Annotated in this window: 49 protein-coding genes (2 of these 49 running past the window's edge); 25 read left to right on the top strand and 24 right to left on the bottom strand. The window is 69.4% G+C overall.

Annotated features, from left to right (window positions below; translation table 11 throughout):
* Positions 1–28 carry the beginning of a hypothetical protein gene (locus HUA78_RS23735; RefSeq protein ID WP_174477223.1) on the bottom strand. 401 nt of this gene lie to the left of the window's left edge, so only the first 28 of its 429 coding nucleotides appear in the window; the start codon lies at positions 26–28; its stop codon lies beyond the left edge, outside the window.
* A 348-nt stretch (positions 29–376) separates the two neighbouring features.
* On the opposite strand from HUA78_RS23735, the gene HUA78_RS23730 reads away from it, so the two are divergent.
* Positions 377–835, top strand: coding sequence for a fibril protein (locus tag HUA78_RS23730; protein WP_254613991.1), 459 nt, complete (start codon positions 377–379; stop codon positions 833–835).
* 21 nt (positions 836–856) lie between these two features.
* On the opposite strand, the gene HUA78_RS23725 is transcribed toward HUA78_RS23730, so the two are convergent.
* Positions 857–2,545: a DUF885 domain-containing protein gene (locus tag HUA78_RS23725; RefSeq protein WP_254623861.1), complete on the bottom strand. Its 1,689-nt coding sequence runs from the start codon at positions 2,543–2,545 to the stop codon at positions 857–859.
* Between the two features lie 337 nt (positions 2,546–2,882).
* Between HUA78_RS23725 and HUA78_RS23720 the strand changes: the two genes are divergently transcribed.
* The 9 genes from HUA78_RS23720 to HUA78_RS23680 all read left to right on the top strand — a co-directional run bounded on the left by HUA78_RS23720 (position 2,883) and on the right by HUA78_RS23680 (position 15,281).
* A complete protein-coding gene (locus tag HUA78_RS23720; protein WP_174477221.1) occupies positions 2,883–4,475 on the top strand; it encodes a hypothetical protein in 1,593 nt (530 codons plus the stop codon).
* 348 nt (positions 4,476–4,823) lie between these two features.
* Positions 4,824–7,544 (top strand): AsmA family protein, encoded by a 2,721-nt coding sequence (locus HUA78_RS23715; protein WP_174477220.1) that lies wholly within the window; start codon positions 4,824–4,826, stop codon positions 7,542–7,544.
* A gap of 165 nt (positions 7,545–7,709) precedes the next feature.
* The gene (locus HUA78_RS23710; protein WP_174477219.1) at positions 7,710–8,285 is read left to right on the top strand and encodes a hypothetical protein; all 576 of its coding nucleotides are present in this window, start codon (positions 7,710–7,712) and stop codon (positions 8,283–8,285) included.
* A 159-nt stretch (positions 8,286–8,444) separates the two neighbouring features.
* Complete coding sequence (locus HUA78_RS23705) at positions 8,445–9,716, top strand: FAD/NAD(P)-binding oxidoreductase (RefSeq protein WP_174477218.1); 1,272 nt, start codon at positions 8,445–8,447, stop codon at positions 9,714–9,716.
* Positions 9,717–9,762: 46 nt separating this feature from the next.
* The gene (locus tag HUA78_RS23700) at positions 9,763–11,061 is read left to right on the top strand and encodes a sigma-54-dependent Fis family transcriptional regulator (protein WP_174477217.1); all 1,299 of its coding nucleotides are present in this window, start codon (positions 9,763–9,765) and stop codon (positions 11,059–11,061) included.
* 169 nt (positions 11,062–11,230) lie between these two features.
* Complete coding sequence (locus tag HUA78_RS23695) at positions 11,231–11,938, top strand: MBL fold metallo-hydrolase (protein WP_174455932.1); 708 nt, start codon at positions 11,231–11,233, stop codon at positions 11,936–11,938.
* A 132-nt stretch (positions 11,939–12,070) separates the two neighbouring features.
* Complete coding sequence (locus tag HUA78_RS23690; RefSeq protein WP_174477216.1) at positions 12,071–12,664, top strand: rhodanese-like domain-containing protein; 594 nt, start codon at positions 12,071–12,073, stop codon at positions 12,662–12,664.
* On the top strand, positions 12,661–13,554 hold the full coding sequence (locus tag HUA78_RS23685) for a sulfite exporter TauE/SafE family protein (RefSeq protein WP_174460233.1): 894 nt from the start codon (positions 12,661–12,663) through the stop codon (positions 13,552–13,554). The genes HUA78_RS23690 and HUA78_RS23685 overlap by 4 nt, the downstream gene beginning before the upstream one ends.
* 71 nt (positions 13,555–13,625) lie before the next feature.
* Complete coding sequence (locus tag HUA78_RS23680; RefSeq protein WP_174460234.1) at positions 13,626–15,281, top strand: formate--tetrahydrofolate ligase; 1,656 nt, start codon at positions 13,626–13,628, stop codon at positions 15,279–15,281.
* A 57-nt stretch (positions 15,282–15,338) separates the two neighbouring features.
* Here HUA78_RS23680 and HUA78_RS23675 read toward each other — a convergent pair whose 3' ends face one another.
* The 5 genes from HUA78_RS23675 to HUA78_RS23655 form a co-directional block, all read right to left on the bottom strand.
* Positions 15,339–16,499 carry a methyl-accepting chemotaxis protein gene (locus HUA78_RS23675; RefSeq protein WP_371745647.1) on the bottom strand — a complete coding sequence of 387 codons (1,161 nt, stop codon included), beginning with the start codon at positions 16,497–16,499 and terminating at the stop codon, positions 15,339–15,341.
* A 297-nt stretch (positions 16,500–16,796) separates the two neighbouring features.
* Positions 16,797–17,873, bottom strand: a complete 1,077-nt coding sequence (locus tag HUA78_RS23670; RefSeq protein WP_174477215.1) for a saccharopine dehydrogenase NADP-binding domain-containing protein — start codon at positions 17,871–17,873, stop codon at positions 16,797–16,799.
* Positions 17,874–17,968: 95 nt separating this feature from the next.
* Positions 17,969–18,463 (bottom strand): PTS sugar transporter subunit IIA, encoded by a 495-nt coding sequence (locus HUA78_RS23665; protein WP_174464753.1) that lies wholly within the window; start codon positions 18,461–18,463, stop codon positions 17,969–17,971.
* 339 nt (positions 18,464–18,802) lie between these two features.
* The gene (locus HUA78_RS23660) at positions 18,803–19,297 is read right to left on the bottom strand and encodes a PTS sugar transporter subunit IIA (RefSeq protein WP_174477214.1); all 495 of its coding nucleotides are present in this window, start codon (positions 19,295–19,297) and stop codon (positions 18,803–18,805) included.
* 82 nt (positions 19,298–19,379) lie between these two features.
* Positions 19,380–19,736 carry a hypothetical protein gene (locus HUA78_RS23655; protein ID WP_174477213.1) on the bottom strand — a complete coding sequence of 119 codons (357 nt, stop codon included), beginning with the start codon at positions 19,734–19,736 and terminating at the stop codon, positions 19,380–19,382.
* Positions 19,737–19,974: 238 nt separating this feature from the next.
* Between HUA78_RS23655 and HUA78_RS23650 the strand changes: the two genes are divergently transcribed.
* Together HUA78_RS23650 and HUA78_RS23645 are read left to right on the top strand one after the other, a co-directional pair.
* Positions 19,975–20,868 (top strand): YncE family protein, encoded by an 894-nt coding sequence (locus tag HUA78_RS23650; protein ID WP_174455940.1) that lies wholly within the window; start codon positions 19,975–19,977, stop codon positions 20,866–20,868.
* On the top strand, positions 20,868–22,052 hold the full coding sequence (locus tag HUA78_RS23645; RefSeq protein ID WP_174455941.1) for a hypothetical protein: 1,185 nt from the start codon (positions 20,868–20,870) through the stop codon (positions 22,050–22,052). The genes HUA78_RS23650 and HUA78_RS23645 overlap by 1 nt, the downstream gene beginning before the upstream one ends.
* On the opposite strand, the gene HUA78_RS23640 is transcribed toward HUA78_RS23645, so the two are convergent.
* Both HUA78_RS23640 and HUA78_RS23635 read right to left on the bottom strand, forming a co-directional pair.
* On the bottom strand, positions 22,049–22,414 hold the full coding sequence (locus HUA78_RS23640) for a hypothetical protein (RefSeq protein WP_174455942.1): 366 nt from the start codon (positions 22,412–22,414) through the stop codon (positions 22,049–22,051). The genes HUA78_RS23645 and HUA78_RS23640 overlap by 4 nt on opposite strands.
* A gap of 158 nt (positions 22,415–22,572) precedes the next feature.
* Positions 22,573–22,938, bottom strand: a complete 366-nt coding sequence (locus tag HUA78_RS23635; RefSeq protein ID WP_174455943.1) for a hypothetical protein — start codon at positions 22,936–22,938, stop codon at positions 22,573–22,575.
* Between the two features lie 242 nt (positions 22,939–23,180).
* Here HUA78_RS23635 and HUA78_RS23630 point away from each other — a divergent pair, with 242 nt between their 5' ends.
* Positions 23,181–24,533: a sigma-54 dependent transcriptional regulator gene (locus HUA78_RS23630; RefSeq protein ID WP_141641731.1), complete on the top strand. Its 1,353-nt coding sequence runs from the start codon at positions 23,181–23,183 to the stop codon at positions 24,531–24,533.
* 16 nt (positions 24,534–24,549) lie between these two features.
* Here HUA78_RS23630 and HUA78_RS23625 read toward each other — a convergent pair whose 3' ends face one another.
* The 3 genes from HUA78_RS23625 to HUA78_RS23615 form a co-directional block, all read right to left on the bottom strand.
* A complete protein-coding gene (locus tag HUA78_RS23625; protein WP_174456231.1) occupies positions 24,550–25,119 on the bottom strand; it encodes an imm11 family protein in 570 nt (189 codons plus the stop codon).
* A gap of 16 nt (positions 25,120–25,135) precedes the next feature.
* On the bottom strand, positions 25,136–26,518 hold the full coding sequence (locus tag HUA78_RS23620; protein ID WP_371745646.1) for an AHH domain-containing protein: 1,383 nt from the start codon (positions 26,516–26,518) through the stop codon (positions 25,136–25,138).
* A 115-nt stretch (positions 26,519–26,633) separates the two neighbouring features.
* The gene (locus HUA78_RS23615) at positions 26,634–30,407 is read right to left on the bottom strand and encodes a DUF4157 domain-containing protein (protein ID WP_174477212.1); all 3,774 of its coding nucleotides are present in this window, start codon (positions 30,405–30,407) and stop codon (positions 26,634–26,636) included.
* Between the two features lie 146 nt (positions 30,408–30,553).
* On the opposite strand from HUA78_RS23615, the gene HUA78_RS23610 reads away from it, so the two are divergent.
* A complete protein-coding gene (locus HUA78_RS23610) occupies positions 30,554–32,281 on the top strand; it encodes a hypothetical protein (protein ID WP_174477211.1) in 1,728 nt (575 codons plus the stop codon).
* Between the two features lie 171 nt (positions 32,282–32,452).
* The gene (locus HUA78_RS23605; RefSeq protein ID WP_174460242.1) at positions 32,453–32,917 is read left to right on the top strand and encodes a hemerythrin domain-containing protein; all 465 of its coding nucleotides are present in this window, start codon (positions 32,453–32,455) and stop codon (positions 32,915–32,917) included.
* Between the two features lie 62 nt (positions 32,918–32,979).
* Here the strand turns inward: HUA78_RS23605 and HUA78_RS23600 are convergent, their stop codons facing one another.
* The 8 genes from HUA78_RS23600 to HUA78_RS23565 form a co-directional block, all read right to left on the bottom strand.
* Positions 32,980–34,824 (bottom strand): ATP-binding protein, encoded by a 1,845-nt coding sequence (locus tag HUA78_RS23600; protein ID WP_174477210.1) that lies wholly within the window; start codon positions 34,822–34,824, stop codon positions 32,980–32,982.
* Positions 34,821–35,984: a sensor protein KdpD gene (locus HUA78_RS23595; RefSeq protein ID WP_141641717.1), complete on the bottom strand. Its 1,164-nt coding sequence runs from the start codon at positions 35,982–35,984 to the stop codon at positions 34,821–34,823. The genes HUA78_RS23600 and HUA78_RS23595 overlap by 4 nt, the downstream gene beginning before the upstream one ends.
* Positions 35,985–36,066: 82 nt before the next feature.
* Complete coding sequence (kdpC, locus tag HUA78_RS23590; protein WP_174477209.1) at positions 36,067–36,690, bottom strand: potassium-transporting ATPase subunit KdpC; 624 nt, start codon at positions 36,688–36,690, stop codon at positions 36,067–36,069.
* Positions 36,691–36,710: 20 nt separating this feature from the next.
* A complete protein-coding gene (gene kdpB, locus HUA78_RS23585) occupies positions 36,711–38,771 on the bottom strand; it encodes a potassium-transporting ATPase subunit KdpB (RefSeq protein ID WP_174477208.1) in 2,061 nt (686 codons plus the stop codon).
* Positions 38,772–38,774: 3 nt separating this feature from the next.
* On the bottom strand, positions 38,775–40,493 hold the full coding sequence (gene kdpA / locus HUA78_RS23580; protein ID WP_174477207.1) for a potassium-transporting ATPase subunit KdpA: 1,719 nt from the start codon (positions 40,491–40,493) through the stop codon (positions 38,775–38,777).
* Between the two features lie 10 nt (positions 40,494–40,503).
* A complete protein-coding gene (gene kdpF / locus HUA78_RS23575) occupies positions 40,504–40,593 on the bottom strand; it encodes a K(+)-transporting ATPase subunit F (RefSeq protein ID WP_141641721.1) in 90 nt (29 codons plus the stop codon).
* 106 nt (positions 40,594–40,699) lie between these two features.
* On the bottom strand, positions 40,700–41,836 hold the full coding sequence (locus HUA78_RS23570) for a porin (RefSeq protein WP_174477206.1): 1,137 nt from the start codon (positions 41,834–41,836) through the stop codon (positions 40,700–40,702).
* A 394-nt stretch (positions 41,837–42,230) separates the two neighbouring features.
* Positions 42,231–43,718, bottom strand: a complete 1,488-nt coding sequence (locus HUA78_RS23565; protein WP_174477205.1) for a hypothetical protein — start codon at positions 43,716–43,718, stop codon at positions 42,231–42,233.
* Positions 43,719–43,824: 106 nt separating this feature from the next.
* Here HUA78_RS23565 and HUA78_RS23560 point away from each other — a divergent pair, with 106 nt between their 5' ends.
* Both HUA78_RS23560 and HUA78_RS23555 read left to right on the top strand, forming a co-directional pair.
* Complete coding sequence (locus HUA78_RS23560) at positions 43,825–44,184, top strand: helix-turn-helix transcriptional regulator (protein WP_174477204.1); 360 nt, start codon at positions 43,825–43,827, stop codon at positions 44,182–44,184.
* A complete protein-coding gene (locus HUA78_RS23555) occupies positions 44,181–45,086 on the top strand; it encodes an SRPBCC family protein (RefSeq protein WP_174455954.1) in 906 nt (301 codons plus the stop codon). Before HUA78_RS23560 ends, HUA78_RS23555 begins: the two co-directional genes overlap by 4 nt.
* Here the strand turns inward: HUA78_RS23555 and HUA78_RS23550 are convergent.
* Entirely contained in the window at positions 45,067–46,191 is a 1,125-nt protein-coding gene (locus HUA78_RS23550) for a serine hydrolase (RefSeq protein ID WP_174477203.1), read from the bottom strand. The two genes, HUA78_RS23555 and HUA78_RS23550, sit on opposite strands and share 20 nt — an antisense overlap.
* A 48-nt stretch (positions 46,192–46,239) precedes the next feature.
* Here HUA78_RS23550 and HUA78_RS23545 point away from each other — a divergent pair, with 48 nt between their 5' ends.
* From HUA78_RS23545 to HUA78_RS23535, 3 genes are read left to right on the top strand one after another with little or no spacing between them, the layout of a single operon-like run.
* Positions 46,240–47,118, top strand: a complete 879-nt coding sequence (locus HUA78_RS23545; protein WP_254623860.1) for a class I SAM-dependent methyltransferase — start codon at positions 46,240–46,242, stop codon at positions 47,116–47,118.
* Between the two features lie 35 nt (positions 47,119–47,153).
* Positions 47,154–48,488 carry an AHH domain-containing protein gene (locus tag HUA78_RS23540; protein WP_174477202.1) on the top strand — a complete coding sequence of 445 codons (1,335 nt, stop codon included), beginning with the start codon at positions 47,154–47,156 and terminating at the stop codon, positions 48,486–48,488.
* Between the two features lie 9 nt (positions 48,489–48,497).
* Positions 48,498–49,067 carry an imm11 family protein gene (locus tag HUA78_RS23535; RefSeq protein ID WP_174477201.1) on the top strand — a complete coding sequence of 190 codons (570 nt, stop codon included), beginning with the start codon at positions 48,498–48,500 and terminating at the stop codon, positions 49,065–49,067.
* A gap of 16 nt (positions 49,068–49,083) precedes the next feature.
* Here HUA78_RS23535 and HUA78_RS23530 read toward each other — a convergent pair whose 3' ends face one another.
* Positions 49,084–51,693: a right-handed parallel beta-helix repeat-containing protein gene (locus HUA78_RS23530; RefSeq protein ID WP_174477200.1), complete on the bottom strand. Its 2,610-nt coding sequence runs from the start codon at positions 51,691–51,693 to the stop codon at positions 49,084–49,086.
* A gap of 221 nt (positions 51,694–51,914) precedes the next feature.
* Here HUA78_RS23530 and HUA78_RS23525 point away from each other — a divergent pair, with 221 nt between their 5' ends.
* The 4 genes from HUA78_RS23525 (at position 51,915) to HUA78_RS23510 (ending at position 54,402) form a co-directional block, all read left to right on the top strand.
* Positions 51,915–52,574 (top strand): cytochrome b/b6 domain-containing protein, encoded by a 660-nt coding sequence (locus HUA78_RS23525; RefSeq protein WP_174455958.1) that lies wholly within the window; start codon positions 51,915–51,917, stop codon positions 52,572–52,574.
* Positions 52,567–53,286 (top strand): molybdopterin-dependent oxidoreductase, encoded by a 720-nt coding sequence (locus tag HUA78_RS23520; protein WP_174460250.1) that lies wholly within the window; start codon positions 52,567–52,569, stop codon positions 53,284–53,286. The genes HUA78_RS23525 and HUA78_RS23520 overlap by 8 nt, the downstream gene beginning before the upstream one ends.
* Before the next feature lie 144 nt (positions 53,287–53,430).
* Complete coding sequence (locus tag HUA78_RS23515) at positions 53,431–53,796, top strand: hypothetical protein (RefSeq protein ID WP_174460251.1); 366 nt, start codon at positions 53,431–53,433, stop codon at positions 53,794–53,796.
* A 24-nt stretch (positions 53,797–53,820) separates the two neighbouring features.
* A complete protein-coding gene (locus tag HUA78_RS23510) occupies positions 53,821–54,402 on the top strand; it encodes a GNAT family N-acetyltransferase (protein ID WP_174477199.1) in 582 nt (193 codons plus the stop codon).
* A gap of 37 nt (positions 54,403–54,439) precedes the next feature.
* Here HUA78_RS23510 and HUA78_RS23505 read toward each other — a convergent pair whose 3' ends face one another.
* On the bottom strand, positions 54,440–54,880 hold the full coding sequence (locus HUA78_RS23505; RefSeq protein ID WP_141646985.1) for a hypothetical protein: 441 nt from the start codon (positions 54,878–54,880) through the stop codon (positions 54,440–54,442).
* Positions 54,881–54,904: 24 nt separating this feature from the next.
* A complete protein-coding gene (locus tag HUA78_RS23500) occupies positions 54,905–55,690 on the bottom strand; it encodes an alpha/beta fold hydrolase (protein WP_174455961.1) in 786 nt (261 codons plus the stop codon).
* A gap of 192 nt (positions 55,691–55,882) precedes the next feature.
* On the opposite strand from HUA78_RS23500, the gene HUA78_RS23495 reads away from it, so the two are divergent.
* Positions 55,883–56,613 carry the 5' portion of an SAM-dependent methyltransferase gene (locus HUA78_RS23495; RefSeq protein WP_174455962.1) on the top strand. The gene runs 4 nt beyond the window's last position, so the window shows 731 of its 735 coding nt (coding positions 1–731); the start codon lies at positions 55,883–55,885; the stop codon falls past the right edge of the window.

Below are 56,613 nucleotides of genomic sequence, written 5' to 3'. Positions count from 1 at the left end.
GCCCCGCCGCCAGCCCCCACACGAGCACACGGCGGCTGGGCCCCGAGAGCCGAGGCCACCTGGCGCGACATGGGCGTGGAGACAGGCGCACGCACCCACGCTCGGCGTGCCACCCCGGGCTGTCAATTCCAGCCGGGAGCCGGTGTCGCGGGGCGAAAAGCCCGGGCACTCGGGACGGCGCTTCCGGGGGTCGCGACGCGCAAATGCGCGGTTCTGAAAAGACGCGCGCACGGCGGTCCTAGAGGCACGGGCAGGCGGGGGCCCGCCGCGAGGGCTTGGGAGCGTCGGCTGGCGAACGACTCGGGCAGACGAGTGCGTGCACGCGAGAAAGGCAGGTCCCAGTTTCGCCGCGGGTGGCGTGGAGGAGGAGGGTGCAATGGTTTCGCTTCGAATCGCCTGTCTCGGGCTGCTGATGGCACTGTCGGCGTGTGCCTCGTCGAATCCGGCCGTGGTGAGGGCCCCCCGCGAGGAGGCGCCTCCGGTGGTGGGCCTCCAGGAGGAGGGCGGCACCTACGGCTACCGCGCGGAGGACCCGGTGCGCGTGGGCTGGGGCAACCCGGGCGTCATGGCCTTCTTCGAGCTGCTGCGCGGCCCCCAGGGTCAGCGCGTGGCGTGGAAGCGGCTGGGCCCGTGTTGTGACACCGGCCCCACGCCCTCGCTCGAGTACGCGGGGCTGGAGGTGTTCGAGGTGGGCTACGAGGGGCTGGAGCTCCCCGTGCGCCTGTTCATCGACCCGAACCACGGGGCCGCCATCCGCGCGCCCCGGGGCTTCACCATCGAGGGCCTGACGTCCCGCGAGACGCCGACGACTCCGTCGGACGTCATCGAGCTGTAGCCAGGCGCGCGAGCGGGGTGCTCACTCCAGCGACGGTGACTCGTCGTTGGGGATGAGCACCTTGCGCGCGAGCGACACGGGCAGGCCCAGTTGCAGGAAGCGGTCGTGGAAGTCCTTCAGGACGAACTTCTTCCCGCTCGCCTCCAGGTGCTTCCGGTAGTCCTCGCGCAGCTTCAGAATCTGCATGCGGCCGGCCGCGTAGTACAGGTACGTGGGGTTGGACGTGCCGCGCTCCACCTCGCGCATCGCGGGGAAGGGCTCGAAGTACGCAATCTCCGCGTAGCGCTTCGCCACCGCGTCCACCGGCTCGTTGTACACGTGCAGCGCCAGCGCCGCGTACCACCGCGCGTGCCGCTGGAGCGCGCGCCGTAACTGGCCCAGTCGCACCGACGGGTCACCCTGGCCCAGGCCCTCGTCCACCATCATCTGCTCGGCGTAGTGGGCCCAGCCCTCCACCACGGAGGCGGGGGTGAAGACCTTGCGCACGTCCGTGGGAATCTTGGCCCCGTAGAGCAGCTGCACGAAGTGGCCCGGCATGGCCTCATGCACGGTGATGCCCAACAGGCCCGCGCGGTTGAAGTACGTCAGGTGCTGCGACTTCTCCTCGGTGGACCACTCCGCCTCCACGTTGGTGATGTTGTAGTACGCCTCCTTGGCCTTGCTCTCGAAGGGGCCCGGCGTGTCCATGGACGCGAAGCCCAGCCGCTCGTACGGCGGCGTCTCGCGCACGGACGGCAGCGCGTCCGAGGGCAGCGTGAGGATGTCCTTCTCGCGCACGAAGCGCTGCAGCTCCACCAGTTGGGTGCGCGCCAGGGGAATCAGCTCCTCGGAGGTGGGGTGGTCCTTCACCAGGACCGCCATCACCTGCTCCGGCGTCTTCGACGGGTCCACCTTCGCCGTCTCGCGCGCCACCCACGCCTTGTACTCACGGATGGCCCGCTCGTTGATGTCGCGAAGCTGGTCCGCGCTCAGCGAGATGTGCTCCTCCAGCGCCAGCTTCTTCTCGAACAGCTCGCGGCCCAGCCGGAAGTCGCCGTTGGCCTGGGGCAGCAGCTCCTCCTCCAGCCACTCGGTGAAGCCCTCCATCTGTCGCAGGGCGTCCGCGCGCGCGGCGTGGAAGGCCTCGCGCTCCGCCGGAGGCACCTTGTCCAGGCCCTGCGCCTCCAGGGCGCGCGGCAGGTCCACGCGCAGGTACACCTGCGTGCCGCGCGCGTCGCGGATGGCCTGCTCCGCCCACAGCCGGGGCACCCCCGACAGGTTCTCCTTCGCCGCCTCCAGGACTTGAGGGATGCGCGCCATGCGCGAGCGCATGTCCCGCATCCGCTCGTTCAGCGGCGCGAAGTCTCGCGAGGACAAACTCGACAGCCCCCCGGAGACGAGGCCCACGTAGGCGCCGGGGTTCTTCTCCCAGATGCGCTCCTCCTCCAGCTCCAGCAGCTCCGCGCGAATGGCGTTCTGCAGCACCACGCCGTCGACGGCGTCGTCACCGGAGAGCGCGGAGCAGTTCACCTGCTCCAGCCGGGTGAGCCAGCCGCGCAGCGCCTCCGCCTTGCGTTGCAGCGCTTCCTTGGAGACGTCCTGCAGGTGCGCGTCGTGCGCGTGGAAGCCCAGCCGCGTCGCGCGCACGGGGTTGGCCGCGGAGAACCAGTCCAGATACTCGCGGATGAAGTGCGAGTAGGAAGCGGTGGCGGCGCGAGAGGGCGTTGGCAAGGAGGAGGAGGACTCCGACCCGTCCTTCGAGCGCGACGCGCACGCGGAGAGACTGGCCAGCAAAATGACTGCGACACGAATGCGCATGAGGGCTCTCTTCAAGGATGACGGGCCGAAGTCTCGGCACTCGTGTGGGCAAGGGGTAGGCGGAAACAAGCGCGCTCGCAAGACGCCGTCGTGCGCTCAACCCGTCGGGTCGCCCCGGAGGACACCCTTGACGTGCGCTGACTCACCGTTGCGCGAAGGCCCCCGTGGGTCCGTCCTGAGTCGGACGCTCATGACGCGCGCACAACGCCTGCTTGCTCACCCATGACGACGTGACGCAGGCTGGGACGACATGACTCCGCGCGCCTGTGTCCTGTGGTCCCTGGTGTGGCTGTCCAGTGCGTGTGCCTCGCGTGGGCACCTCCCGAGCACCCCACCTCCTCCAGCGGAGTACGGAACTCCGCACCCCTTCCTCCTCCAGGCCGCCGCGCCCGATGGCCGGTGGCTGCTCGCGTGTCAGGCGCGCGAGGACACCAACAAGGATGGAACCATCGCGGTCAAGGTGGGCAGCCATGGACAGCTCGGCGGTGACGAGGCGCGGCTGTATCTCTTCCGGGAGCCTGGAGCGGGCCTCGCCGTCGACGACGTGCTCGCCGTGGACTCCCTGGCACGACACATCGTCCTGGTGCGCGAGGGCGCGCTCCGACTCCTCGACACCGTGACGGGCACGGAGCAGGTGCTCGCGCCCTGGACCGCCGACGACGTGGGCACGAACGCGTCCCAGCCGCCCGTGCGCGCCAGCTTCTCGCGCGACGGCCAGCGCCTGCTCTATCTGAAGACCGAGGCTGGGAAGAAGGTCGCGGTGCTGCGGGACGTCGCGCGTGGCGAGGAGCGCGTGCTGGACGCGGGCCCGGGGTTGCTCGGACAGGCGAGGCTGCATGAGAACGGACTCTGGGCCGTCTTCGACGTGGTGGCGCAGGACACCGACGAGGACGGCACGCTGACCTGGCCTCATCAACAGACGTCCCTCGCTCCGGCGCGATGCCGGGGACCGGTCAGCTCCGCCTCCCAGGGCGAGCGGAAGGGCGACAGTCCCGTGCGCCGCTTCCTGCGCGTGGACGGCGGCACGCTCGTCGAGGGCAGGGACATCCTCCAGCCGCTGGGTGACGGCCTGCTTCGCACCCTGCCGCATGGCGCCATCGCCTTCGAGGACGCGCGGGGCAACCAGCAGACGTGGGTGCCCGAGAGCTGCCGGGCCCGGCTGTACGCCGTGGACGAGCCCCGTCGACTGCTCGTCGTCGGCTGCAAGACGAGAGACCCGTTGGGGACGACGCTGGAGCTGCACGGCCCCGAGCTGCACCTGTCCCTGGAGCGCGAGGTGTCTCCGTACGCACCGGTGAGGAGGTCCTCCAACGAAGAGCGTCCTCGACTGCTGCCCACCTTCGTCCTCACCAGCAAGGACACCGAGCGCACCTACGCCGTCTTCATCCTGGACATGGAGCGCCACACGCTCGTGCCTCCTCCCATCCCCGCCAGCACCTGGGTTCATGCACAGGGTTCCCATGCGCTGCTGCGGGAGGACCCCACGGGAGACGGCGGAGAGCGTGGGAGGCCTCGACTGTGGCTGTGGAACGCGGACACCGGCGAGAAGCGTCTGGTCGGCGAGGCCAGTGGAGACTTCCAGGAGAGGGCGGGAGAGCGAGTGCTCTACATGGGATGGCTGATGGACCTGGGCACCGGCCAGGTGCTGGGTCCCGTCACCGAAGCGCCCCTGGCCATCGACACGCGGGGCGGAGCGCTGCGCTACACGCATGCCGCCCCCGCATGGGCCGACCCCAAGCCCGAGAAGACCGTGCCCCTGGGCCCCGTGAAGTGGGAGCCCTCCGTGAAACCCACGAGCCCACCCGGGAATACCTCCGCCGCTCCCTCTCCGAGCGGCCCCTGAGCCGCGCGTTTTCCGGGGGTTGATAGCGACCACGGAGGTGAAGGCCCCTTCCCTCTCGCCTGCTCCGTGCGCACATGGAGCGTGTTGGGTGGCTGGAGGCGCCAGAGGGCCGGCTGGCGCCTCCGTTTCTCGCCCCTGGGACGGCCGGACGACCCCACCGCGCGGGTCGCGTGCATTTCCACGCCCCTCGCCCGTCCCGGGATGCGATGAGGTCTTCCGCCGCATGCAGGGGGGTTCTTGCGCCTGACGCGTGCGGCAAGGTCCTGGCTGGGCTAAGCGTCTCACCGCGGTCCTCGCCCCGCGCCGGGCCGAGCCCCGGGGCCCGCTCGCTGGAGGAGGTACCAAGCAATGTCTGACGTCGTGAAGAAGAAGCGCCGCTGGCCCTACGTGCTCGGAGGAGTCTTCGCGCTCCTCGTCGTCGTCGTGCTCGGGGTCCTCTGGCGGCTCGACGCCATCCTGCTGAAGACAGCGCGCGAGCAGGCCGCCACGTATTCGCAGAAGCTGGGTCGCCCGATTGAAATCGGGGACATCTCCACCCAGCTCTTCCCCACCGTTGGCGTGGAGGTGGAGAACGTCTCCATCGGCGCCGCCGAGGGTGAGGAGCTGCCGCTCGCGCAGATGGCCTCGCTGGACATCAGCGTCGCGGCCGGCCCCCTGCTGTCCTCGCGAGGCAAGGACATCCAGGTGAAGAACGCCGAGCTGTCCGGCCTCACCGTCAACGTGGTGCGGCTGGCCGACGGCACCACCAACGTGCAGCGCCTGCTGCAGCGGTTGGAAGAGCAGAGCCCGAAGGAGGAAGAGAAGCCGCCCGAGGACGAGTCGCAGCCCACGGACCTCTCCGGCGTCCATGTCGAGCGCGCCGCGCTCACCGACGGCACCATCCGCTTCGTGGACCGTGCAGGGGGACAGGCCGCGCGGGAGCTGGCGGTGAAGGACCTGGACATCGAGGTGAAGGACCTGCGCGCCGGCAAGCCGCTGGTGGTGGACCTGGCCGCCGCGGTGCTCGCGGACAAGCAGAACCTCCAACTGTCGCTGCACGCCGCGCCGCTGCCGCCCACGCTGATTCCCACGCCGGAGCGCGTGACGCTCAAGGCGCAGAAAATCGACCTGTCTCCGCTGGGTCCCTTCCTGCCTCCCGACGTGGGCCTCCAGGCCGGCACGGTGGACGCGGACTGGAAGGCGGAGCTGGGCGGCGCGGTGCCCGGGGGCAAGGGCCCCACGCGGCTCGTGGGTGTCATCTCCGCGCTGGGCCTGCGCTTCGCGGGCTCCGAGGGTGGCAAGGCGCTGGACGTGGTGCTCGACACGGACGTCGCGGGTGACATCGCCACGGGTGACTTGTCGCTCGACAAGCTGAAGCTGGACCTGGGCCCCGCGAACATCACCGGCAAGGGCCAGGTGAAGGGCCTGCTGTCGGAGAAGCCGTCGGTGCAGGGCTTCGAGCTGGTGGGTCGCAACCTGGACCCCGCCGTGCTCGCCGAGTACTACCCCCCGCTGAAGAAGCAGTTGAACGGCATGATTGCCGGCCCCATCGGCCTGGAGGTGCGCGGCAGCGGCACGCAGGACGCGCAGGCCATCAACGTGGACGTGGACCTGACGCCGGTGCGCCTGCGCGTGCCAGCGCAGCTCACGAAGAACGCGGGCGGCGCCATGAAGCTCACCGCGCGCGTGGCGGGTGCGGCGGCCAGCGGCGGTGCGCTGAAGTTCGACGCGAACGCGGACCTGTCTGGCGTGGACCTGCGGCCCGGCCTGCTGGTGGACAAGTCGCCCGGCCAGCGGATGGACTTCGCCGTCGCCGGCACCTACGCGCCCGGCAAGGGCGGCGCCGGCATGAAGGTGGAGGTGCCGAAGATGACCGCGCACGTCCTGGAGGACACGGTGACGGGCAGCGCGTCCTTCGCGCTCGCGGGTCAGGGCAAGAAGCAGACGACGACGTTCTCCGCGGATGTGAAGGCGAACAAGCTGGACGCGGACGCGCTGCTGTTCGACGAGAAGGAGCTGGCGGCGCGCAACGGTGGCACGGTGCCGGCGCCGGAGTCAGCGGAGCTTCCTCCCGAGGACCCGGCGCGCTTCAACGGCTACCGGGGTGACATCCGCTTCGCGGTGGGAGCGCTGCGCTACAGCGAGATGGACCTGAGCAACGTGACGGGCGTCATCAAGATGACGGACGACCTCATCTCCGTGGAGAAGTTCTCCTCGGGCGTCTTCGGCGGCAAGGTGGCGGCGGACGGGACGACGATTCGTCTGGGCCCCTCCGCCGCGCAGCGGCCCTTCGAGGCGAAGGTGAAGGTGGACGGCGTGCAGGTGGCGCAGGCGCTGGCCCAGGCCACGCCGCAGAAGGTGATGACGGGGACGTTCAACGGGAACGTGGACGTGAAGGGCATCGGCTACACGCCGGAGAAGCTCAAGGAGACGCTGCTGGGCGGCATCAGCGGCAACATCCTGGGCGGCACGCTGCTGGGCAAGGACCTGGTGGCGTCCGTCTCCGAGCCGCTCGCCAAGGCCCTGCCCTTCGCCTCCAAGGCGCTCAAGAGCGGCGAGGTGACGTCGCTGAGTGAGAACCTGCCCTTCGGCGTTCAAATCAAGAACGGCGTCGCGCAGCTGTCCAAGCCCATCACCTGGACGCGGCCGGAAGCCGCGATGAGCTTCGACGGTGGCATCAAGCTGGACGGCACGCTGGACCTCATCGGCTCGGTGGCGCTGACGCCGTCGACAGTGAAGACGCTGACCCTGGGCAAGGTGACGCCGCCTTCGGATATCCCCGTGGGCCTGAAGCTGACGGGCCCGGCGTGGAAGCCCGAAGTGACGGGCGTGGACGTGAAGCCGGCGGTGACGACGCTCGCGAAGCTGGCGGCCTCGTCGCTCGCGGGCAACCTCATTGGCGGCAAGCGCGGCGAGCAGGTGCAGCAGGTCATCGAAGGCGGTGAGGAGAAGCTGCGCGCCGACGCCGAGGCCAAGCGCAAGGAACTGGAGGCCAAGGCCGCCGAGGAGAAGTCGCGGCTGGAGGCCGAGGCGAAGAAGCGCGCCGAGGATGAGGCGAAGAAGCGCCTGCGCGGCATCTTCGGCAAGTAGCCCCGTCGCGGTGCGGGCCAGGGAGCTTCCCTGGCTCGCGTCCGGGATTGCCTGTCTGGTTGTACGTTGGTCCGATGACAGTGTTTGCAATGAGCCCGGCCCGGAGCCGGGCCGTTGTCTCAAGTGTCGGGCCTGGAGACGCTCCCTGTCAGCAAGGGAGGTCTCATGTCTGGTTTCTCGTCGAAGTCGTGGGTCGTTCTCGTGGCGATGGGGCTCGCGGGGTGTGGCGGACCGGAGTCGTCGCCCGCGGTACCGCCAGAGGTGGGGCAGTCGGAGCAGCGGTTGCTGGCGCTCGTCACCTGTCCCGTTGGAGCCACCCACGTCACGTATTCGCCGCCGCTGCGGACCCAGCCTCAGGATGTCGTCTTCACGTCCACGGGGCAGGCGAGCAATTGCTACTCCCTGCTGGGCTCCAGCGTGACGTCCGCGACGTCGTTTGTCTCATTCCTCATGAAGGGCTACTCCTGCACGGACCTGCTCGACATCAGCTCTGGAACCACGCTGCTCACCTGGAACACCGGGGAGAGTTCGACGGTGCGGCAGACGCAGACCACCACGGCCGTCAATGGCAACGCCATCGTCGTCACGCAGACCGGAACGGTCCTCTCCGGCAAGTTCGTGGGAGCGACCTTCGTGCGCACCGTCACCCTGCTCGCGACCGACCTCGCCGCCTGTGACTCTCCCGAGGGACTCACGAGCATCTCCGGACCGATGACCATCACCCTCCTCGGACTGCTCTGAGCCACATCCCCGGGCCCCTGTTACATGAAACGGCCTGAAACGATGTGAAACAGCTCTCGTCCCCGAGCGACACCCGTGTCGCCCTCGGGGACGATGGTGGCACGCGCCCTGCTAATGCCCCCTGCCGACGTCCCACGTCAGACAGGAAGCGAGCGCGCGATGAACCCGAGCGAGGACTGCGGCTGCACGGACCCGGCGACCACGCCCATGCCCCACGTGGCTCCGGTAAGCGAGCGCCACCGAATCCTCATCATCGGCGGAGGCACGGCCGGCATCTGCGTGGCGGCGCGACTGGCTCGGCTGGGCCAGAAGGGCGTCGCGATTCTGGAGCCCTCCGAGCGGCACTACTACCAGCCGCTCTGGACGCTGGTGGGCGCGGGTGAAGCGCGCATCGAGGACACCGTGCGCGATGAGGCCGACTTCATCCCCCGGGGCGTGAAGTGGCTGAAGGACGCCGCCGAGGAAGTCGACCCCGTCCGCCGCGAGGTGCGCACCCGGGGCGGGCTGCGCGTGGGCTACGACTTCCTCGTCGTCGCGCCCGGCATCCAGCTCGACTGGGACAAGGTGGCAGGCCTTCGCGACGCGCTGGAGACCGAACACGTCAGCAGCAACTACGACGTGAAGCTCGCCCCCAAGACGTGGCGCATGCTCCAGCGCTTCCAGGGAGGCACCGCCCTCTTCACCCACCCGGCCACGCCGGTGAAGTGCGCGGGCGCGCCGCAGAAAATCATGTACCTGGCCGCCGACCACTTCCGCCGCACGGGGGTGATGGAGCGCTCGGAGGTGGTGTTCGGCTCGGGCGCCAAAACCATCTTCGGCGTGCAGCCCTATGCCCGCGTGCTGGAAGACGTGGTGAAGCGCTACGGCATCCACACCCACTTCGAACACAATCTGGTCGCGGTGGACGGCGCCCGCCGCGAGGCCACCTTCGAGACGACGCGGGACGGACAGAAGCACCGCGTCACCCTTCGCTACGACCTGCTCCACGTCACCCCGCCCCAGAGCGCGCCGGACTTCATCAAGAACAGCCCGCTGTCATCGCGCGACGGCGCGTGTGTCGGCTGGGTGCGCGCGGACAAGTACACGCTCCAGCACCCGGGCTTCCCCAACGTCTTCGCGCTCGGAGACGCCTCCGACCTGCCCACCAGCCGCACGGGCGCGGCCATCCGCAAGCAGGCGCCCGTGCTCGTCGAGAACCTCCGGGCCGTCATGGCCGGCCGCATCCCCACCGCGCGGTATGACGGCTACGCGTCCTGTCCCCTCACCACGGGCTACGGCAAGCTGCTGCTCGCCGAGTTCGACTATGACGGCAAGCCCACGCCCAGCTTCCCCTTCATCGACACGCTCCAGGAGCGGCGGGACATGTGGCTGATGAAGAAGTACGGCCTGCCCCAGTTGTACTGGAAGTTGATGATGCGCGGCCGGGCCTGAGCCGGGCCAGGTGCGAGCCGCCGCGCACCGGGCTATGCAGCGACAGATGCCCACGTCACGAACCCCGCGCTCGTCCCAGCTCGCCCTGTCCGCGCTCGATGCGCTCGCGGGCGCCGTGCTGCTCGTGGACGCGAGTCGGCGCGTGGTGGGCCTGACCTCCGCGCTGGAGGCGCAGCTCGGCGCCCCGGTGCGCGAGGGGACTCCGCTCTCGGAGGTGCTCGTCCCGCAGGGCGGCGTCGAGCGGCTGGAGACCGTGCTCACGACGGGGCGGGAGACGACGGCGCGGTTGCGCGCGGGGGCGGAGACGCAGGCGGTGCGCGTGCGCGCGGTGGCCCTGGAGAAAGAGGGTTGGGCGCTCACCGTCACCCGGGAGCCCACCGCGCGAAGCGCCGAGGGCGTCGAGGTGTTCCACGGCCTGTGGACCCAGGACGCCGAGCTGCGGCGGGTCTTCCGCATCGTCGAGAAGGTGGCGCGCGCGGAGTCGAGCGTGCTGGTGCGTGGCGAGTCGGGCACGGGCAAGGAGAACATCGCCCACGCGCTGCATGCGCTGTCCGCGCGTGGCAAGGGGCCCTTCCGCGCCATCAACTGCGCCGCACTGCCGCCGAACCTGCTGGAGAGCGAGCTGTTCGGCCATGTGCGCGGGGCCTTCACCGGCGCGGTGCGCGACAGTCCGGGTCACTTCCGGCTGGCCCATGGAGGCTCGCTGTTCCTGGACGAAGTGGCGGAGCTGCCGCTGGACCTCCAGGCGAAGATGTTGCGCGTGCTGGAGACGCGCACCGTCATCCCCGTGGGAGGTCGGGAGCCAGTGCCGGTGGACGTGCGCATCATTGCCGCCACGCACCGGGCCCTGCGACGTGAGGTGGAGGCGGGCCGCTTCCGCGCGGACCTGATGTACCGCCTGCGCGTGGTGCCCATCTTCCTGCCCACGCTCCGGGAGCGACGTGGGGACATCCTCCCGCTCGCCCTGCGCTTCCTGGGCGAGCTGCACCAGCGCGGGACGCGGCGCGTGGAGCGAATCGCCCCGGGCGCGCGCCGACTGCTGGAAGCCCACACCTGGCCCGGCAACGTGCGCGAGCTGCGCAACGTCATGGAGTACGCCTACGTCATTGGCGAGGGCGCGGTGCTGCGCGAGGTGGACCTGCCCCCGGAGTTCTCCGAAGGGAGGACTGCTTCATCCCCCGGTGTCGCCCTCTCGCCGACGACAGGTGTCCTGCTCGACGAACAGAAGGTGCGAGCGGCCCTGGCCCGAGCAGGCGGCAACCGCTCCGAGGCCGCACGCCTGCTCGGCGTCAGTCGCGTGACGCTGTGGCGCCGCCTGCGCGCCCTGGGCGAAGCCGGGCACTGAACCTGTTCCACTGGGGCGACAACTGTTTCACCAGGGTGTTTCAGTTGTTTCCCCGGGGACGGCGCTCCCTCCGAAATGGACCCGGGCCCTGCTCGGAGAAGGGGCACTGGCACGGCACTCGCAATATCGTCGGGGGCGCATGGCGGTCATCTCTTCAGGGAAACGGGCGATGCTCTTCCGACAGCTCTTCGACGCGGAGTCCTCGACCTATACGTACCTGCTGGCGGACCCGGCGACGCGAGAGGCCGTGCTCATCGACCCGGTGCTGGAGCAGGTGGAGCGTGACCTGCGGCTGCTGACGGAGCTCGGGCTGAAGCTGACGGTGGTGATGGAGACCCACGTCCACGCGGACCACATCACCTCGGCGGGACTCCTGCGCGCGCGCACGGGTGCCCAGGTGATGGCCTCCGCCCGAGGAGCGCCCTGTGTGGACCGACAGCTGGTGCATGGAGACCAGGTGCGCGTGGGCGGGTTGGAGCTGCGCGTGCTGGAGACCCCCGGGCACACGGATGACAGCCTCAGCTTCCTGTGTGACGGGCGGCTCTTCACGGGCGACGCGCTGCTCGTTCGCGGCACGGGCCGCACCGACTTCCAGAACGGCGACTCGGGGCAGCTCTACGACTCCATCACCCGCGAGCTCTTCACGCTGCCCGATGCGACGGAGCTGTACCCCGGCCATGACTACGCGGGCTTCACCGCGTCCTCCGTGGGCGAGGAGAAGCGACACAACCCGCGACTGGCGGGCAAGTCTCGCGAGGACTTCATCACCTTCATGAACGAGCGGCGGATTCCACCCCCGCGCAAGCTGGACGTGGCCGTCCCCGCCAACCGCGCCTGCGGTCTGGACCCCGAGCCCCTGTCACCGTCCTCCGCATGACGTGACGTGCCCTCGGGCACGGGCGTCCGCGCCGTCATCCCAGAACCCTGGTGTCCGACCCCGAGCAACGGGACGGCACCCTATTGCCCGCGTCCTTCCCTCATCGGGAGGACGAGAGAAGGAGTCACCGTCTTGAGTCACCTCTTCGACAGCGCCCATCCCCAGCCCGCCGGATACCGCGACGTGGACGTACGACAGCTCGCGGCGGAGCGCCCCTCGGGGCTGCACCTGGTCGACGTGCGCGAGCCGTCCGAGCTGGATGGGATTCTGGGACACCTCGATGGCGTGCGTGCGGCACCGCTGGCCACGGTGCGCGAGGCGGCGGCCTTGTGGCCCAGGGACACGGAGGTGCTGCTCATCTGTCGCTCTGGAGCACGGTCGGCGCGGGCCGCCACGCAGTTGGTGGAGCTGGGCTTCACGCGGGTGATGAACCTGCGCGGGGGAATGCTCGCGTGGAACACGGAGGCGCTGCCCGTGGTGCGGCTGCCCTCCAGTGCGACGCCAACCCTGGCGGAGGTCCGCGACACCTTGCGAGCCCGGCTCCCCGGTGTCTCCGACGTGGAGGCGCTGCCCCAAGAGCCTTCGCGCGCGGAGCTTGGCGCCGTGCTGGACGCGCTCCAGGCCACGACTCCCTCGGGGCTGGTGGACACCGCGAGCTTCGAGCGGACGCTGCGCGAGGTCCGGGACCTGCTCGCCGTCGCGCGGTCTGGGGGCGCATCGCGATGATGTTGTACGTGGGCCTCGCGGGCGCGTTGCTCGTGGGCGTGTTGTTGGGGTTGTTGGGTGGCGGCGGTTCCATCCTCACGGTGCCCTTGCTGGTGTACGTGCTGGGTGTGGAGCCCCGCACGGCCATCGCCATGTCGCTGGTGGTGGTCGGGGTCACCAGCGCGAGCGGAGCGCTCTTTCATGCACGGGCAGGTCGGGTGCGGTGGCGCACGGCCTTCGTGTTCGGCGCGGGCGGGATGGTGGGCGCGTTCCTGGGGGGAAAGCTCAATCCCCTCTTCTCCGCGAGCACGCTGATGTTGTTCTTCGCGGGGGTCATGGTGGCCGCGGCCATCGCCATGCTGCTGCGCACGGAGGCCGCGCGGGTGTCCACCGAGGTCACTCCGCGCGCGCCAACCCGCGTGGGGCGGATACTCCTTCAAGGCCTGGGCGTGGGAATCCTGTCCGGCCTCGTGGGCGCGGGCGGAGGGTTCCTCATCGTCCCCGCGCTCGCGCTGGTGGGCCTGTCCACGCCGATGGCCACCGCCACCTCGCTGGTGGTCATCGCGCTCCAGTGCGCCGCGGGCCTGGTGGGACATCTGGGTCATGTGGAATTGCCGTGGAAGCTCACGGGCGAGGTCCTCGCGGTGGCACTGGCGGGGAGCCTGCTTGGAGGAAAGCTCGCGGGACACGTGGCGCCGGGCTCGCTGCGCAAGGGCTTCGCGGTCTTCGTGCTCGCCACGGCCACCTTCTTGCTGTGGGCCCAGCTTCCCCTCGGACTGCGCGCGCGGCTGGGACAGGGGCTGGCCAGCGCGGGCGCCTGGCCCTGGGTGGCGGTGGCCACGGGCGTGGGCCTCCCCATTGTCCTGTGGCGGCTGCGTGTCGTCCGACAACGCGCGACGCGAGGACACTGACTGACCACAGGCGCGCGTCCCGTACACTTCCCCCGTTGACCCGTGACGCCGCCGCATCGAGAGTCCTCGGCATGAAGCTGAGACCCATCGCAGAAGTGGGCGCCGAGTTGGGCCTGGCTCCCGACGACGTGCATCCCTGGGGAACGAATCGCGCCAAGGTGTCACTCGACGCGCTCGGCAAGCAGGGCGACCGGCAGGGACGGCTCGTGCTCGTCTCCGCCATCAACCCCACGCCTCCTGGCGAGGGGAAGACCACCATGTCCGTGGCCCTGGCCATGGGCCTGCGTCGTCGCGGACGCAAGGCCGTCGCCGCGCTGCGAGAGCCGTCCCTCGGTCCCGTCTTCGGCGTGAAGGGCGGAGGCACCGGCGGCGGACAGTCCAGCCTGGAGCCCGCGGCGGACATCAACCTGCACTTCACCGGTGACCTGCACGCGATTACCAGCGCCAACAACCTGCTCGCCGCGCTGGTCGACAACGCCGTGTATTACGGCCAGCCCGTGGCCATCGACTCCACGCGGGTGCGGTGGCGGCGCGCGATGGACATGAACGACCGGTTCCTGCGCAACGTCATCATCGGCCTGGGCGGCAAGGCTCACGGCGTCCCGCGAGAGGCCGCGTTCGACATCACCGCCGCCAGCGAGGTGATGGCCATCCTCGCGCTGTCGGAGAACCTCAAGGATTTGGAGGAGCGGCTGGGCCGCGTCGTGGTGGGCCACTCGCCGGACGGCAAGCCCGTGCGCGCGCGCGATGTGGACGCGGCGGCGGCCATGGTGGCGGTGCTGAAGGACGCGCTGATGCCCAACCTGGTGCAGACGCGCGAGGGCGGCCCCGCGCTGGTGCACGCCGGCCCCTTCGGCAACATCGCCCACGGCTGCAGCTCCGTGGTGGGTACGCGGATGGGCCTGGCCTACGCGGACGAGGTCGTGACGGAGGCGGGCTTCGGCTTCGATTTGGGCGCGGAGAAGTTCCTCGACATCAAGTGCCGCAACACCGGCCTGTGGCCTCGGGGCGTCGTGCTGGTGGTGACGCTGCGCGCGCTGAAGTACCACGGAGGAGCACCGCTCGCGCGCGTGGCCGAGCCGGACAGCGCCGCCCTGGCGCGCGGCTTCGCGCATCTGGAGAAGCACCTGGAATCGGTGCGCGCCTTCGGCCTGCCGGCCGTGCTGTGCGTCAACCGCTTCCCGCAGGACACGGAGTCGGAGCTCGACGAACTGCGCGCCTTCGGCAAGGAGCGCGGCGTGGAGATGGCCGTGTGCGAGGGCTTCACGCGCGGCGGCGAGGGCGCGCTGGAGCTGGCGGACCGGGTGCTCGCGATGCTGGACGCGACGGATGAGGCGCCGCCCGCTCCGCGCTTCCTCTACGAGTTGAAGCAGTCCCCCGAGGAGAAGGTCCGCGCCATTGCCCGCACGGTGTACGGCGCGGAGGACGTGGCCTTCACGGCGTCGGCGCGCAAGGATTTGGAGATGGTGCGCGAGCTGGGAGGCTCGGAGCTGCCGGTGTGCATGGCGAAGACGCACCTGTCGCTGTCGGATGACGCGACGAAGCAGGGCCGTCCGCGCGGCTTCACGCTCACGGTGCGCGAGGTGCGCCTGTCCGCGGGCGCGGGCTTCATGGTGGCGCTCACGGGCGACATCCTCACCATGCCGGGCCTGCCTCGCGAGCCGGCGGCGAAGCGCATCACCGTCCACGACGACGGCCGCATCACCGGGTTGATGCAGGGCGAGTAGCCGTCGCCCGCTGCATCGACGAGCACGGGCGGCCCGGACGTCGGGCCGCTCCCGCGCTCACACGCGGAACGACGTGGACAGCTCCTGGAGCCGGCCGAGCGTGGCGTTGATCTGCGTCACGGCTTCCTCGGCCGTCATGGTGGAAGTCACAACGTCCGCCATCATCGAGGACAGTTGCGTCATCACCTCGGTCATCTGCGCGATGCCCGCGTTCTGCTGGGTGACGGAGGCGACAATCTGGCGCGCCGCCTGACTGCTCTCCTGCACCACCGTGGTGATTTCCTTCAGCGAGTCGGCCGAGGCCAGCACCTGCTCGATGTTCTCCTCCATCTTCTCGCTGTCGCCCTCCGCGATGGAGGTCGTCTGGCGGATGGCCTGATTGATTTCGAGCAGAATCTTGCCGATGCGCTGCGTGCTCTGGAGGGACTGGCCGCTGAGCGCGCGCATCTCCCGCGCCACCACCGCGAAGCCCCGGCCCTCCTCGCCCGCGCGCGCGGCTTCAATCGCCGCGTTGAGCGCCAGCACGTTGGACTGGTCCGCCAGGTCCTTCACGCTGCTGATGATTTCCCCGGCGTGCACGGCCTGGTCGCTCAGGTGCGCGATGCTGCCCACCAGCGTGCCCACCCGCTGACGAATCTGCTGCATGCCCTCCGCGCTCTGCTCAATCGACTGCTGGCCGGACGAACTGAACGCGTCCGCCTGCGCCGCCACCTTCAGCACCATCTCCGCGCGGCTGGCCGCCATGCTGGAGGTCTGCGCGATTTCGGCGATGGTGGTGCTCGCCTCGGTGAGGCTGCGGGACTGGTTGGTGAGGAAGTTCACCTGGTCCTGGCTCGCCTGCGTCAGTTGCGCGGCCGCCGAGGACAGCTCCATCACCACGGACCGCAGCGTGGCGGGCACCTCGCGCAGCCGGTTGACCATCACCTGAAGGCTGCGGCCCAGGTCCCCCACTTCGTCCTGCCCGGCCGTGTCGATGGGCTGCGTCAAATCCCCCTCTTGGGCGATTTTCTGCGCCACCGCCGACAGCCGCGCCATGGGCACCGCCACTTCCCGGTGCAGCCAGAAGGACAGCGCCACCATCAGCGCCAGACACACCAGCGACAGCGCCCCCACCAGCCACGAGGCCCCGCCCGCCAGCACCACCGTGAAGATGACCGCCAGGAACACCGCGGCGACAGCCGGAGACAGCATCACTTTCTGCTTCAGCTTCAAACGCACCGAGCCCCCTCCCTCTCCGCGACCACGGAGCCCTCCGGCGTCATGCCGCCGTCCCACCCGGCCAGGCTCCGGCAGTTGAAGCGCGGCTCCCTGGGGAGCCTGCTGCGCCAGCTCATGTCGCCATCCTTCCGAGGGGCCCCGAGGACCCCCTGAAGCTCGGACGGACCGGTGATCCGCCGAAGCGCAGGATAGCCAACTGAACACTTGCTGCTAAGCCTCCCCCCGAAGGTCATCCCACAGTGTCACCCGAGGGGTTTCCACCAGTCTGGGTGGAAATAGACCCCTGCACTGGAAGGATCATCCCAGGGAGTCGAGGCGGCGGCAGCCATCGACGCGGAGGACGAAGTCGGCGCCGAAGGCACCGGCGGGGGTGAGGGCACCGGGAGAGGGCTGGGCGAGCAGCTCTTCCACGGCGTGGATGGAGGCGCGGGCGGTGAAGGCGTAGCCCTCTGGTACTTCCAGCCAGGCCTGGGCGGAGCGGCCATCCGGGGCGCGGGCCTGGGCCCAGACCTGGGAGCGGCTGGACAGGCGCATGTCGGCGTCGGGGCCCTTCACGCGGGACTCGACGAGCTTCATCAATCCGTCGCGCACGAGGCCGACCTTCAGGACCTGGCGGAGGACGGGATAGGACCACCGCAGGGCGCGGGCGGAGGACGAGGGGAAGGCCATGTACGTGGTGATGTTGGGGATGCCGGTGGTGCGGTACGCGGTGGAGAGGTCGCCCCAGGGGATGGGCATCACGGTGCGCTCGCGGTCGATGAAGCGCTGGCGGCGGGCGCCCTGGCCCATGGGGAAGGGTTGGAGGACGCCGTCGCGGCGGACCTTGCCGCCCTCGGGGAGTTGGAGGAGGGCGGACTTGGTGGTGCCGGCGCTGGCCTGGGAGCCGGCGCAGATGGCGATGTCGAGTTCGGTGGCGCCGGGGACCTGTTCGGCGACGTAGCGGGCGAGGCAGTCGGTGGGGACGACGTCGAAGCCGACGCCGGACATCAGCGAGACGCCGCGCTCCCTGGCTTCGGCGTCATGGCGGAAGGAGCCCTCGAAGACGGGAATCTCGCCGGTGATGTCCAGGTAGTGGGTGCGCGAGGCGAGGCAGGCCTGGCGCATGGGCTCGCTGGTGTGGACGAAGGGGCCGGCGGCGTGGAGCACCAGGGGCAGGCCCTCCATCGCGGCGGCGAGCTGGCGTGAGTCGTCCAGCGCGGCGGGACGGACCTCCAGGCCGAGCGCGTCGGCCAGCGGGGCCAGCTTCTCGCGGGAGCGGCCGGACAGCACGGGCCGGTGGCCCCGACGCACGGCCTCCTCGGCGATGAGGCGGCCGGTGTAGCCAGAGGCGCCATACAGCAACCAGCGGGGGGTCGAGCTCGAAGTCGTCGTCACGGCCGGCGACGCTACCAGGAGCACCGGGCGCGGGATGGCCCGGGTTCGGACTGTGCTCGCTATCTGTCAGCGACCGTGCGCAAGCCGCCCTGCCCTCACCGGGCCAATGCGACTTCGGACCGGTGATTCACGTGCGCGTCCTCGACGCAGACGAGCAGCGCGCGCAGGGCCGAGGGTGACGGCGCCGTCAGGAGTGCCTCGCGCAGCCGCGCGTTGCGCAACAGCGCGCCGATGCGCGCGAGCACGTTGAGATGCAGGCCCGCCGTGTCCGGCGGCGACACCATGCCCACGAAGACGTGCACGCGCCCTCCGTCGGCCTCGCCGAAGTCCACGCCCTGGGAATGGACTCCCACGCAGGTGACGATGCGCGACACGCCGGCGAGCCGACAATGCGGCACCGCCACGCCCCCCACCATCGCCGTCGAACCCAGCTGCTCACGCGCCAGCAGATGCGCCGCCAGCTCCTTCGGCGACACCCGCGCCCGAGTCGACATCAGCCCCGCCAGCTCGTGCACCACCCCCACCCGCTCGCGCGCTTCCAACGACAGGCGGACAGCTTCTACGTCCAGGAAATCAGTCCACCTCAGCATGCCTCACCTCCTCGGGCGCCCGGCTGCCTCCCGAGTCGGCGCAGAGATGTGTCCACCGCCGCGATTCCGCATCCCTCCGCTGTCTTTCTTCGAGCCCACTACACATTTCTCTCCGGTTTTTCGGGCTCAGTCGTTTCGACCCCGCCCCTCTCGCCTTCTCAACCTCGTCGAAGGCGAACCCACGGACCGCCGCGTCATCGAGCGAGAACGTCGAGCGCCGCGGGACACGCCCTCCGGAGCGGCCCGGTCCACGCCTCGCCGCCCTTGGACCGGCTCCGCCAGATGCTCCGTGCCCGACATCCGCCTCGCCCTCCAGGGCGGCCCATCCGCGCACCGCACTCAGCGCGCGAGAGACATCTCGTTGCGAAGCGGCAGGCACGCCTCCTCCGCGCGAACGAGCAGCGCGCGCATCACTCCAGCCGACGGCGCGGCCATCAACTCCGCGCGCAATTCGGGGTCATGCAGCAGCGTCGCGATGCGCGAGAGCACATTGAGGTGCAGCCCCGCCGTGTCCGGTGGCGACACCATGCCCACGTAGATGCGCACCAGCCCATCCTCGGGCGCGCCGAACGCCAGCCCACCCCGGTGGATGCCCAGACAGGTGACGATGCGCTCCACGCCCGCATGGCGACAGTGAGGCACCGCCACGCCTCCCTCCATGACCGTCGACCCCAGTTGCTCTCGCGCCAGCAGGTGCACTGCGAGCTCTCGCTGCGACACCCCGGCCCGGGCCGACATCAGCCCCGCCAGTTCGTGCAACACCGCCCCCCTGTCTCTCGCCACGAGCGACGGGCGGATGGCCTCCACGTCCAGGAACTCGGTCCACCTCAACATGCCTTCCTCCCAGGGCGGCACATCACCACCCGCACGGCGGAGCACCGAGGCTCCGCCACGAACTCGCCCGACTCGAGGACCCTCAAACCGCCACCGCCACGCGCTCGCGCCCGGACAGGACGATGCACGCGGCCAGCACCCGCGCCGTGAAGGCATCCCGCTCGTCATCGTCGAACGCCCGTGCGAGCAGCTCGGGGTCGTCATCCAGGAACAGCGTGGAGCCCAGCCGGTCATACACGTGCTCCAGCAGGCCTCGGCAGCACGAGCACCGCCGAGCACCATCCAATGCATGTTCCGCACGCACTCGCGCCTCCACCAGCCGCTCCACGCCCAGCAGACGCACCGCCTTGAGCGGTGCCTCACCGAGCGACGGACCGACCTCCGGCGTGGCCCGCGAGTGGAACAACGGCAGTGACTTCACGAATCGGGGCAGCCACATGGGTCCTCCGTGCCGGGCCTTCATGACCCGCGCACGCCCCTCCCCATCGCATCCGCCGTGCCGACCACCCTCGCGCCAGACGCTCGGAATCCGGAGCCTTTTTCCAGGGGCTCGCGTCGGCACCTTGCAGACCGCAACCAGGAGCCCCGCGAGGCACGGCACGTTGCGATGTTCCCGCGTGTCCCGGGCCGCGCTCGCCCGCCTGCCCGCCCACCCGGTGTGGCAGCATGCGCGCCCCATGAAGCCCCTCTCCTCCGCACTCCTCTTCTGCGCGCTGCTCTGCGCCTGTGACGACTCCGACCCGGGCTCCCCGGACTCGGGCACCCAGGTGGAGCGCGGCCCTCGCGCGATTCCTCTCGAAGGCGACCCCAATGGCCTGTTCTGGGACGCCACCACGCAGACGCTCTACATCGCCGACGACCAGAACCACCGGCTCCTCAAGTACCGCGATGGAGAAGGCGTCTCGGTGGCGGCCACGCTCCCGGACGCGCCCGCCAACAGCCCCAACCTGGGCGAGGTCGTCCGGCTCCAGGACGGCACCCTCGTCACCGTGCGCTTCGGATTCGGCAACGCGGGCGCGGTGTTGTTCGTGCGTCCGGATGGCACCCCGGGCACCGTGCCGGGACTCCCCGTCAACCGCCGCCGCATCGGCCTCACGGTGACGAAGGACGGGCGGCTGCTCGACAGCTACTTCGTGCGCAACAACAACGTGAACGTGGGCTCGGTGGCGCACGTCACGCTGGAGGGCACCGAGACGGAGCTGGTGGGCGCGCTCCAGAAGCCCGTGGGTGTGCTGGCCGTGGAAGACACGCTCTACATCGCCGACCAGATCGCCGGGAAGGTGTACCGCTCCCCGCTGTCCAACCCGTCGTCGCTCACGACGCTCGCCACCATCGCCGAGCCGGACCTGTTGGCCCTGGGGCCTGGGGGCTCGCTGCTCACCGGCACGCGCCAGGGCACGGTGCTGCGCATCTCCACCACGGACGGCTCGACGTCCGCGCTGGCCACGGGCTTCCAGCAGGTGCGCGGGCTCGCGTACGACGCCGTCAACCGCCGGCTCTTCGCCGCGGACCACGACGACGACGAGACCAACGGCACCACGCACTTCCTCCAAATCATCCCGGTCGACTGATGCGACACACTCCGTGGTTTTTGCTCTGGGCCCTGGCCTCCGCGCCGGCGCTCGCGGACGAGGCGTGGCTGAAGCCGACGCTCGTGGGGGAGCTGGACTACCGCCAGCACGCCTCGGACGTGGAGGGCTTCGACGGCTTCACCCTCGCGCGCCTGCGGCTGGGCGCGGAGGCCCGTCCCCTCCCCTGGCTGGTGGCGCGCGGCGTGGCGGAGTGGGCCCAGGAGAAGCCCGCCCTCATCGACGCCTTCGTCGCGGTGACGGTGCTGCGCGACGTGCGCCTGTCGCTCGGCTACACGAAGACGCCGCTGTTCCCCAGCGCGCACGACGAGAACCTGCAGGCCCGCGCCATCCCCGAGCTGTCGGGCCTGGCGCAGTCCTTCTGGCCCCGAAGAGACCTGGGACTCGAGGCCCGGTGGTCACCGATGAACCTGCCCGTGGAGACCTGGGTGCGCGTGGGCAACGGCTCGCGCAGCCCCCTGGGCAATGACAACCAACTGCCCGCGCTGGATGCCCGGGTCGATGGCCGGTGGGGCCGCTCGGCGGGCGTGCCGGAGTCCTTCTGGGGCGTGCGCGTGGGCGCGGGGGCGCATGTGGAGAGCGCCTATGACCGCGCGGGCATCGGCGGCATCGGCCCGCAGGGCTTCGTCTACTACCGGCCGCCTCCCGTGAGTGGGACGCGCACCGTGACGGAGGCGCACGCGCGCCTGGACGTGGGGCCGGTGCGAGTGGCCGCGGAGGCCGCCGCCGCATGGGAGCGGCGCTCGCGCGACACGGATGGAAACCCGGAGACGCCGCGCGAAGCCCTGCCCGAACTCAAGAGCCAGGGCGCCTCGCTGGAGGTGTCCTGGGTGGCCTGGGGCAAGCCTCGCGACGACGGACCTTCCTGGCCCCGAGCGAACGAGGACTCCGCCCAGGCACTCCAGGCGCTGCGCGAGGGGCATCTCCCCCTGGGCGCGCTGGAAGTGGCCGCGCGCGTCGAGCGACTGTGGCTGGGCCGTGGTGCCTCCGACGTGCAATCCGGTGGCGGGACGAGCGGCGCCCTCGCCGTGCGCTGGTGGACCACGTCCTTCCTGGGGGTCGGCGTCGCGGGATACGTCCAGCGCTACGACACGGCGCCGCTCGAGGAGCCGGACCGACGCACCTCCTGGCTGGTGCTGGCGCGCACGACGGTGAACTTCAACTAGCGCAGCGCGCGGCCGTGGAGCCGGGCCTGCTCCTGACAGGTGCCCTGGCACTCGGGGAAGAGCAACAGGAAGCGGGCCTGCTCACGGCAGCGCGGCACCAACCCCGTGTGCATGGGGGTCGAGCAGAGGCGCTGGAAGCCCGCCCACGCATCGTCGAACACGGCGGCGCGCGCGTCGGGCTCCAGGGACAGCACCGCGCGGCGCTCCGAGGCCAACCAGCCGACCATGGCCGCCAGGGCGCCTCCCAGCGCGAGCACCCAGAGCAGGTCCTTCCACCACGGACGCGCCAGGGTGGCGGGCTCGCGCTCGACAGCGGAGTCAGGGGAGGACGACACGACGGACAGGTGCGGATTGGGACGCATGACGGCGACTCCAGGGGCAAGCCCCGTGCCGCGCGTCGTCGTCGGTCCTCCGAGGGGCCGTGTCCCTCGAAGTCCCGTGGCCGTTGCATTCGGCAAGCGTGCGCGTGGGAGGCCGTGCATCGCGCAAGGCCTCCACCGTCGAGTCCGCGACGGAGTGCTCAGCGCACGGCGTTGCGCAGCACGGGGGCGAGCTCCTGGCGGCAGGCCTCGTCACACTCCGGGAAGCGCTGGATGAACTCCGCCTGCTTCTGGCAGCGCCGGAGGAGGCGGGGGCCGGCGTCGCCCAGGCACATGAGGTCGAAGCTGTCGCGCGTCTCCTCGAAGAGGGCCTCGCGCTGGGCGGGGGACATGGCGTTGATGGCGCGGTTCTCTCCGCCCTGGAGATAGGCCCACACGCCGGCAAGCACCAACAGCACGATGCCCAGTGTCACTCCCTGGCGGACGCGCTTCTCGTTGCGGGTGGGGGGCCTGTCTCGGGTGAAGATGTTGTCGTCGCCACCCTCGTTGTTCCCATTCAAACCCATAGGCCCCTGTTCCACCGCAATCCGGGGACCAACGCCAGCATTGGTTGCAGGGGGTGTGTTGCAGCCTGCACGAAAGGGCGGGGCGCGGGTTGCGAACCGCACGGCGGGAGCGAGTCGGGCGCCGTGGAAGTCCCCGTGAGGACTCACGTCGTGCAGGTCGCACGGCCGGGCTCGGGTGATGCAATTAGACTCCACGCATGGATGCACGGCTGGAGCAGGCCCCCGTTTCCGGGGAGCGCCCGATGCGGGTGCTGGTGGTGGATGACGAGCGCAACATCCGGCACACCTTGAGGGTGTGTCTGGAGGGGTTCGGCTGCGAGGTGCGGGAGGCGGCCACTCCGGAGGCGGCGCTGGCCGCGCTCGCCCAGGGGCCGGCCGACCTGGCCTTCGTCGACCTGCGGCTGGGCACCTCGAGCGGATTGGATTTGCTGCCCCGATTGCTCGCCGAGTCACCCAACCTGGACGTGGTGCTCATCACCGCGTACGCGACGTTCGACACGGCGGTGGAGGCGGTGCGGAGGGGCGCGCGCGACTACCTGCCCAAGCCCTTCACGCCGGCGCAGATTCGGCATGTGCTGGACCGCTCGCGCGAGCACCGGGCGCTGTCGTCGCAGTTGGAGAGCCTGGAGGGGCAGCTGGCGCAGGCGGTGCCGGAAGCGACGCTGGAGACGACGTCGCCGGTGATGCATGCGGCGATTGGACTGGTCTCCCGCGCGGCGACGTCCGACGCGGCGGTGCTGCTGCGGGGAGAGAGCGGCACGGGCAAGGGCGTGCTCGCGAGGGCGCTGCATTCGATGAGTGCCCGGCGGCGGCGGCCCTTCGTCACGGTGAATTGTCCGACGCTGTCGGAACAGCTCCTGGCGAGTGAGTTGTTCGGCCACGTGCGCGGGGCATTCACGGGGGCTGTGAAAGACCAGCCGGGGCGGGTGGAGCAGGCGGAAGGGGGCACGCTGTTCCTGGATGAAATCGCGGAGATGAGCCCCGCGCTCCAGGCGCAGTTGTTGCGGTTCCTCCAGGAGAAGCAGTTCGAGCGACTGGGCGAGGGCCGCACGCGCAAGGCGGACGTTCGCGTGGTGGCGGCGACGAATCGCGACTTGGAGAAGGACGTAGCGGAGGGACGGTTCCGCGAGGACCTGCTCTACCGGCTCAACGTCATCGAGGTGAAGCTGCCATCGCTGCGGGAGCGGCCGGAGGACCTGTTGCCGCTGGCGAGGCGGTTCGTGGCGTTCTTCGCGAAGGCGGCGCAGCGGCCGACGACGCCGGAGTTGTCGCCCGCGACGGAGAAGATGCTGCTGGCGTATCCGTGGCCGGGCAACGTGCGCGAGCTGCGCAACGCGGTGGAGCGAGCGCTCATCGTATGGCCGGCGGGTGTGCTGGAGCCGCAGGCGTTTCCGGAGCGAATCGCCGCGGCGGCGGGTTCGGTGGTGACGCTGGGCGGGCCGCACACGTTGGAGGAAGTGGAGCGCGAGCACACCCTGCGCGTGATGACCTCCGCGCCGACGTTGGACGAGGCGGCGAAGGTACTCGGCATCGACGCGTCCACGCTGTGGCGCAAGCGCAAGAAGTACGAATCCGGCGGAAAGGGCGAGGGCTGAGCCGGCGAGGCCGTCCCTAGACTTCCGTGAACTTCATGCCGGTGGTGTCCCCTTGCTCCAGGGCCTCGCGGATGCCCAGGGAGACAATCAGCGCCACGTTCCAGCCCCACGGGCGGAACACCCTCGTCGACCCCACCTGGGTCGGGTCGATGCGCAGTCCCCGAACGTTGCGGTACTCGCCTACCTTTTCGGGTTGCTCGTCCTCTGTCGTCCAGCGTTCGATGAAACGCGAGGCCTGGTCATCAATGCATCGGACAAGCCGGGTCGCCACGAGGATGTAGAACGGCTCGGCCTGTTCCCGCACCTCCACCGGAATGAGCTGCACGTCACCCGGGGCAAACGCTGAGAAGACCGCGGCCACCCCGGCATGAACCACGGGGATGCAGAGACCCGCGCGAGTGAAGCCGAGCGCTTTTCCCGGTGTCACCACGGGAACCCTCAAGCGCCCCGGGTCGGGCAAGGCGCGGCCATCCGTGAAGGCCCAGGGGTCATCCAGCTCCCTGCCGCCAGCGTCCGTGGGTGTTCCGAGAGCCCAACGCCCCGGCATGCTCATGTCTTCGGTGAGTTCGAAGTACCGCTCTGGCATGCCGACCATTGTGGCGTCACCTGGCACGAGTCACCAACCTGTTCAGCTCGGAGCCTTCCTTGGAAATCTCCCGCGCCAGTCGCTGGAGTTCCGCCGTCAAAGCCTGACGGCACTGCTGGATGCTTCGGCAGCTTCGCGTCGCGGTGAACAGCCGGTTCAAGACTTCCTCGTGGTACTCCTGCGGGTGCGGCCCTTTGTGCCCCTTGATGCGGACGATGTTCGCCGGGTCGTTCAGCGACATGCCCGCTTTATCGAAGAGGCTCTGGAACTGCGGCGACCAGGGCCCCCCTTGATTCGTGGACTCCCACCACTTGTCCGTGGCGATGTGGTGGTCATGCCCCTTGGCGTCCACCGGCGCGGCAGCTGTACCGCCTAACCCCTGGGCTGTCGTGGCGACCGCACCCGGCCCCACCGCCATGGTGACGGCTTCGCTCGTCACAGTCACCGCCTGCACCTCGCCCACGGCGGAGAGCACGAGCCCCGCCCGCGAGCCGGCATGCATGGAGGCCTGCGCCGAACCGGGAAGCATTGGCACCTGCCGCGCGAATCCCGCCGCCGTACTTCCGACGGCCACAGTGGCCAGCAGCGCGAAGGCCCTCGCCGCATTCCTCCCCATCACCTTGCCGTACCGCTCCCCTGCGTCGCGAAGCTCTCCAAAGGTGCGCGCTCGGTCCGCTGACTCCATCAGTTCGCGGAAGCCCGTCACCAGCCCCCAGAAAGTGTCCACGCCCAGGTACACCACCAGCGTCGCCGTCATCACCGCCGCGAGGCCCTTGCTCACCGGCTCGGGCACCGTCCACAAAATCAGGTACAGCGTCCCCGTCCACACCGCCGCCGCCAACATCGCCTGCGGGTCCGTCATCTCCTTGAAGGCTTCCAACATCTCTTCATTCACCGCGCCCTGCGCGAGTCCCATCGCCAGCGCGTAGCGCCCCTCCCCGTTGACCGTGGGGCCCTCCGTCAACAAGCGCAGGCAATCTCCCTCACGCCCTGTTCGCTCGCACCAGAGGAGGTAGGCGCGCGTCAGCTCGACATCCGCCTCCGACGGCTTCACCTCCAGTTGCTGCCCTCGCCCGAGCGGCGTGACACGATGGGTGCGCACATCGAAGAGAAACGCGCCCTCTCGCACGTCCATCTCGAACAGCCGCCGAGCTGCTTCACCCGGCTGCGCCGATGGTCTCTGGATTCGAGCCTGCTGGGCGAGGGCCGCCTTGAATTCGTCCTCCTCCAACTCCACGGGCTCCGCTTCATCGGCGCGTGGAGTGATGGAGAGAACCTCACCCTGACCTGTCTCCAGTCGCACCACTCTCCCGGTGGCACAGCCCATCAGCAGCAACAATGGCAACAGTGTCGCGACGAAGCGCAGATGCATGGTGACGTCCCCCAGCGAAGTCACCACACCACCACGGCTCCACTCATTGGGAGAAGAGCACTCCAGGTTGGCTTCGACCTGTCCGGCGCACAGCGGAGAGACGTGTCCCGCGTGAAACCACATGGGCTGCCCGCGCCCTCACTCAACGCGGCGTCGCCACACGAGGATGCGCGCTGATTCGGAAGCCCGCGGGCAATACACCGTTGGGAATCTCCGGAGACAGCGAGACGCCCTCGATGAGCTCATAGGTCAGCAGCCACCGGTCCGTCTGCTGCTCCCGGACCACGACGCGGGCTCGGACGTTGTAGAGCGCGATCTGCTCCTCGGTCGGCGGACGGAAGCCCGAAATCCAGAGCAGCACCTCCGTGTTCAACTGATGGTCGGGACTCCCGTTGCGCACCTGCACCCGGGCATCCTCGACCTGTCTGCCCGAGCCACGTCCCGGATACGGCCGCGTCGCCGCATCCACCACGGCGGGTCCCGTCCGCGCATCGATGACGAGGTCATCCTCCCCCGTGTCAGGCGCGCCGCCAGCACCCGGCTGCGGCACCGCGACCGTGTCCGGCCCCGTGCCTCCACGAGGTGCCTCGGGCCGCGACGCCGTCGTTCCGCCTCCAGGCCCCGGAGGATTCGGTGCCGTTGCGTCACCCGGTTGCGTGCCCGTGCCGCGAGCCGCCTGCTCACGGCGCTGGCGCTCCCGGTCCGATGCCGTGACGCCCCACTGCTGCGTGGTGTCCACCGGCGCTGACGGGTCCGTGCGCCGCACCTCCAACAGGTACGTGGCCAGGTCCAGCAGCCCTCCCGTCGCGGTGGGATTGCTCTGCGCCGCGAAGCGCTCCATGTCCGCGGCCGTCGCACCACTGGCGATGATGCGGTCGCCTATCGTGCGCATGTCCTCCGCCGTGAGCGGCCGGCCCGCGGGGATGCCCATGCGTCGCGACATGCGCGCGAAGGCCCGGAGACGCTCCTCGCCCACGCGCTCGGCCAGCTCAATCATCGCATCCGCCAACGCCGGGTCCGGCATCGAGCGCCCACTGCCGCCGCCACCTCCACCACCGCTTCCGGGCTGGCAAGCCACCTCGCTGGCGGCGACCTGCGTGGAGACGGTGATGGGGCGGAGGATGCCGCTCAGCCAGCCGGGCAACTGGGCGTTGGTGAACGTGACGACGCTGCTCGCCAATTGCGTGGGGAGGCGCCCGAGCCACGGTATCGCGGTGACATACGGCGCGGCCTTCGTCTGGAACCAGCAGGACGCCACCACCTCCGCGAGCAGCGCCTCGCCCACCGCCTGCGCGAGAATCCACAGACAGCCCCAGCCGGGCGGAGACAGACACTCGAGGAGCCGAAGCCCCCACCGCGCGTAGCTCACCAGCCGGCCGATGTCGGCCACCATGGTCTGGAACTCGTTGAGCTGGTCCAGCACGGTGATGACACCGTTGATGACCGACTCTCCGAGCAACTGCTCCAGGTTCTCCATCGCGGCCCGCTGGACCTGGTCCTTGATTTCGTTCATCCGACCAGCGAGCGCGTCCATCGCCTCCTCGGTGTCGACGCCCGTCCACTCCTGAATCTTGTCCTCCACGCCTCCGACGAGCGACTGGATGAGCTGGTCGAAGGTGCGGTCCACCAGGATGCGTCCCGCCACCTTCAAGAGCTGGAACGCGGCGTTGATGACAGCGCGGGTGAGGCCGTCGCCCGTCGCGCGGGTGGAGCGCGCACTGAGCGCGCCCTGGATGCGGTCTCTCAGCCACTCATAGGCGTTGGCGACCTTCTCGAAGAGCCAGCCGAAGTGGTAGCGGAAGAAGCCGAACGTGCGCGCACTCGCCCCCGTCCACATCTTCACGGCGCTGTTCGTGTTGCGCGACTCCAGCTCGACCGCGGACAGCGGCGTCGTCGTCCAGCCGTCGCGCAACAGTCGCTGGTGGGCACTCACCAGGTCCGTGGCGGCGTCGGCGTTCTGCTTGTCCGCGCGAGACACCTGCCGGTACTGCTGCGAGTAGCGCGTGAGCGCCTGCGTCCACTGCGGATACTGCGCGCGGAACGGGTCGAGCTGCGGCGGGCCTCGGCGCCGGATGGCTCGGCCAAAGTCCTTTCCGAACTTCTTCTTGAGCGCCTTGGGCGGAGCCCCGAGCACACGTGCGAGCCGGGCGGGACGCAGCTTGGGTTGTCGCCCAGGCGTCCTGCGCCGGATGGGGAACTGGAACAGCGGATCTCTCAGATGGGTGATGATCTGCGGCCCCAGCGCCTGGATGCTCCGGGGGAGCCGGGGATTGGTGGGGATGCTGTCCGGCACCCAGGCGTAGACCCACGAGCCCGGGTTGCCCTCGAACCTCACGCGCAGACGTCCTGGGACGGAGACGTAGCCCTGCTCCCGGAGGTAGCGCCGGACGGAGCGCTTCTCCAGGTCGAACTCCTTGATGATGAGGTCCTGGGACACCTGACTGGTGTTGCCGGGCTGGTACTCGGGGGGAATGGTGAGGTCCGCTTGAGCGAAGCGGTTGATGCTCGGGTTCCAGTTGGTCCCCGAGGGCTGCCGGTTGGCGTAGTCGTTGGTGTGGCCCGCCGCCGCGCGGAAGGCCTCCTCGTAGCGGGTGAGCTGGGGCTCGGGGTCCGCGCCGAAGGCGGGCTTCATCTCGCCGAGGGTGATTTGCGTCGGCGCCTGGTCGACGCGCGTGATGGCCCCGCCGCGCGTCCGAGGGCCCTGCGGCGCACTGCCCACGGCATGGTCATACCCGCCGGGAGCCACGAGGTCGCCGGGCGCACCCAACCACCTCGGGTCGTCGTGGGCGTTGAAGCGCACGGCCACGGTGTTGTTCCCGCCGGGCCCGGAGGCCCGGTAGAAGTCCGCCTCACCGCGCGTCCCCAGGCCGCCCGCGCCAGTGCCACGCTCGGGCACGGGCGCCTCGCCGAACACACCGGAGGCATTCGCCATGGCGGGGATGAGCCGTCGGTGCGCGGTGGTGCCCGTCTCGTGGGCGGGCTCCCAATACGGGACACGCTGGATGCGCTGGGGTGCGCCGCCCGCGCCCTCGCCGCCGAGTGCGCGCGGCTGCGTCTGCTGGAGCACGTGCGCCAGCTCGTGGGCGAGGATGAAGGACGGCTCCGCGCGCTGGCCCGCGCCCAACCAGACATGGCTTCCATAGGTGAAGGCGTAGGACTGGAGCGCCTCGTTGCGTCGGACCGACTCGCCATCGGCGTGGATGCGCACCGAGGACAGGTCATGCCCGAAGCGCTCCTCGAAGAAGCGCCGCACCCGCTGGGGCATGGGACTGCCGCCCAGGGTGAGGCCCGCCTCGTCGCCACCGGACGGCGCGGCACCCGCCGGGGGTGGAGCAGGAGGCGGAGGGAGCGCGCTGTCCGCAGGGGGCGTGCTCGGAGGAGCCAGCCCGTGCTCCCACTCGAGGGCCCCGCTCGCACGCTCGTCCGGTTCATTCGAGGGACCTTCGAGTGCCGCCTGCGGAGTGGCGGCAAGCGCGATGCCCGGAGCAGCCGCGACGCTGGCGGCAGGCGGGACAGGCGCGTTCGAGGGCGCGGAGGGAAGGGCCTCCGAGCCACCGGGCGATGCGCCGCGCAGGCCCAGTACCTCCATGGCGATGGCGTCGGCTTCGCGCTCGAAGGGGTCGTCTTCCGGGCCCACCGCCGCCTTGCGCTGGATGCCCCATCCCGTCGCGGTGGGCGGCCGTGACGGTGGGAAGAGAGGGATTGAGGCGAAGTCGAAGGTGGCGCCTCCACCCGACAGGGACAGCGCGTCAGCGTCCTGCTCCGTGGCGCCTCCGCCCGCGAGCGCACCGAGAAAGAGTTCTGACCGCGCGGAGGCCGGTTGGAAGTCGTGCGTATTCTGCGTGGAGCGCGCAGGTGCGGGGGGCGGACGGGATGGAGCTGGCGTCTGGAGCGCCTTCGCTTTCGCCTGGGCCATCGTGCGTCCCCCGCTTCGATGACAGCTTTCAACACCCCGCTCGCGCCGCAGCGACATAAGCTAGCGCAACCGTGGAGCGGGGTGCCAACCGCCAGCGCCCAGGGGGGCGTGACTGGCGCGGGCACATCCCACCCGTGAGGTCTGCCATGCCGACCCAGGTCCCAGAGCCCACCGCGTTCTTCCGCCCGCCACGCACTTCGCCGGAGCTCGCCATCCTGGAGGCCGCGCGCGCGCTGCGAGGCCGCTCGTCGGGCGAAATCACCGGTGTCCTCCTGACCGAGGACAACGAGGGCACACCGAGTCCACAAGGCGCGCTGTCGGAAGTCGTGTTCGGCCCGGTGCGGGACTTCCGGTGCGCATGCGGGAAACTCGTAGGCCCGGAGCATGCGGGTGCGCGGTGTCCCCTCTGCCACGTCGAGTGCATTGCCTCCTCGGCGAGAGCGGAGCGGTGGGGACATGTCGCGGCCTCGGGGGGACTTGTCCACCGCGCGTTGGGGAGACTGGTGGCTCGATGTCTGGGCTGGACGGAAGAGCATGTGTGGCAGGTCGCCTTCTTCCAGGCCTGTGTCGAGGAGGGCGAAGTGGTTCCACTGATGCCGGGAGGTGACCCGCGCATGGCGGACAGCGGACCGGAGCAACTCCGCCGACTGCTCTCGGAGAAGGGCGTAGGCGCCGACTGGCCGGCGGAGCTGGCGGCCGCGGGCTTCACGCCGCGCGAGCTGATTCTGGACGAGGTCCCCGTGACGCCGCCCGCACAGCGTCCGTTGAACCGGATGCCCGGTGGTGCGCGGATGCCGGGCCTCGACAGTGTGCGCTATCAGGAGCTGTTGGCGTCCAATGGACGGCTGCGTGCGATGCGCGAGGCTGGCCGCGAGGATGTGTACTCGGACTTCGAGCACCTCGCGCTCCAGACCGCGTTCGATGCCCTGTGTGTGCAGCTCGGCGCGGAGCCTGGAGCGCCACCTGAGGAGCGCTCGGTCCGGCCGGGGATGACGTTCTCTCGCGAGGCCCGGTACTGGCTGCGGGATGACCGGATGGACGTGGAGCTGTTCCCGCCGCCGCCGTTCGAGGGTGAAGCGGAGACGCAGGGGCCGACGGGCTGCGCGTTCCTCGGTCAGGACGCCGCGCTCGTGTGCTTCCCTTCGGTCGCGGTCATCCTCGGGCTCGACGATGGACAGGTCCGAGCGACACACGAGCTTCCTTCACCGGTGCGGCTCGTCACGGTGTCGCCGGAGGGTGCGCATGCGCTGTTCACCTTCGATGGTGAGCTGCATGTGTTGGATTTGCGCGACGGGACGTGGGTGACGGATGCGCCGGGCATGTCGCTCGCCGCGGCGGTGGAGCGCGCGGGGAGCGTCTATCTCGTGAATGCACGGGTGGACTCGACGGTGGAGCTGGTCGAGGTGCGCAAGTACCTCCAGCGGCAGGCCACGTCACCGGATGGAAAGCTGCTCTGGGCAGAGGACCGCTCCGGGCGCGGCGGGGTGTACTCGGTGGACACGGGCCTGCGGTGGGCGGACCGAGGAGGCTGGCGGCTCGACACCCCCGTCCCGAAGCTGCAAGTAGATGGCACGGTGACACCGGCGCCCACGGAGGAGGACTTCACCGAGGACCTGGAGCACTTCGCCAAGGAGCACGGCGGCCGAACGGACTCCGCATTCACGTTGGGAGCGGATGGCCGGTGGCGCTTCCTGGACCTGGGGTTGCTCGTGGTGGATGGCGCACCCGTTCGCAGGCTCGCGTTCCAGGGCTCGGCGGGCGCCTTCGATATCACCGGCGAGCGACTGCTCATCGCCAGCGAGGACTCCCTGTTCCTGCTCGAAGTGGGACAGGAGCCACGCATCCTCCGGCGATTTCCGCTGTCCCCGGTGTAGCCCCGCACGGTTTCAAGCACTCGACGCCTTGTGCCCGGAGGGAGCGCTCCCCTGCCCACTCCCCCACGTGGGACATGGCGAGGGAGCTTGCGCGCCCATGCCTGTGATTGCCACGACCCGCATGCATGCGGACCGTTGTGCGGCGACCCCAACGACACAAGGAGCGCACCCGTGGACGTCATCGACCTCTTGATTCAACAGCACCGCGAAGTCGACGCCTTGTTCCAGGCATTCCGCCGCGCCCCGGACGACACGAGCCGGAAGGAGCTCTGCATCCAGCTCGCGGAGGCGCTGATGCTGCACACCACCATCGAGGAGCGCTGGGTCTATCCGAAGGCCACCCGCGTGGTGGGCGACGAGAAAATCGAGCACGCGGAAGAAGACCATCAGGAGATGACGAAGCTCCTGGGCGAAATCGTCCGGATGCGCGACGACATGAACGCCGTGAAGGCCCGGGTCGACTCACTCGAGCGAGTGGTGAAGCGCCACATCGCCGACGAGGAGCAGAACATCCTCCCGCAGGTCACCAAGAACGTCACCGAGAAGGAAATCGGAATGTCCTGCAAGGACCTCGTCCGCGAGGCCTCCAAGATTCGCCGCGAGGAGATGAAGGACTGGGGCGAAGCCTCCGTGTGACGAAGTCCTCCTGGTGAACGAGCTCCCGCCCGTGCCTCCGACAAGGAGCACGGGCGGGAGTGTCACGTCGGCTCCACCGCCGCCGCTTGCTGAGGCAACGTGAACCAGAACGTGCTCCCTCGTCCCGGAGCGCTCACCACGCCCAGCTCTCCGCCGTGCGCCTGGACGATTTCCTTCGCGATGGACAACCCCAACCCCGCGCCACCCACCGGTGCCCCGGGTGCGCGGTAGAACTTCTCGAAGATGCGGCCCTGCTGCTCCGGCGCGATGCCCTCGCCCGTATCCCGCACCTCGAAGCGCACGTGCGTTCCCTCGCGAGCCACTCGCACCTCCACCTCGCCCCCCGCCGGCGTGTGTTTCACCCCGTTGCCCACCAGGTTCCCCAACACCAGGCCCAGCCGGTCCGGGTCCACGTCCACTGACTCCACCTCCAGCCCGACCTGCCTCGACAGGCGCACCCCGCGCTCCGCCGCCGCCGAGCGCTGTGAGTCCAGCGCCGCCTCCACCAGCTCCTCCGCCGGCACCCGCCGCACCTCCAGCCGGAGCTGCCCCGCCTGGATGCGAGACAAGTCCAACAGGTCATCGACGATGCCCTGCAAACGCTCGCAATCCTCGCGCGCCGCGAACAGCAGGTCCGCCTGCTTCTCCGTCACCGCGCCCACCATGCCCTCCGCCACCAGGTGCACCGCCATGCGCAGCGACGTCAGCGGCGTGCGGAACTCATGCGCCACCGTGGCCACCAGGTCGTTCTTCAGCTCGTCGAAGCGACGCAGCCGCGTCACGTCCTGGAGAATCACCGTGGCGCCCACCACCTCGCCCGTCTCCCCGTACACCGGACTCCCACGCGGCAGGAGCCACCGGTCTCCATCCGCCAGCTCCACCCGCACCGCCTCCTCGTAGCCGCGAGGCTGATACGCGCCCTTGCCACCCAGCACATGGCCGCGCACCCGCTCCAGCACCTCGCGCGCCTCCGGCACCACGCGGCCCAGCACGTCCCCTCCCCCCTCCAGCGACAGCTTCAGCACGTCCTCCGCCGAGCGGTTGACGTTGAGCAACACCCCATCCGAGCCGAACACCACCACCGGGTCCGGCAGGCTGTCGATGGCCGCCTGCGAGGCGGACTGCGCCTGGAGCAGCTCGCCCAGGCTGCTCTGGCGATACTGCTGGAGCGCCTCCGCCATCGAGTTGAAGTCCTGCCCGAGCTGCGCGATTTCGTCCGTCCCCTCCACCACCGCGCGCACCGCGTAGTCACCCCGGCCCAGTCGCCGCACCGCCTGCGACAGCACCGACACGGGCCGCAGCGCGCGCTGCGTGAGGGACGTGGAGGCGAACAAACCCACACCGAAGGCCGCCAGCACCGCCAGCACCATCAGCGTGTTCACCTGGTCGCTCTGCCGCCGCAGCTCCTCGCTCTTGTGCACCATCGCGTCCTGGTTGAGCGCCAGGATGGACGCCGCCGCCTCCTTCACCTCACGGAAGGCGGGCTCGATGCTTCGGAAGTACACCACCTTCCGCTCCGCCTCCGAGGACAACAGGAGGAATGCGTCATACGCCGTCTGATAGCGCATCCAACCCGCGCGCAGCCTGCGCGTGGCCTCGCCCTCGCCAGGCTCGGTGATGTTGCTTTCTTGAAGGCGCAGCTCCGACTCCAGCACCTGACGCTGCGCGGACTGCTGGGCCTCACCCCGCTCCAGCTCCCCAGCGACGATGAACAGGGCGGCGCTGTCCATCCGCTCCAGTTGCTCGGTCATCCGCTGCGTCGCGAGCACGCTGCGGTAGTTGTCCTGGAGGATGCGCTGCCCGGAGCGCCCCAGCCGGGCCAACGTGACGACGGCGACCACGCCCACCAGGGCCAGGGCCAGGGCCAGGGGAGCCTGGGCCAGCAGCAACCTCAGCCTCAGCGTCATGAGCGCTTCTCCTCGGGCGCGGGGTCGAAGGCCACGACATGGATGTCGAAGCCCTCGCCTTCGCGCAGCAGCCGCACGTCCGCCGCGCGCCCCAAGGCCCGCCTCCACCAGGGCTGATGCGAGCGGCCCACCATGATGTGGCCCACACCGTGCGAGCGCGCGAAGTCGAGAATCGCCTCCACCGGGTCCTTCGAGCGCAGCCGCACCACCTCCGCGCCCAGCTCCTTCGCCTTCTCGATGTTGGCGAGCAGGTGCCGCTGCGCCTCCGCGTCGATGAGATGCGGGGCCTCGCGCGGCGTCTCCACGTACACCACGAACCAGTCCGTGTTCAGCCGCCCCGCCATGCGCGAGCCTCGCCGCAGCAGGGTGGCCGCGCGCGGCGGGTAGCTCGACAGCGCCACCAGCACCCGGCCCCAGGACGCGCCCTTCTGCTGTCCCTCGTCTCCCGCGCGCGACGGCAGCCCGGCGGTGGCGCGGTCCAGGCTCTCCGCCACCTCTCGCAGCGCCAGCTCGCGCAGCGTGGACAGGTTCTCTCCCTTGAAGAAGCTCTCCAGGGCACGTGGCACCTTGTCCTCCGCGTAGATCTTCCCCGCCTTCAGCCGCTCGTGGAGGTCCTCCACCGCCAGGTCCAGGTTCACCACCTGGTCGGCGCCCTTGAGGAAGCTGTCGGGGAGCGTCTCGCGCACGATGACGCCGGTGGTGCGCTCCACCAGGTCATTGAGGCTCTCCAGGTGCTGCACGTTGAAGGCGCCGATGACGTTGATGCCCGCGTCGAGCAGCTCCTGCACGTCCTGGTAGCGCTTGCGGTGTCGACACACCGGCAGGTTGGTGTGGGCCAGCTCGTCCACCACCGCGACCTGGGGCCTGCGCGCCAGCACCGCGTCCAGGTCCATCTCCTCCACCGTGACGTCGCGGTAGGTGTGCTCCTTGCGTGGCACCACCTCCAGCCCCTCCACCAGGGCCTCTGTCTCCTTGCGACCGTGGGTCTCCACGAAGCCGAGCACCACGTCCACGCCCCGGCGCTTGAGCGCGTGCGCCTCCTCCAGCATGCGGTACGTCTTCCCCACGCCAGCCGCGAAGCCGATGTAGAGCTTGAGCCGACCGCGCCGGCCCCGCTCCACCAGCTCCAGGAAGTCCTCCGCACGCGAACGTCGCGTCATCGTCACCCTCGGACCTCCACAGCGGAGGCGCGAGCGACAATGCCCGCGCCTCCGCACGAATGCATGGGGAGAATGGACTCCGTCACTCGGGAGTCACCGCGCCCATCGGCTGTGAAGGCTCCGAGGCGAGCCGACCGAACTGCCGGTCCAGCGCCAGGTTCAGCAGCAGCACGTTGACGCGCGGCTCGCCCAGCACGCCGAGCGTCCGTCCCTCGACGTGCGAGTTCACCACCGCGAGTACGCGCTCCGGCGCCACGCCTCGCGCCTTCGCCACGCGCGGCGCCTGCCAGCGCACCGCCTCCGGCGAAAGGTGCGGGTCCAGGCCGGACGCCGACGTGGTGACCAGCTCACCGGGCACCAGCCCTGGCGTGTCCGGGTTCTCCTGGCGCAGGCGCTCGACCTCCGCCGTCACCCGGTCCCGGAGCTTCTGGGACGTCGGCCCCAGGTTGCTGCCCGAGGACGCCGCCGCGTCGTAGCCAGCACCCGCCGCCGACGGGCGTGGCTGGAAGTAGCCGCCTCGGGTGAAGCCCTGACCAATCAGCGCGCTGCCCACCACGCGGCCCTGCTCGTCCTTCACGAGCGAGCCCTGGGCCTGGGAGGGGAACAACAACTGCGCCACGCCGGTGACGGCGAGCGGATACAGCACACCCGTGAGCACCAGGGTGACGACACAGGCGCGCAGGGCGGTGACAAGAGTGGTGACCATGATGAGGAGCCCTTTCACTTTCAGGACAGGCCCACGGCCGTGAGCAACACGTCCAGGGCCTTGATGCCGACAAAGGGAACGATGACGCCGCCGACTCCGTAGACGAGCAGGCTGCGCCGCAGCAGGGCCGCCGCGCCCAGCGGGCGGTAACGCACACCGCGCAGCGCCAGGGGAATCAGCGCGATGATGATGAGCGCGTTGAAGATGACCGCCGCCAGAATCGCGCTGTACGGCGACGACAGGCCCATCACGTTGAGCGGAGCAATCTGGGGAAACACCCCCATGAACAACGCCGGGAGGATGGCGAAGTACTTCGCCACATCGTTGGCGATGGAGAACGTCGTCAGCGTCCCGCGCGTCATCAGGAGCTGCTTGCCCACCTCCACCACCTCCAGCAGCTTGGTGGGGTTGGAGTCGAGGTCCACCATGTTCCCCGCCTCCTTCGCCGCCTGCGTGCCGGTGTTCATCGCCACGCCGACGTCGGCCTGGGCGAGCGCGGGCGCGTCGTTGGTGCCGTCACCCGTCATCGCCACCAGCTTGCCCTTGCCCTGCTCGGTGCGGATGAGCGCCAGCTTCGCCTCGGGCGTCGCCTCCGCGAGGAAGTCATCCACGCCCGCCTCACGAGCAATCGCCGCGGCGGTGCGCGGGTTGTCGCCGGTAATCATCACCGTGCGGATGCCCATGGCCCGGAAGCGGTCGAAGCGCTCCTTGATGCCGCCCTTCACCACGTCCTTCAGGTGGATGATGCCGAGCAGCCGCGAGCCATCCGCCACCGCCAAGGGCGTGCCGCCCGCGTCACCGATGCGGCCCGCCACCGAGGACAGCTCCGTCGGCACCGCGCCGCCCTGGGCCTGCACGTGCTTGACGATGGCATCCACCGCGCCCTTGCGGATGCTACGCGGGTGCGGGTCCACCAGGTCACACCCGCTCATGCGCGTCTGCGCGGTGAACGGGACGAACGTCGCGTGGTGCGCCAGCAGCTCGCGCGGACGCATCTTGTACGTGTCCTTCACCAGCGTGACGATGGAGCGCCCCTCGGGCGTCTCGTCCGCCAGGCTCGCCAGCTGCGCCGCCTCCGCCAGGTCCTCCATGCGGACACCCGGCATGGGCAGCAGCTCCGTGGCCATGCGGTTGCCCAGCGTAATCGTGCCCGTCTTGTCGAGCAGCAGCGTGTCCACGTCTCCCGCCGCCTCCACCGCACGGCCGCTCATGGCCAGCACGTTCTTGCGCAAGAGCCGGTCCATGCCGGCGATGCCGATGGCGCTCAACAGGCCGCCAATCGTCGTGGGGATGAGACACACCAGCAGCGCCACGACGGCCGTACCCGACAGCGGCACACCGGAGTAGAGCGCCAGCGGCACCAGCGACACACACGCCAGCAGGAAGACCACCGTCAGGCCCACCAGCAGGATGTGCAGCGCTATCTCGTTCGGCGTCTTCTGCCGGGCCGCGCCCTCCACCAGGCCAATCATCCGGTCCAGGAAGGACTCACCCGGGTTGACGGCGATGCGCACGACAATCCGGTCCGACAGCACCTTGGTTCCACCCGTCACCGCCGAGCGGTCTCCACCGGACTCGCGAATCACCGGCGCGGACTCGCCGGTAATCGCGGACTCGTCCACGCTGGCGATGCCCTCCACCACTTCACCGTCACCCGGGATGAGGTCACCCGCCTCGCAGACGACGAGGTCGCCCTTGCGCAGGTTCGGCGCGGGCACACGCTCCTCGCGCCCGTCCACCAGTCGCCGCGCGGTGGTGTCCTTGCGCATCTTTCGCAGCGCGCCGGCCTGGGCCTTGCCGCGCCCTTCCGCCACGGCCTCCGCGAAGTTCGCGAACAACACGGTGAACCACAGCCACACCGCCACCCAGACGGTGAACCACAAGGGCGCGCCGTCGGTGCGCGGCGAAACGAGGTCCTTCACCACCAGCACCGTGGTGAGCAGGCTGCCCGCCCACACCACGAACATGACGGGGTTGCGCGCCACGTCACGCGGGTGGAGCTTCTTCAGGCTGTCCAGCAGCGCGGGTTTGAGGAGAGACACGTCGAACAGCGACGCCGGCTTCGAGGATGCGGAGCTCATGGCTCAGTAGACCTTTCCGGCCCCGGCGAGGAAGTGCTCGACGATGGGGCTCAGGGAGAGCGCGGGGAAGAAGGTGAGCGCACCGACGATGACCACGATGCTCACCAGCAGGCCGGTGAACAGGGCGCCATTCGTCGGGAAGGTGCCCGGACCCGCCGGCACCACCTTCTTGCCCACCATGGAGCCGGCGATGGCCAGCGCGGGGACAATCATCAGGAAGCGCCCGCCGAGCATGGCCAGCCCCAGGGAGATGTTCCAGAAGGGTGTGTTGGCGTTGAGGCCCGCGAACGCGCTGCCGTTGTTCGCCGTGGCGCTGGTGAACGCGTAGAGGATTTCCGTCAGGCCGTGCGGTCCCGCGTTGTTCAGCGAGGACACGCCCTGCGGAATCACCGCCGCCACCGCGGACATCCCCAGGATGAACAGCGGGAAGATGAGCACGTAGAGCATCGCGAGCTTCATCTCCTTCGCTTCAATCTTCTTGCCCAGGTACTCGGGCGTGCGGCCCACCATCAGGCCGGCGATGAAGACGGACAGCACCACCATGATGAGGATGCCGTAGAGGCCCGCCCCCACTCCGCCAAAGATGACCTCGCCCAGCTGCATGTTGACCAGCGGCACCAGACCGCCCAGCGGGTTGAAGCTGTCGTGCATCGAGTTGACGGCGCCGCACGACGCGTCCGTGGTGACGGTGGCGAAGAGGGCGGACGCGGTGATGCCGTAGCGCACCTCCTTGCCCTCCAGGTTGCCCACCTGCGCCACCTGCGCGGAGGCCACGGCGGCGTTGGGCTGGGACTCGGCGGCGTACGCGGCGGTGGCGCCCGCGAAGAAGAGGATGGACATGGCCGCGAAGAGGGCCCAGCCCTGCTTCGTGTCCCCCGTCATCTTCCCGTACGTGTACGTGAGGGCGGAGGGGATGGAGAAGATGAGCAGCATCTGCACCAGGTTGGTGAGCGGCGTCGGGTTCTCGAAGGGGTGCGCGCTGTTGGCGTTGAAGAAGCCACCGCCGTTGGTGCCCAGCATCTTGATGACCTCCTGCGAGGCCACCGGACCCATGGCGAGCGTCTGCTTCGCGCCCTCCAGCGTGGTCAGCTCGTGGTACGGCGCGAAGTTCTGCAACATGCCCTGCGAGACGAAGAACAGCGCCACGACGAAGCACAGCGGCAGCAGCACATAGAGCGTGCCGCGCACCACATCCACCCAGAAGTTGCCCAGCGTCTTGGCTCCTTCCGGCCCCGGGCGGCGCGTGAAGCCGCGCGCCAGCGCCAACGCCACGCCGAGCCCCGCCGCCGCGGAGACGAAGTTCTGCCACGCCAGCCCCACCATCTGCGTGAGGTAGCTCATGGTGGACTCACCGGCGTACGACTGCCAGTTGGTGTTGGCGACGAAGCTGGCCGCCGTGTTGAACGACAGCTCCGGTCCCACCGCGCCCAGGCCTTGCGGGTTGAGCGGCAGCACGTGCTGCGCGCGCTGGAGCCCGTAGAGGATGAGCATGCCGACGACGCTGAAGGCCAGGAGCGCGCCGCAGTACTCCACCCACGTCTGCTCGCGACGCGCGCTGGCGCCCGTCAGGCGCAAGAGGACGCGCTCCACGGGGCCGAGCACGCGCGGCAACGGCTGCGTCTCCCCTTCGAAGACGCGGAAGAGATAGGTGCCCAGCGGCTTCGTCAGCGCGAGCAGGAGGGCGAAGAACAACACAATCTGCAACCAACCAATGAGGGTCATGGCGGAGTCCCTAGAAGCGCTCGGGACGGAGCAGGGCGTAGACGAGGTAGGCGGTGAGCAGCACGGCGAGCACGGCGCCAGCGGCGTATTCGAAAGTCATCGGGAGGACCTCACAGGCGCTCGCAGCCGTGGGAGTAGCCCCACGCGAGCGCGAAGAAACCAAGGGTGACGAGGATGAGGACGACGTCCATGGACGGACTCCAGGTTCAGAACCAGGCGGTGGCTCCGAGGACGATGAGCGTCTCGGAGTCCTTGAGGACGGGGGCACCTTCATCGGTGGTGGCGCGGCTGGCGAAGACGTCCGCCGTCGAGCGGTCATGCCGCGCCTCCACCTTGAGCGTGAGCTGCTCGGCGGGCTTCACCTCCAGGGTGAGCGTGCCCCCCGACAGCGTCTGCTCCACGCCCGTCATGAGCCCGTCGGCGTCGCGATACGCTTCCACGCGCGCGGCCAACGCCACGGGCTCGGTGAGCTGGACGCGGGCGTTGAGTCCCGCCGCGTACCAGACCGCGCGGTCCGCGCCGGGAATCCGCTGGGTGCCGGCGTCCACGGTGGCCGCGAGCTTGAACGACTCCGTCACCGCGTACGTCGCCACCGCGTCCGCGAAGAGCCTCAGGCCGTCGCTGCCCTCGGTGCCTTCGTTTCCGATGAAGGTGTTGAAGGACGCGGACAGGCGCTTGCCCGCGTAGGCCACCTGGGTGCCCAGCGCGAGGCCCCGGTTGTTGTCACCAATGGTCTGCCAGCCATTGAGGAGTTGGAGCTGCACGCTCCACGCGTCATCCAGCGCGTACGTGCCCTTGAGGCCCGTCTGGTAGTAGGGCGACAGCTCGCCCATCCACGAGCGCGTGTACGTCCAGTTGAGCTGCGACTGGAAGGACTCCAGCCCGATGTGGCTCGGATAGAGCCCGGCCTCCAACGTCAGCGGGCCGGTGGCGAAGGACAGCGAGGCCTGCTGCACGTAGCGCCACAAGTCGGGCCCGGAGGCGACGCCCTCGGGCTCGGCCGCGTGGACCACCTCCGCTCCCGTGCCGAAGCCGAGGAGCACCTTGAAGCCCACCGGCGCCGGGGCCACGCTCACGCCGATGGAGGCCAGGTTGATGGCCACTTCGCTGTCGCGCTTCGCGGAGGTGCCGGTGCCGGGGATGAAGTTCGCGGCGTTCGCGGGCCGGTTGAAGTTGTGGCCGAAGTACACGTCGACGCCTCCCTCGGGCTTCAATCGGGAGAAGAAGCCAGGGGCCTCCGCTTCGGCCTGGGTATCCGTGGGTCCTTGAAGTGGTGGCGAGGAGGCGTCGGCCTGCTGGAGCAGCAGGGAGAGCAGCAATGGAGGCGTGGTGAGAGGCCACATAGGTGTGCCCCCCTTGAGCACCGCCCGTACCAACCCCCTCCCCCTAGGACCCTAGGTGTTCCGAGGGGTTGCGGACATGCCCCGTGGGGCAGGATTGCAACCTGCACGACAGGCCGCCAGGCATCGTGCAGCTTGAGGCTCTGCGGACAGGGACAAGGCCGGGCGCACTGACACCTGGAAGCACCGCGCGTTTCGCACGAAGCCGGGGAAGGGTCCTCGCATCCCGCGCGATGTACGGCGCGGATGGCTCCACATGTTCGCGCTGGCTGAGAGTCAGACCTTTCGTGGAGGACGGCACGCCACCGAGGGCTTCACCGTGGATTCACGCCGTGAGCAGACCCTGCTGCTCGTCGCCGCGAACTTCAGGCTCTGAGCGTGCGCGGGAGTTCTCTGCTCACTCCCGGATGACCCGTGCGTAGGCGGCAAGCGCCTCGCGCAGCGGCGCCCCGCCCTGCTCCTCGGCTCCGTCCCGAAATTCAATCCGGAGCCCCTGGGAGCTGAACCTCGCGGCGGCAAGGAGGACGGGCGCGAACTCCCGCGCACGCGGTCCCGTGACGGTGGCCCGGATGGGAACCTCCGCGCCTCGGGTCACCTCGAGCCTCCAGAACCCATCTTCCCCAGAGGCCTTGAAGTACTCCAACTGGGAAGCCAGACGGGAGTGGGCACACCGGATGAAGAGGTCCGTCGAGGCATAGGGGATGGTCAGCCACGTCAGGTGGGGCAGGGCCGTCAGCGCATCGGCCAGGCCGCTCTCAAATGAGCTCTTCAACTCCAGCCGCCTCACGGAGCTGTTCGCGGACAGCAAGCTCACCAGCTCGCCTGGAACATTCAGCAGCCTCGTTACACGGCGCAACGCGGGGTGCCGGAGCATGCGCCCCCACTGCGCGACGTCATTGCCGTCGCTGTGGTGCTCCGGATTCCAGTGGAGTTCCTCCACCGTGTTCCAGCCGGGCTCCGGCTTGGGAAAGGACTTGGGGAAGTGGTCCCCCTTTATCGGGCGGACCGCGACGGGAAAGCCCCGCTCGAAGCGGGTGTAGCCTCGCTCGACGTAAGGTCCCAACGGCGCCTGCCACCGCTCCCGGTTCGCCACGAGCAGTCGAGCGATGCGCTCCTCATCCGGCGCCTTCGCATACTGGAGCATGATGAACTCCCCCAGTGGGTCGCCCTGCTCAAGCAACTGGTCGGCCAACACCTGCCGGGCGGAGTCATCCTCCGGCGCCTCATAGACGCGGGCGAACAGCGCCTCCCGAGTCGCAGCGTCGAGGCGCGCACTCTCCACCCGCTCCTCGATGACCTCCTTCAGCGCGTCACACCGCGCCAGGGTCTCCGCATCGAGCACGGGAGGAACCCAACGAGCGCCCAGCCGGATGACGAGGTCGAACCGCTCGACCTCCTCCCCTTGCGTTGAAGGGAGTCGGGCCTTCAGCTCGCGCAGGGGCTCCACGTCATAGGGCGCCCCCACGTACATGAAGAGGCTGCAAAGCATCTTCAGCTCGCCTGGAGTCTCCGCTCCCGGAAGACGGACGAGGGTGAGCAGGAGCGGAATGATGCGCGGATCCGCGGGCCACCATCGTCGCAGCCGGTCGAGGTCCGTGGAGAACGCACAGCGCGAAAGACTCGCCGCGCGTTCCCGCAGCCATCCCAGCGCTCGGGGAAGGTCCGTGGGATGCCGGCGGACCTCCTCGAGGACCCAGCGGATGGGCACCTCGAAGAAAGGGAGCCCCGTGGCGAGGTGGTCCGAGAGCCGCTGGATGAGCGCGATGACGGGCTCGGCTCGGCACTCCTTCCACGCCTCCAACAGGAGCGTGAGGGCCGCATCATCCTCCCGCCGAGCGAGCGCCTCCTCCGTGCGTCCCAGCAACTCCTTCAGCAGGTGGCTCACCCGGACAGGATAGCCGAGGCCACCGCAACCCGGCTTCGATTCAGGCCCGACCCATACTCAAGTCGCGACTTGACTATCCGGCGACCCCTCGCCAATACTCAAGTCCATGCTTAACCATGGCGCCGTCGACCGTATCTTCCATGCCCTGGGCGATTCCAATCGGCGCGCCATCGTCGAGCGGCTGAGTCGGGGAACCCTGTCGGTCAGCGACCTGGCGAAGCCGCTCGACATCACGCTCGCCGCCGTCGTGCAGCACCTCCAGGTGCTCGAGGAGAGCGGGCTGGTGCGCACCGAGAAAATCGGACGCGTCCGCTCCTGTCAGCTCGAGCCTGGTGGACTGCGCGTGGCCGAGGACTGGCTGTCGAACCGGCGCGGACTCTGGGAGCGCCGCTTCGACCGACTCGGCGAGCTGCTCGATGGGCCCGAGCGCCCGAACCCCACCCCTCGAAAGAAGGCCAAGACATGAAGACCCCTCCCGTCGTGCATGGCTCGTTCACCATCGAGCGCACCTACAAGGCGTCACCCGCTCGCGTCTTCGCCGCATGGTCGGACGTGGAGACGAAGGCGCAGTGGTTCATCGGTCCGCCGGACCGCTGGACGCTCGTGAAGCGCGAGCTGGATTTCCGCGTGGGCGGCCAGGAGCTGCTGCATGGGCAGTTCGGCGGCAAGCACTCCACCGTCTTCACCGCGCGCTATCACGACATCATCCCGAACGAGCGGATGGTCTACGCCTACGACATGAGCGTGGGCGACAAGCACCTCTCCGTGTCCCTGGCCACGGTGGAGCTCCACGCCACGAAGACCGGTGGGACGCGGATGGTCTTCACCGAGCAGGCCGCGTTCCTCGACGGGGAAGACGGCACCCGCTCTCGCGAGGAGGGCACGGCGGCGCACTTCGACCGGCTGGCGCTCATCCTGGAGTCCTCGCGCGACATCATCTCGTCCCGGCTCATCGATGCGCCCCGTGAGCAGGTCTATGCGGCGTTCAGCGACCCGGAGCAGCTGACGCTGTGGTGGGGGCCGCAAGGCTCGACGAACACGTTCGAGCAATTCGAGCTGCGCCCCGGCGGCAAGTGGCGCTTCACGATGCAGAGCGCGGAGGGAGCGCGCTACGCGATGGACAAGGAGTTCATCGAGGTGGTGCCGGCCGAGCGCATCGTCATCCAGCACCACCAGCAGACGCATCACTTCGAGATGCGGATGGACTTCGCGGACGAAGGGGCGCGGACGCGGCTCACGTGGCGCATGCGGTTCGAGTCGAAGGACGAGGTCGAGAAGGTGCGCGGGTTCGTGGAGGCCGCGAACGAGCAGAACTTCGACCGGCTCGCGGCCCACCTCGCCTCGCGGGTCAGAGCCGCGCGGCCATGATTCGGGCCCACAGCTCCTCGTCGAAGTCGGACAGCGTCTCCGCCGAGCGAGTCCCCGCCTGAGCACCCAGCCGCGTCACCACGAGGCCCAGTGAGCGGCTGACGTAGACCTTCTGGTCGTCCTTGCCCAGTCCGGCGAAGACGTCCTGCGGTGCGCTGGGAATGAGCGGGCCGTCGATGCGCGCGCTCAGCGGCGGTATCAGGGTGAAGGCCTTGCCATTGAGCCAGAACAGGTGGCCATAGGCGGGGTTGAGCGTCTGCGAGGAGTGGGTCGCGGTGGAGAGGTACGCCGAGGAGACGACCCGGGTTCCCGCCCACGCCCCGTCCGCGAGCAGCAGCAGGCCGAAGCGCGCCAGGTCTCGCGCGCTCATCGTCAGGCCCCACAGGGGCAGGCCCTTGCTGTCCGTATCGGAGCGCTGCTCCCACTGGCTGCGCGTCGCGCCCAGCGTGTTGAACAACCAGGCGCGGGAGAGCGCGTCGATGCCCAGGCCCGTGCGCCGCTCCAGAATCATGCGCAGCCGGTGATAGGCGTCGTTGTTGTACAGCCACGTCGTTCCGGGGGCCGCCTGAAGTCCGAGGGACGTGTTCAGGCCGCTCGTCATGGTCAGCAGGTGGCGCACGGTGATGCGGGCCTCGGCCAGCGCGCCCGTGTTGGACCAGCCGGCGCCGAGAATGGGAGTGACGCGCTCGTCGAGCGAGAGCAGTTGCTTGTCCACCGCGATGCCGACGAGCACGGAGACGACGCTCTTCTGCGCGGAGGCGATGTCGCGCATGAAGTTCGAGTTCGCCAGCCAGTAGCGCTCGGCGAGCAGCTTCCCATCTTGGAGGATGACGATGGCCCGGGTGTCGCGGGAGCCCGCGAAGTCGAGCGCGGCGTTGAGCTTCGCCACGTCCCAGCCCGTGCTGGCTGGACTCACCGTGGGCCAGCTCGCGTCATCCGTGGGGAAGACGAGGGGGGCCGTCAGACCGTGCGGGACGTCCCGGGGGGACGCCACGGTGGCTTCAGGTTGAGAGGTGGGCGTCTCGGTGGCCCCTTCTTCTGGAGCAGGAGGAGCACAGGCGAGGACGGCACAGACGAGAGAGAGAAACAGGGCGCGCAGGGGCATGGGAGTAGCAACACGCGTCAGCTCCGGAAGTTGCGGAAGGTGGCGGGGATGCGGCGAACGTGGGTTTATTTCGGCATGTCCTCGCCCTCTCCCGCCGAGTCCTACCTGCTGGACTTCCATCGTCGCCTCGCCGGGGTGACTTCGCGTGAGTTCGGAGGTGCTCCCGTGCTGCGCGACGGTGAGGTGTTCCCGTCCACCTATGCGCTCCTGGAGGCGGCGGTGCCGAAGGAGGACGGCCCCCAGGTAGTGCTCGACCTGGCGTGTGGTGATGGGTATCTGCTGGAGCTGCTCGCGCGGAGGAACCAGCCCGGGCTCGCGCTGGTGGGGCTCGACATGAGTGAGCACGAGCTCGCGGTGGCGCGGGCGCGGCTGAACGGCGCGGCGACGTTGCATCTGGGGCGCGCGCAGTCACTGCCGCTCGCGGAGGCGAGTGTCGACGTGGTGCTGAGCCATCTGGCGCTGATGTTGATGGACGACGTGGAGACGGTGCTCGCGGAGATACAGCGGGTGCTGAAGCCGACGGGGAGGGTGTCCGTCGTCGTCGGTGGCGACCTGGTGCGAGGCGAGGCGTTCGAGGTGTATCTGGGGTTGCTCAAGCCCCTGCTGGCCGCGGAGGCGCGGGTCCCCATGCCGCTGGGGGATGCGCGGGTGCGCTCCGTGGAAGGACTGACGGGGCTGTTCGGCGGCTTCACGCACGTGGACATCCGCCGGCTCGAGGTTCAGGGAGATGCGACGCCGGAGCACGCGTGGGAGTCGCTCAGCACGACCTATGACGCGGATCGGCTCTCCACGGCGGCGCGAGCCTCCCTCAAGCACGCCTTTGTCCAGGCCGTGGAGCCCTTGCGTCGCACCGACGGCACCATCCCCATGCGGTGGGGCATGCGGCAGGTGACGGCCACGGGGCGGCATCCCCTGTCACCGGAGTAGAGTCCGTCGTTCCGCACGAAGCATGGAGAACCTCCATGGCACTCCGCTGGGCCATCATCCTGGGGCTGTTGTTCGGCACGGGCTGCTCGACGACCCGCCAGGTCATCCTGCACACGGGGCAAGCCTCGTGGAGTGTCATTCCTCACGAAGATGCCGACCACCCGTTGGAGGAGGCCCATCCTGATGACGAGGAGTTCGTGGCGGCCCTCACGTCGCTCGCCCGAGACGTGAAACCCTTCCGGCACTCGATGAGCGAGGCGCGAGAGCGCTTCGGAATGCCCACCCGAAGTGGGGTGTATCGCATCGAGCAGCACGGCCAGCGACTCGTCCCACAGCAAGCCAGGGCGACCTCGGACCTCCATCTGTTGGAGTCCTATGCGGACGAGGAGCTGACACATGCGTATGGCCAATGGTGTCAGCGCAAGGGTCGCCCTGGAGATTGCCTGCGATTGCTGGAAGAGGGCCCTTTGCTGGCCAGTGATGGCAAATACACGCTGGCAATGGCCATCGCGATGAGCTCGGTGTGGGAGGAGACCGCGGAAGCCTTCACGGACATGGCGAATCCAGAGGCGCTCCTATCCACCCTCACGGCGTCCGTGACGATGTACATGCTCCTCTGGTCACTCCCCGAGCCCGTTTCTAAAGGCGTCGCGGCGACCTTGACTGCCGCCGCCATCGCCTATCTGGGCGTGGACACGGTGCTCCGCCTCATCGACGGCTGGGTGACGTTGGTGCGACGAGTGGACCAGGCCACCTCCTTCGACCAACTCCGCGAGGCGGGAGAGAGCTACGGAGAGGTGATGGGCGAGAGCGCGGCGCGCATCTTCGTGATGCTGGCTGCGGCGGCAGTGGGAGAGACGGCGGGACTGGCCGCGAAGTCCCTGCGATTGCCCGGCTCGGCACAGGCGGCCATCGCAGTGGAGACCCAGGCTGGTTACTCGTACGCCGCCCTGAGCAGTGTGGAATCGGTGGCCATCACGGCCCAGTCCATCACCATCGTGCTGGCTCCCAACGCGATGGCCATGGCGGGACGAGGGATGAGCCAGAACCACCACCTCGCCACGAACAAGAACAGTGTCTCCCCGGCACGGGGTGGCCCCTGGACTCCGAGGTTCGAGAAGCTCTTCAAGAAGGCGGGAATGGAGCTGAAGGACCCCGAGAACATCGTCGATGTCCCAGGTCACAAGGGTCCACATCCACAGGAATACCATCAACTTGTCTTCAAGCGGCTGAACGACGCGACAAGCACCTGTCGCACCGTGGAGACGTGCCGCAGGGCACTCACGCTCGGCCTCAGGGAACTGGCCAAGGAAGCAGTGACCCGGGGAACAGACATTCACAGGCTCCTGACCCAGCACAAATCACGGTAAGAACGCGCCATGACCGTCCGCTTCTTCGAGCTCTCCGAGAACGTCCAGGCCGAGTATTGGTACCTGGGGGACCCCTTGGATGAGCACGGTCAGGAAGTGGAGGACCCCTACCGCTTCCGTGCAGGCCAACGGATTGCCGCCGCGGGTCGCCTGACCTTTCCCCTCGACCAACCCGGGCGCCCTCGCGACTTCTCCAACGCGGGGCTCGGCATGGCCCCCGTCATCCATGTCCGAGCAGCGGCCATCTTCGCGGAGCGGGCTCCCGACGATGTGCAGCTCATTCCCGTGGACGTTCAAGGCCAACCGGACCAGTACGTACTGCTCGTAGCCACCCGGCTCATCCGCTGCATCGACGACGCGGCCTCCCGGGAGGTTCTCTATTGGAAACCAGAGCACGAGCAACCCGAGCGCGTGGGACACTATCGCTCCGTCTCAGGACTGCGAATCGATGCCCAGGCCGTCGGCCATGCCCAGGTGTTCCGACCGTGGGGATGGAACCTCGCGCTCATCGTTTCAGAGGACCTCAAGGTCGCACTGGAGCAGGCGAACATCACCGGCACTCAGTTCACTGAGGTCTGACCCGTCCAGCGGCGCTTCAGCGAACGGTGTGGGCCTGCGTCCCGCTCGCGCCGTCGCCCGTGGCCGTGAGCGTCAGCGCTCCTGCCTGTGTCGCCCGGAAGTAGAACGTCGCCTCCTGCTGCGGCCCCTCCAGCGCCAGTGCCCAGCCCGTTCCCGAAGTGGCCAGTGCCTGGGTGCAAGTCGCGTCGGAGTAGAGCACCGCTCCCGGCGCCGCCGTGCCCGCCACCTCCAGCACCAGTGACGGCGCCGTCAGCGCGGACAGGTTGCCCCGCGTGTCCTGGCTCTGCACCACCAGTTCCTCCGAGCACTGCCCCACTCCTGTCTCCCGGATAGGTGTGAGGAACTCCAGGCGCGATGCCGCCCCCGCCACCACGTCCACGTCGAACGTCACATCGGGCTCGGTCTCGCGCGCGTACCCCGGCCCGCTGACGTGGTTCTGGCTGATGAGGTTGGCACCTCCCAGGTCGGAGATGCCCGCCTGATAGGGATAGCCGTTCGTCACCACCGGCCCATCATGCGCCACCGTGTTCCGCGTCACCCGGAGTCGCGTCGACACAGACAAGGGTCCACCGTCCTCCTCCGCCTGGGACAGGTTGATGCCGACGTCGTTTTCCACCAGCGTGTTCTCGAAGATGACGACGTCCTCACACAGCGCCATGTCGTAGTAGGCCCCGCCCGCGACGAGGATGCCCGAGCCCGTCGTCTCTCCTCCCGAGTACGCATTCCCCGTCACCCGGTTCCCCGTCGCCCGCCCCGTCGCCCCATCACTGAACTGGATTCCATTTCTCGCGATGAAGGGCACCGGCCCCCCGCCGTCCACCTGGTTGTCCTCCACGTTCAGCTCCACCCGCCCCGTGCCGGAGATGCCCGCCTTCTGGTAGCGCGCCACCCGGTTGCGCAGCACCTCCACCCTGGTCACCGTCTCCGCGTCACGCGCGTTCCGCACCTCGATGGCCACGCCCTCCTGGCAACCGCCCTCGCCCTCCTTCTGGTTCACGTCGAGCACCTCGCTGTCGACGATGGAGCCACTCGCCCCTTCGAACAGGATGCCCCGCAGCCGCGCCGCGCCGCCGTCACACGCCAGCTCCGACAGGCCTCGCGCCGCCACCGTCACGGCTCGCACGTGCGCCGTCGTCCCCAGGCTGCTCAGCACCGCGCCTCGGAAGCGCCGTCCCCGCGGGTCCACCGCCGTGAGCACATGCCCCGCTCCGTCGAACGTGTATCCATCGGGAATCCACACCGTCTGCTCCGTGGTGCAGTCCGCCGCCAGCGTCACCCTCGAGTCCTCCAGCGTCGCGGCGCACGACGGGAACTCGCCGCACAGCAAGTCCCCCCACTCCACCGTGAACTCCCGCGTCGCGCTCAGGCCCGAAAGGTTCGTGACGGTCAGCGTGATGGTCGGAGGCGTGTCTACGGGTATGCAGGACAGCACCACCCAGTCCACCGAACCCGAGTCCCTCTCGCGCACCGCGTTCCCCAGCAGGCCCGTGTTCGTCGTCCACGCGAAGGTCAGCGGCTCCCCCTGGGGGTCCGCCGCCATCGCCGTCAGTCGCACCGGTCTCCCCGCCGACACGTCCGTCTCCGACTGCGAGGCGCCGATGATGCTCGGCGGCAGCGGGTTCGTCACACACAAGTCCAACGAGCGCTCACGATGCGCCCCGAAGCCGTCACTCGCTCGCAACGTCAGCCGACAGTTGTCACACGCGGCCTGAGGCGCGGCGCTCGGCGTGAAGCGAGTCGCCGCCGCCGCCGCGTTCTCAAAAGTCCCTTCACACGTCGCGGTCCAGGCGAAGGTCAGGGCGTCTCCGTCGTCATCCACGCCCACCGCCTGAAGCGTCACCGGAATCCCCACGCGCGCCTGGGACACGGGCTGGGCCCCCAGCTCCGTCAGGACAGGCGCGTGATTGAGCGAGGCCGTGTGCACCAGGTCCCCGCCGCCCGCCAGCTCCACGTCCACCGAGAAGCGCAGCGTACTCACCGCGCCTCGCGCGCTCGTCACCGCGAGCGTGAGGTTCACCGCGCCACGCCGCAGCGGCGCCGTCCACTCCGCGTCGACAGCCGTCGCATCATCGAAGGTGCCGGAGGTCGCGCTCCACGCATACGTCAGCACCTCCGACGCATCGACGGCATGCGCCAGCGCACGGAGCTTCAGCGCGGCTCCTGGAGACACCGATGCCCGCGAGCCCACCACCGCATCGATGACGGGCGCCGTGCGGGCCGTCTCCGAGTCCGTCGCGCGAGGCACCAGCACGACGAGCGCGTCGTGGTGTTTCAACAACTCCACGCCCGGGACGTCCACCTGTCCCAGCACAGCGCCCGTCGCATCGAGCACCCGCGCCCCCACCGAGGTTCCCGCCCCCGAAGGCAGGCTCCGCAGCACGCCCTGCCACAGCGGTGCCTCGGAGCTGCTCAGGGCCGCGGTCACGGCAGCACCCCGAGCCGGCGTCGCGGACGCCTCCACGCGAGCCACGGTGTCGAGCGGCAGTGAGCGCGGCAGCACGGTGACCACCCGGAGCGAGCCCGCGGGCTCCACCTGCACGCCCAGCGGCTCCTCCTGATGACACCCCGTGGCCAGCACCAGCGCGCTGGCAACCAGGGCCAGTCGCATCGCGTTCGCTCGGTTCATGGTGACGTCCTCTCGGCGATGTCCGGTGTCTCACGATACCGGCAAGCGGCCATGCGCCCAAGCAACCGGCCGAGCCAACCCGGAGGCCCGCCTGCTCGCGCCGCCCCGCAAGGCAGCGCCGCGTCGAGCGGACGACATCGGGTGAGCAGCGCGGTTCGGAAGCGGGCAGTGCGTCAGGAGCGTCGGCACGGCGTTGACGCACGGTGTTCTCCTGCCGCGTCGTGCGAGCCCCTGAATCACGTCGCCCACAGCCCTGGCCCATCCGCGTGGCCCACTGGGTCAACGTGCCACTGCTCGTCATCATGGCGGGCAGCGGGCTGCAGATTCTCGCGGCCTATCCCATGCTCGGCACGCAGGGGCGGCCCTATGGCTGGTATCCCTTCCAGGGCACGCCACCTCCCGAGTGGGCCCGAATCGGTGACTGGCTCGCGGGTGCACGAGGCTGGCACTTCGCCTTCGGCGGGTTCCTCGCGCTCAACGGCTTCGTGTATCTGCTCTACCTGGCCCTCAGCGGCGAGTGGCGGCGGCGCCTCTTCTTCCCGCGTCGCGACACTCGCAACGCCGTGAGCACGCTCGCGTTCTATCTGCGCCTGCGCAAACAGCCTCCCGACCAGGGGCTGTACAACGGCCTGCAACGGCTGGCGTACACGGGCGCGCTGATACTGGGCATCCTCGCCGTGCTCTCGGGGCTCGCGCTCTACAAGCCCGTGCAGCTCGGTGCGCTAGCCACGCTGCTCGGCGGCTATGACTCCGCGCGCGCCATCCATCTGCTCGTGCTCGCCTCGTTCGTGCTCTTCACGGTGGGGCACGTGGTCATGGTGTTGCTGCATCCGCGCTCGTTCGGGGAGATGGTGACGGGCGGGAGGAAGCCGGATGCCTAGGCTCCTCGTTCCGTCGCGACGTCCTCTGCTCCTCACGCGTCGCTCCGTCCTGCTCGGGGCGGCGGCGCTCACGACGTCCGCCTGTGACAGCGCGCGTCCTCGCGAGGGTTTCCTCGGGGCCATGGAGCGCATCAATCAGCGGCTCCAGGGGGCTCTCTTCGACGAGGACCAGCTCGCTCCGGAGCTGCCGCCCGAAGAGGCCACGCCGCCTGGTGACTTCCCCCAGTACTTCGTCTCCGAGTCCATGCCGCTCGTGCCTCAAGGTTGGGCGCTCAAGGTGGGTGGGCTCGTCGAGCGGCCTGGGATGCTGTCACTCGCGGACCTGCAGCGGCTGCCGCGCACGGAGTACCGCATCCGGCACCACTGCGTGGAGGGCTGGAGCGCGGTGGCGTCGTGGCATGGCGTGCGCGTGAGTGACGTCGCCAGGTACGTGGGCGCGGACCCGAGGGCTGGCTACGTGGAGCTGCGCTCGTTCGATGCGGGCTACTGGTCCTCGTGGGACAGGCCGAGCGCCTTCCACGCACAGACGATTCTCGCCTACGGGATGAACGGGCAGCCGCTGTCACCGGCGCACGGCGCGCCGCTGCGCCTCTACTCGGCGGTGAAGCTCGGCTACAAGATGGTGAAGTACCTCACCGAGGTGAACTTCCTCCCCGAGCCCACCGGCGGCTACTGGGAGGAGCGCGGCTACGAGTGGTACGCGGGCGTGTAGCCCCACCCCTTCAAGCAATGTCGGCCCCGCCTGCTATCCAGGCCGTCTCTTGCGGCGGTCCTCCTCGGCTATTACCCTGAACTGAGTAGAAACTGAGTATTAATGACCTCAGTACACAGCAACCCCAAGAGAACGGAGCCCGTCGTGCCCCAGACCGAACGTCTCCAGGCGTCCCTGCCGTCCTTCTCGATGAAGGAACTCACCCGCCTGAGCAAGGAGCTGGGGGTCGACAAGAGCACCGTGGTCCAGGAGGCCCTCTCCCTCTTCACGAAGGCCGCCCTGGAAGCCAGGCGAGGGTCCCGGCTCGCGTTCCTCCCACGGACGCCCCAGGGCACCGTGCGGGAGTTCAGCACGCCCCTGCTCACGCACATGGAGCAGGCCTCACAGAAGGACCCCGTCGAGATTGTCCTTCCGGATGCGGACTTCGACCGGGTGGTGAAGCGACTCGAGAAGCCCGCGAAGCCCACCGCCGCGCTCCGCGCACTTGTTCGCAAGCAACGCCGTCGCTAACCCGCGTGGACTTGCCTGGGATTCATGCCACCACCCTCCTCGTCCGACATCGTCCTTCCCGCCCCCATCACTCAAGCGGTGACCCGGAGCGACACGGGCAGTGGCTTCACGTGTGAGCACGAAGCCCTGAATCGCTTCTTCCGTGAGTCCGCCCGGCAGAACCAGGAGCGAGACATCAGTCGGACCTGGGTCCTTCGGCGCACCGCGTCCGACGACCCCGCTCTACCGCTGGTCCTGGGCTACTACACGCTCTCGCTGACCACCCTCAAACGGGAGACGCTTCCGCCCGACCTGGGCAAGAGACTGCCGCACTACCCGCTCCCGGCGGTCCTCATCGCGCGCCTCGCACGGGACTCTCGCGTGAGAGGCCGGGGCCATGGCGAAGACCTCCTCGGAGACGCCCACCTTCGCGCGCTCACCATCAACGCCCAGAGTGGCGCCGTGGCGGTCATCGTGGACGCCAAGGACGCCCACGCTCGCGACTTCTACAAGAGGTTCGGCTACGAGCCGCTGCTCGCCGAGAGCGAGCCTCCGACCTCGCCCTGGCCCCTGCGGCTCTTCCTGCCCATGGCCGAAATCCGCGCCGCGTATTCCGAGGCCCCCTGACACACCCGCGCGAGGGGGCCGAGCACAGGCCCCACCCTCACGCCTTGCTGCCGGCGAAGCCTCCACCGAACGGAGACGGCCCGCGCTGACGCAGGGCCTCGCGCTCGGCCTTCAGCGCGGCCAGGGCCTCGTCGCGCGTGGCGTAGTGATTCACCGCCGCGCCGTTGATGGCCCCGCTGGTGAGCACGAACATCTGCGTCATGTCGTCCCCACCAAACCGGTACGAGCGATGCGTGAAACGCTCCAGCACCTCACGCCGCTCCTTGCCGAACACTCGCCCCGCCGTGAACTTCACCACCAACCCATCCAGGTTGATGAGCAGGTCCACCTTGCCAGACCCCGCGTAGCGCGACAGGTGCACCTCCACCTCCCGCCGCCAACGCAGGACGTCCTCCTCATTCACCAGGACGCAGTCGGTGAAGTAGGCCGTCACGACGTCGTTCTGCGCGTCGTACTCGAAGGACATGTTCCAGGCCATCGTGCTGCCTCCTCGAAGCCGGAATCAGGCGGGCGCGGAGCCCGCCAGAAAGGCGGACAACACCGCCGCGGTCTCCTGGGGGCTCTCCACCTGCGGATAGTGTCCAGGGCCCGGAATGTGAGCCATGCGCGCGCGCTTGATGGGCTCCACCACCGCCTGCCGCAAGAAGGCCGGCGGCAGGAAGGCGTCGTCCGTCGACACCACCAACGTCGGCGCCGCGATTTTCGACAGCCGGTCCGCGAAGCCACCCTGCGTCCACGCGTCGAACGCCTGCTCAATCGACGCCGCGCTCACCGACCCCGAGTCCTTCAACAGCGACTCCAGCGACTCCGGCGACAGCTTCTTGCAGGCCAGGCCCAGAATCATCTTCTGCTTCTCGCGGTCTCCCGCCGACGTCCGGAACAACCCCGCGGCATCCGGCGGCAACGGCAGCCCCGACGCGGGCACCGAGTTGAGCAAGAGCAACGCCTCCACCCGCTCCGGCACGTGCGACGCAATCCACTGCGCCAACTGCCCACCCATGCTGTGTCCCACCACCGAGAAGCGCTGGGCTCCCACCGCGTCCACCACCGCCAGCACGTCCTTCGCCAGCCCCTCCAACGAATGCCCACCCGCCGGCTTCCCCGACTGACCCGTGCCGCGCGCGTCCGGAACCACCAGCCGCAGCCCCGTCAGGTCCAGCCGCTCCACCATCGAGTCCCACACCGCACCCGACACCATCCACCCATGCACCAACACCACCGTGCGCGGTCCTTCGCCGATGACGCGATAGTGAAGCGAGGTCCCGTCAGATGCGGAAATCGTGCCCATGTCGTCTCCTCAGACGAAAAGGATAAAGCAGTATTGAAGAAATGTGCAGAAGCGAAAGCAAGCCATGACACTCAGGAGAGTTCCAGGGGGCGCATGTAGGCGTTCGCGGTGGGTATGAGTCGGGTTGGCGGGGAGCGGAGGTGGTGGGTTGTCTCACGGGCGGCGTTCCGCTCTGGCAGAGTCCGCCGCCTCATGGCGGACGAACGGGATGGGACGGGCGGCGCGCGGCACGAAGCTCGGCGCACGGTGCACTGCGAGGACGCGCTGACGTGGCTGGCGGCCCAGCCGGTGCTCGCGGGGTGCTCGGCGGTGGCGTCGCTGCCGGACGCGTCGGAGTTCCCCTCGCTGTCCCTGCCCGAGTGGAAGGCGTGGTTCATCCGCGCGGCGGCGCTGGTGATGACGCGCGTGCCCGATGACGGCGTCGCCATCTTCTATCAAACGGACGTGAAGGACGAAGGCCTCTGGGTCGACAAGGGCTACCTCGTCTCACGCGCCGCCGAGGAGACAGGCCTGGGCCTGCTCTGGCACAAGGTCGTCTGTCGCCGCGCCCCCGGGACGGTGACGTACGGCCGGCCCGCGTACTCCCACTTCCTGTGCTTCTCGCGCGGCGTGCGCCCGGACCTGGCGAAGTCCACCGCGGATGTCCTCGCGGACGCGGGCGAAGTCACCTGGACGCGCGGCATGGGTGTCGACGCGTGTCAGCTCGCCTGCCGCTTCATCCTGGAGAACACGTCCACGCGCACCGTGGTGGACCCGTTCTGTGGCCACGGCACCGCGCTGGCCGTGGCCAACGCCATGGGCCTGGACGCGGTGGGCGTGGAGCTCAGTCGCAAGCGCGCGCGCAAGGCCCGCAACCTGCGCGCGGAGTGGCGCGAGGGGAAGCTCGTGCTGGTGGCGAGCGACTACCTCGCGCAGCCCTTGTC

The organism is Myxococcus sp. CA033, from assembly GCF_013336625.1.
GTDB lineage: Bacteria > Myxococcota > Myxococcia > Myxococcales > Myxococcaceae > Myxococcus > Myxococcus llanfairpwllgwyngyllgogerychwyrndrobwllllantysiliogogogochensis.
Note: the sequence above shows the minus strand (reverse complement) of the source record. Positions and strands in the feature narration are given on the sequence as shown.

Bases quoted from the DNA above. Each gene is read 5' to 3' on its own strand.
- HUA78_RS23645 (WP_174455941.1), top strand. From the start codon at position 20,868: ATGCGACACACTCCGTGGTTTTTGCTCTGGGCCCTGGCCTCCGCGCCG.
- HUA78_RS23610 (WP_174477211.1), top strand. From the start codon at position 30,554: ATGCCGACCCAGGTCCCAGAGCCCACCGCGTTCTTCCGCCCGCCACGC.
- HUA78_RS23640 (WP_174455942.1), bottom strand. From the start codon at position 22,414: ATGCGTCCCAATCCGCACCTGTCCGTCGTGTCGTCCTCCCCTGACTCC.
- HUA78_RS23560 (WP_174477204.1), top strand. From the start codon at position 43,825: ATGCTTAACCATGGCGCCGTCGACCGTATCTTCCATGCCCTGGGCGAT.
- HUA78_RS23600 (WP_174477210.1), bottom strand. From the start codon at position 34,824: ATGACGCTGAGGCTGAGGTTGCTGCTGGCCCAGGCTCCCCTGGCCCTG.
- kdpC (WP_174477209.1), bottom strand. From the start codon at position 36,690: ATGGTCACCACTCTTGTCACCGCCCTGCGCGCCTGTGTCGTCACCCTG.
- kdpB (WP_174477208.1), bottom strand. From the start codon at position 38,771: ATGAGCTCCGCATCCTCGAAGCCGGCGTCGCTGTTCGACGTGTCTCTC.
- HUA78_RS23500 (WP_174455961.1), bottom strand. From the start codon at position 55,690: ATGGGCACGATTTCCGCATCTGACGGGACCTCGCTTCACTATCGCGTC.
- HUA78_RS23730 (WP_254613991.1), top strand. From the start codon at position 377: ATGGTTTCGCTTCGAATCGCCTGTCTCGGGCTGCTGATGGCACTGTCG.
- HUA78_RS23510 (WP_174477199.1), top strand. From the start codon at position 53,821: ATGCCACCACCCTCCTCGTCCGACATCGTCCTTCCCGCCCCCATCACT.
- HUA78_RS23695 (WP_174455932.1), top strand. From the start codon at position 11,231: ATGCTCTTCCGACAGCTCTTCGACGCGGAGTCCTCGACCTATACGTAC.
- HUA78_RS23635 (WP_174455943.1), bottom strand. From the start codon at position 22,938: ATGGGTTTGAATGGGAACAACGAGGGTGGCGACGACAACATCTTCACC.
- HUA78_RS23535 (WP_174477201.1), top strand. From the start codon at position 48,498: ATGACCGTCCGCTTCTTCGAGCTCTCCGAGAACGTCCAGGCCGAGTAT.
- HUA78_RS23615 (WP_174477212.1), bottom strand. From the start codon at position 30,407: ATGGCCCAGGCGAAAGCGAAGGCGCTCCAGACGCCAGCTCCATCCCGT.
- HUA78_RS23720 (WP_174477221.1), top strand. From the start codon at position 2,883: ATGACTCCGCGCGCCTGTGTCCTGTGGTCCCTGGTGTGGCTGTCCAGT.
- HUA78_RS23700 (WP_174477217.1), top strand. From the start codon at position 9,763: ATGCCCACGTCACGAACCCCGCGCTCGTCCCAGCTCGCCCTGTCCGCG.
- HUA78_RS23625 (WP_174456231.1), bottom strand. From the start codon at position 25,119: ATGCCAGAGCGGTACTTCGAACTCACCGAAGACATGAGCATGCCGGGG.
- HUA78_RS23655 (WP_174477213.1), bottom strand. From the start codon at position 19,736: ATGTGGCTGCCCCGATTCGTGAAGTCACTGCCGTTGTTCCACTCGCGG.
- HUA78_RS23550 (WP_174477203.1), bottom strand. From the start codon at position 46,191: ATGCCCCTGCGCGCCCTGTTTCTCTCTCTCGTCTGTGCCGTCCTCGCC.
- HUA78_RS23685 (WP_174460233.1), top strand. From the start codon at position 12,661: ATGATGTTGTACGTGGGCCTCGCGGGCGCGTTGCTCGTGGGCGTGTTG.
- HUA78_RS23650 (WP_174455940.1), top strand. From the start codon at position 19,975: ATGAAGCCCCTCTCCTCCGCACTCCTCTTCTGCGCGCTGCTCTGCGCC.
- HUA78_RS23505 (WP_141646985.1), bottom strand. From the start codon at position 54,880: ATGGCCTGGAACATGTCCTTCGAGTACGACGCGCAGAACGACGTCGTG.
- HUA78_RS23710 (WP_174477219.1), top strand. From the start codon at position 7,710: ATGTCTGGTTTCTCGTCGAAGTCGTGGGTCGTTCTCGTGGCGATGGGG.
- HUA78_RS23660 (WP_174477214.1), bottom strand. From the start codon at position 19,297: ATGTTGAGGTGGACCGAGTTCCTGGACGTGGAGGCCATCCGCCCGTCG.
- HUA78_RS23665 (WP_174464753.1), bottom strand. From the start codon at position 18,463: ATGCTGAGGTGGACTGATTTCCTGGACGTAGAAGCTGTCCGCCTGTCG.
- kdpA (WP_174477207.1), bottom strand. From the start codon at position 40,493: ATGACCCTCATTGGTTGGTTGCAGATTGTGTTGTTCTTCGCCCTCCTG.
- HUA78_RS23680 (WP_174460234.1), top strand. From the start codon at position 13,626: ATGAAGCTGAGACCCATCGCAGAAGTGGGCGCCGAGTTGGGCCTGGCT.
- HUA78_RS23595 (WP_141641717.1), bottom strand. From the start codon at position 35,984: ATGACGCGACGTTCGCGTGCGGAGGACTTCCTGGAGCTGGTGGAGCGG.
- HUA78_RS23530 (WP_174477200.1), bottom strand. From the start codon at position 51,693: ATGAACCGAGCGAACGCGATGCGACTGGCCCTGGTTGCCAGCGCGCTG.
- HUA78_RS23540 (WP_174477202.1), top strand. From the start codon at position 47,154: ATGGCACTCCGCTGGGCCATCATCCTGGGGCTGTTGTTCGGCACGGGC.
- HUA78_RS23630 (WP_141641731.1), top strand. From the start codon at position 23,181: ATGCGGGTGCTGGTGGTGGATGACGAGCGCAACATCCGGCACACCTTG.
- HUA78_RS23520 (WP_174460250.1), top strand. From the start codon at position 52,567: ATGCCTAGGCTCCTCGTTCCGTCGCGACGTCCTCTGCTCCTCACGCGT.
- HUA78_RS23555 (WP_174455954.1), top strand. From the start codon at position 44,181: ATGAAGACCCCTCCCGTCGTGCATGGCTCGTTCACCATCGAGCGCACC.
- HUA78_RS23570 (WP_174477206.1), bottom strand. From the start codon at position 41,836: ATGTGGCCTCTCACCACGCCTCCATTGCTGCTCTCCCTGCTGCTCCAG.
- HUA78_RS23705 (WP_174477218.1), top strand. From the start codon at position 8,445: ATGAACCCGAGCGAGGACTGCGGCTGCACGGACCCGGCGACCACGCCC.
- kdpF (WP_141641721.1), bottom strand. From the start codon at position 40,593: ATGACTTTCGAATACGCCGCTGGCGCCGTGCTCGCCGTGCTGCTCACC.
- HUA78_RS23715 (WP_174477220.1), top strand. From the start codon at position 4,824: ATGTCTGACGTCGTGAAGAAGAAGCGCCGCTGGCCCTACGTGCTCGGA.
- HUA78_RS23545 (WP_254623860.1), top strand. From the start codon at position 46,240: ATGCGGCGAACGTGGGTTTATTTCGGCATGTCCTCGCCCTCTCCCGCC.